Here is a 56,071-nt window from a genome sequence, read left to right as displayed (position 1 = left end):
GCCGCAGTATTGCGAGCACTGACCGCGGTATACGCCCGGCCGGTCGGCTTGCAGCCACTGATGATTCGTCTGGCCGGGAATCGTCTGCGTCTTGCCGGCCAGTTGCGGCACCCAGAACGCGTGGATCACGTCCGCGCTTTTCAGTTCGACCGCCACGGGTTCGCCGACCGGAATGTGGATCTCGTTCGCGGTGACGAACGCGGTGCCGCCCGCGTCGTCGGGATAGCGGACGGCCCACCACCAGTCGTGCGCGGTCACGACGATCGTGAGCGCGGGCGGCCGCGGCGGCAAGGCCACGGTGCCGAGCACGCGCAGCATGTAGACGAGCGCGCCGAACAGCAGCACGACCGAGATCGCGGAGCCGACCGTCACGATCGCGAGGCCGCTGTCGTGGCCGCCGCCCGCGCGCGCGCGGCGGCGAAAGGTCGCGATCAGCAGCAGCACCGCGATCGCGATGCACACGAACGTGCACAGCGCGAGCAGCGCCCAGCCGAGCACGAAGACCGGCCGCGCGGCCGGGCCCGCCGCATGCACGACGTAAGCGAGCGGCAGCGACCCGCCCGGTGCGTCGGGTTCGCTGGCCGCGCGCGCGGCCAGCGGGGCGACGACGCACGCACTCGCGGCAGTGCGAACGATACGGCGCGCTTTCATCGCTTTCATGAGCGTCAGGACGGGCAACACGGCTCCTTGCCGGATTCGGCGGCGTGACGACAGCCGTTCGCGCCGCAGCAATTTCCGTGCGCGTGCAGTGCATGCATCGCGACTGCTGCGCGCTCATGCAGCGCGCTGCGCGTTACAGCCCGCTTGTAAATTGGACGACCGTCCATGGCGCGCCCGGATCACGGTGCGCGGCACGTCGTTTGCTATGGCGATCGTGTTCCGGCACGCCGCTCGGGGAGCGTCCCCGCCGCGTGCCGCCCACCGCCCATCGTCAGGGAAACCGGAGGAACCGACCGTGAAGACCGTCGCGATCACGGGTGCGAGCGCCGGCGTCGGCCGTGCGACAGCCCATGCGTTTGCGCGGCGCGGCGCGAACGTCGCGCTGCTCGCGCGCGATCCGCGTGCGCTGGACGACACCGCGTGCGAAGTGCGCGCCTATGGTGTCGAGGCACTGCCGATTGCCGTAGACGTCAGCGATGCCGCCGCGCTCGATGCGGCCGCCGAGCGCATCGAGAACGAACTCGGCCCGCTCGACGTGTGGGTCAACAACGCGATGGTGACGGTGTTCGCTCCGTTCGACGAGATCGCGCCGGAAGACTACGCGCGTGTGACCGAGGTCACGTATCTCGGCTGCGTGTACGGCACGCGCGCGGCACTGGCGCGCATGGCCGCGCGCAATCGCGGCACGATCGTGCAGGTCGGCTCCGCACTCGCGTACCGGTCGATTCCGCTGCAGGCGCCGTACTGCGGCGCGAAACATGCGATTCGCGGCTTCACCGACGCACTGCGCTGCGAGCTGCTGCATGCGGGCAGCCGCGTGCGCGTGACGATGGTGCAACTGCCTGCGATCGACACGCCGCAGTTCGACTGGGCCGCCTCCGCGCTGCCGCACGCGCCACGCCCGGTTGCGCCCGTCTATGCGCCGGAGGTGGCGGCCGACGCGATCGTGCAGGCGGCGCGCCATCCGTGCCGCGAGCGCTGGGTCGGCTGGTCGTCGCTTGCCGCGATCGTCGCGAACGCGCTCGCGCCCGGCTTGTTCGATCGCTATCTCGCACACAAGGCGGTGCGCGGCCAGCAACGCGCGGAGCCGGCCGGCCCGCGCGAATCGAACCTGTGGCAGCCCGTGCCCGGCCATCATGCGACACGCGGGGCGTTCAGTTCGGAAGCGCGTCGCACCGGCGCCGAGGCCGGGCTCGGCGCATCGCGCGCGCTCGCGTTCGGCGCGATCTGCGCGGTGCTCGCGGCGAGTTTCGTCGCCGCGCGCAAGCTGAACCGGTGAGCGCGATGCGGATCGAGGATTACGCGCTGATCGGCGACGGCCGCAGCGCCGCGCTCGTCGCGCTCGACGGCAGCATCGACTGGCTGTGCTGGCCGGACTTCGACTCGCCGCCGTGCTTCGCCGCACTCGTCGGCACGCCCGAGAACGGCCGTTTCCGTATCGCGCCGCGCGACCCGGACGCCCGCGCGACGCGCCGCTACCTGCCCGGCACCGCGGTGCTCGAGACGACGTTCGAGACCGCGTCGGGCTGCGCCGTCGTGATCGACTGGATGAGCTGGGCCGCGGCCGACCCGTGCCTGATTCGCAGCGTGCGCGGCGAGCGCGGGACGGTCGAGTTCGACGTCGATCTCGGCGTGCGCTTCGACTACGGCCACGCGCTGCCGTGGTGCCGCCGTCTCGGCCGGCGCTGGCGGATGATGACGGGCGGCGACGCGATGTGGCTCGATGCCGACGTGCACCTCGACGTGCGCGACGACCGGCTCGTCGGCACGCACCGGATCGCGGCGGGGGAGCGCGCGGATTTCTGCATCAGCTACGCGCGTTCGTTCGACCGGCCGCCGTCGGTGCCCGACGCGTACGCGTCGCTGCGCGACACGCAGGCGTTCTGGCGCGTGTGGTCGAAGTGCAATGCGGCGCAAGGCCCGTATCGCGACGCGATCGAGCGCGCGCTGATCACCGTGAAGCTGCTGTCGAGCGTGCGCACCGGCGGCATCATCGCTGCGCCGACGAGCTCGCTGCCCGAACGATTCGGCGGCGTGCGCAACTGGGATTACCGGTTCTGCTGGCTGCGCGACGCGAGCTTCACGCTGCGCGCGCTGGTGCGCTGCGGCTACCGCGAGGAGGCCGCGCGCTGGCGGGACTGGCTGGTACGCGCGATCGCCGATCACCCCGCGCAATTGCAGGTGCTGTACGCGGCCGACGGCGGCCGGCGCGCGGACGAATGGACGGCCGCGCATCTGGCCGGGTACGAAGGCGCGCGGCCGGTGCGCTTCGGCAACGCGGCGGCCGAACAATTGCAGCTGGACGTCTACGGCGAGGTGCTGGCCGCGCTGTATCAGGCGCGCCGGCACGGACTGCCGCCCGACGACGATGCGTGGACGCTCGAGCGCCGGCTCCTCGACCATCTCGCGACGATCTGGCGCGAGCCGGACGAAGGGATCTGGGAGGTGCGCAGCGGCCGGTACCCGTTCACGTCGTCGAAGGTGATGGTGTGGGCCGCCGTCGAAAGTGCGTATCGTTCCGCACGCGCGTTCGGCCATCACGCGCCGCTCGACGAATGGCGACGCTGGGCCGACACCGTGCGCGCGGATGTGCTCGCCCGCGGCTATCACCCGAAGCTCGGCCGTTTCGTCGACCGCTACGACGGCGACGGGCTCGACATCAGCCTGCTGCTGATTCCGCTGACCGGAATGCTCGATGCGGCGGATCCGCGCGTCGCGGCGACGGTCGCCGCCATCGAGCACGAGCTGCTCGAGGACGGCCTGCCGTTCCGTTACCGGCCGCCGCGTTTCAGGGATGGATGCGAAGGCACCGAGGGCGCGTTCGTCGCGGCCGGCTTCTGGCTCGCGCAGGTGTACCGGATGCAGGGGCGTGACGCCGACGCACATGCGCTGTTCGAGCGGCTTCTTGGCCTGCGCAACGACGTCGGGCTGCTGTCCGAGGAATACGACGTGAAGGCACGGCGCATGTGCGGGAATTTTCCCTTTACGCTCGCGCAGGTCGGGCTGGTCAACGCGGCGCTCGCGCTGCAGGGCGACGGGCGCGACGACGTCGATATCGGCTGACGCGCCGCGCTGTACCGTGCACGCCGCGGCAGCGCGACGGGACGCGCGCGCCGTGCCCGTGCCCGTGCCCCTGCCGCGCGTCGTGCGCTACGACTCGTGCCTGCCTCCCTTGCCGCCATGCTCGCCATTACCCGGCAGCACGGCCGACAGCACCTGTCGCGCGGTCTCGACGATCACGTTGGCTTCGCGCGGGTCGCCCTTCATCAGCGATTCGGCAAAATGCTTGGCCTGCTGCAGCGTCACGTGCGGCGGCAGCGGCGGCACTTCCGGATCGCTCTTGACCTCGAGCACGACGGGGCGGTCGGATGCGAGTGCCTCGTCCCACGCGGCACCGAGCTGTTCCGGATCGTCGACGTAGATGCCCTTCAGCCCGAGCAGCGTCGCGAAGCGGTAGTACGGCACGTTCGGTATCTGCTGCGACGCGTCGAGTTTCGGATCGCCTTCCATCACGCGTTGTTCCCACGTCACCTGGTTCAGATCCTCGTTGTTCAGCACCATGCAGATCCAGCGCGGGTCCGGCCACTGCCGCCAGTACTTCGCGACCGTGATCAGCTCCGCCATGTTGTTCATTTGCATCGCGCCGTCGCCGACCATCGCGATCACGGGGCGTACCGGATACGCGAACTTCGCGGCGATCGCATACGGTACCGCCGCGCCCATCGATGCGAGGCCGCCCGACAGCGAGCCCATCATTCCGCGCCGTATCATCAGGTCGCGCGCATACCAATTTGCGCAGGACCCCGAATCGCTCGTCAGGATCACGTCGTCGGGCAGCCGCGGCGACAGCTCGGTGAACGCGCGCTGCGGATTCACGCCGCGCCCGGGGCTCGCCTTCGCGGCCGCGCGCGCGGCGAGCGTCTCGTGCCAGTCCGCGTTCCATTTCGCGATCTGGTCGCGCCAGCCCGTGTCCTGCCGCTCCTTCAGCAGCGGCAGCAACGCACGCAGCGTTTCGGCACTGTCGCCGACGAGGTTGACCTCCATCGGATAACGCAGGCTCAGCATGTCGGCCTTCAGGTCGATCTGCACGCCGCGCGCCTGGCCTTCCTTCGGCAGGAATTCCGAATACGGGAAGCCCGAGCCGACGACGAGCAGCGTGTCGCATCCGGTCATCAGCTCGTAGCTCGGCTTGGTGCCGAGCAGCCCGATCGAGCCGGTTACCCACGGCAGGTCGTCGGGCAGCGCGGCCTTGCCGAGCAGCGCCTTCGCGGCGCCCGCGCCGAGCCGGTCGGCCACCGCGATCACCTCGTCGGTCGCGCGCAGCGCGCCCGCGCCGACCAGCATCGCGACCTTCTTGCCGGCATTGAGCACATCGGCCGCGCGCTGCAGATCGTCGGCGTACGGCACGACCTTCGGCGCCGTATAGCCGACGCCCGAGTGCACGGTGCCATGCGCGCGCTTGGGCGGCGCGTAGTCGAGTTCCTGCAGGTCGTTCGGCAGCACCAGCGCGGTGACGGTGCGCGCGCCGACGGCGATGCGTACCGCGCGATCGACGAGATGGCGCACCTGGCCCGGCACGACCGCAAGCTGGACGAATGCGCCCGCAACGTCCTTGTAAAGGGCCGGGAGATCGACCTCCTGCTGATAGTGGCCACCGAGCGCCGCGCGCGCCTGCTGGCCGACGATCGCGAGCACCGGCATGTGATCGAGCCGCGCATCGTACAGGCCGGTCACGAGATGCGCGGCGCCGGGGCCGGAGGTCGCGACGCACACGCCCAGCTCGCCTGTAAATTTTGCATGCGCCGACGCCATGAAGGCCGCCATTTCCTCGTGGCGTGCCTGGATGAATTCGATCTTGCCCCCGGCCCGGCCGAGCGCGCCGAAGAAGCCGTTGATGCCGTCGCCCGGGTAGCCGTACACGCGGCGCACGCCCCAGTCGTACAGCCGTTCGACGATGAAATCCGCCACTGTCGCCATGCCGTATCTCCTTGTTTCCGGAAGAGCCGATGAGCCGCGCATGCGATGGCTTGCGCGGCGCTGCCGGGCGTCGCGCAAGGCGTGTGCCGCGCCGCCGCATCGGGCACGCGCGTTGCACGCGGACGGTGCACGCAAAAAAGGCAATCCGGAGCACGACGATGGCACTTTCCGCGGCACCGACGATCGACGACGTGCGCGCCCGCGCGTACCGGATACCGACCGATCGGCCCGAAGCCGACGGCACGTACGCTTGGGACGCGACGACGATCGTCGTGGTCGAGATCGACGCGGGGCCCGTGACGGGGCTCGGCTATACGTACACCGACGCGAGCGCGGCGCCGCTCGCGATGTCGCTGCTGGCCGACGTGTTGCGAAACCGGCCGCTCGTCGACATCCCGGCCGCCGCCGATGCGCTGTGGCGCGCGGTACGCAATGTCGGACGGGCCGGGGTCGCGGCCACGGCCATTTCCGCGCTCGACATCGCGTTGTGGGATGCGAAGGCGAAGCTGGCCGGCGTACCGCTCGCGATCCTGCTCGGCCGTCGGCGCGAGCGCGTGCCCGTGTACGGCAGCGGCGGCTTCACGACCTACGACGACGCGACGCTCGCCGCGCAGCTCGACGGCTGGCGCGGCGAACGCATTCGCGCGTGCAAGATCAAGATCGGCGTGCCGGACGCACGCGATCCGTCGCGTGTGCGGGTTGCGCGCGACGCGCTCGGCGCCGACGTCGACCTGTTCGTCGATGCGAACGGCGCATATGCGCCGCGCACCGCGCTCGCATTCGCCGAGTCGGTTGCCGATTGCGCGATCCGCTGGTTCGAGGAACCGGTCAGCAGCGACGACGTCGACGGCCTGCGCTTCGTGCGCGAGCACGTCGGCGCGCGGGTCGATGTCGCGGCCGGCGAATACGCCTATACGCCGAACGATTTCCGGCGTCTGCTCGAAGGCCGCGCGATTGACGTGCTGCAAGCCGACGCGACGCGCTGCGGCGGCGTCAGCGGTTTTCTCGCGGCGGCCGCGCTGGCCGATGCGCATCACGTCGACCTCTCCGCGCATTGCGCGCCGGCGCTGCATCGGCAAGTCGGTTGTGTCGCGCCGCGCATGCGTCATGTCGAGTGGTTCCACGACCACGTACGCATCGAGCGAATGATGTTCGACGGTGCGCCGGCGCTGGTCGACGGTGCACTCGAGATCGATGCCGCGCGCCACGGGCTCGGGCTCGACCTGCGTGCGGCCGACGTCGAGGAGTTCGCGATCTGAATGAATCCGACGCTCCGGACAACCGTCACGAACAAGGAGGACCGATGCGACACGCCCGACACCGCGCGGCCGAGCACGACACGTTGCTCGTCGATGCCGCGCGCCTGCTGAATCGCAGCGCGCTGCTGCTCGCCGGTTCGGTGCTCGCCGACAGCGGTGTCGAGCACTACCGCGGCACGATCCACAATCGCGCGATGATCGCGCCGCTGGTGGCGTCGACGTTGTCGGTGCTCGCGAGCGTGCACGGCCACGCGGACGACACGCCCGAACGTCACCGGCTGCGCGACGCGGTGCACGTGGCGTCGGCCGCCGTGGGCATCGCCGGGTCGGCGTTCCACGTGTACAACGTGACGAAGCGGCCGGGCGGGTTCAGCTGGCACAACCTGTTCTACGGTGCGCCGCTCGGCGCGCCGTTCGCGCTGCTGCTGTCGGGCATGCTCGGCGCGGCCGGCGAGCGGCTGCGCGCGTGCCCGGCCGACGCGCCCCGGCTCGCCGGCTTGCCGGCCGCCCGTGCGCTCGCCGGGCTCGTCGCGGCGGGGCTCGTCGGCACGCTCGGCGAAGTCGGCTTGCTGCATTTTCGCGGTGCGTTCCAGCATCGCGCGATGTTCATGCCGTTCGTCGTGCCGCCGGTGGCCGCGCTCGCGGCCGCGCAGCTCGCACTGTCGCGGCCGTCCGGCGATCGGCGCTGGTGTCGCTGGTCGATGCGCGTGACGGCCGTGCTCGGTTTCGTCGGCGTCGCGTTTCATGCACGCGGTATCGCGCGGCAGATGGGCGGCTGGCGCAACTGGTCGCAGAACGTGCTGTCGGGGCCGCCGCTGCCGGCGCCGCCGAGCTTCACCGCACTCGCGATCGCCGGTCTCGCCGCGACCGCGCTGTCGGAAGGGGCGGCGCGATGAAGCCCGCGAACGACAAGCCCGTCGCGCTGCCGCGCTATTCCGGATACGACGTGCTGGCCAAGCGCGACACGCCATCGTGGAACGATGCGACGCGCCGCGCGATCGACGCACGACTGCGCGTCGCCGCGTCAGCGCCGCGCCATCTCGATGCCGCGCAGTTCGCGACGCTCGACGCGCTGTGCGCGCGCATCGTGCCGCAGGAGCCGGGCGGCGCCGGCACGGTGCCGACTGCCGCGCTGGTCGATGCGCGACTCGCGGCCGACGAAGGCGACGGCTATCGCGACGCGCGTCTGCCGCCGCTGCGTGCCGCATGGCATACGGGGCTCGCGGCGCTCGACGCGATGGCGCGCCATGCGCACGATCGCCCGTTCGCATCGCTCGACGGGAAGGCGGCCGATGCGCTGCTGCATGCGGTCCAGCAAGGCAGGATCGACCGCCGGGTCGAAGCGGCGTGGGCCGGCATGGACCCGCGCACGTTCTTCGCGAAGCGTGTGCTGATGGACCTGTGCGGCGCGTACTACAGCCATCCGTTCGCCTGGAACGAGATCGGCTTCGGCGGGCCGGCGAGCCCGCGCGGCTACGTGCGAATGGATTTCAACCGGCGCGATCCGTGGGAGGCGCAGGTGGACGGGGAGGGCGATCGCGATGACCGCTGACGCATCGTCGTTCGACGGCAAGCCGCGCGGTTGCGACGGCCGCGCGCCCGATCCGCTGCGCGTCGGCGGCTGGTCGCCGATGCGGATGTTTCGCGACGACGAGCCGGTCGACTTCGTGATCGTCGGCACCGGTGCCGGCGGCGGCACGCTTGCGTGCCGCCTCGCCGAACACGGTTTCTCGGTCGTCGCGCTCGATGCGGGCGCATGGTGGCGCCCGCTCGAGGAATTCGCATCGGACGAGTCGCACCAGCACAAGCTGTTCTGGACCGACGAGCGGATCTGCGACGGCGCCGATCCGCTGACGCTCGGCACCAACAACAGCGGCCGCGCGGTCGGCGGCAGCACCGTTCACTTCGCGATGGTGTCGTTGCGCTTTCGGCCCGAATGGTTCCGCTCGCGCAGCGCGCTGGGCTACGGCGTCGACTGGCCGCTCGACTGGCGCGAGATGTGGCGCTACTACCACGAGGTCGAGCAGGCGTTGAAGATCAGCGGGCCGGTGCGCTACCCGTGGGGGCCGCCGCGACCGCGCTATCCGTACCGCGCGCACGAACTCAACGCGGCCGCGCTCGTGCTCGCGCGCGGCGCCGAGGCGCTCGGCATCGACTGGACGCCGACGCCGCTCGCGACGCTGTCCGCGCCGCGCGGCCGCGCGCATCCGTGCGTGTATCGCGGCTTCTGCATCGCCGGCTGCGCGACCAACGCGAAGCAGAGCGCGCTGGTCACGTGGATTCCGCGCGCGGTCGCGGCCGGCGCCGAAGTGCGCGACCTCGCGATGGCGTTGCGGATCGACGCGCAAGGCGATCGCGTGACGGGCGTGCATTACCGGCGCGACGGCCGCACGCATTTCCAGCGCGCGCGCAACGTCGTGGTCGCCGGTTACGCGATCGAGACGCCGCGCTTGCTGCTGCTGTCCGCGACCGGACGCCATCCGCAAGGCCTCGCGAACAGCTCGGGCCTGGTCGGCCGCTACATGATGGCGCAGCTGAACCAGGCGTCGTGGGGGACGATGGACGACGAAGTGCGCTGGTACAAGGGACCGCCGTCGCTGTCGATCACCGAGCACTGGAATTACGCGGACGAAGGCAAGGATTTCTTCGGCGGCTACTGCTGGATGAGCCAGGGGCCGCTGCCGATCGAATGGGCGCGCAAGATCGCCGGACGCGGGGTGTGGGGCGATGCGCTGAAGCGCGAAATGGCGCGCTACAACTTCCAGGCCGGACTGAAGATCGTCGGCGAGACGCTGCCGCGCGCGGAGAACCGCGTGACGCTCGCCGACGAGCGCGACGCATTCGGGCTGCCGATCGCGCGCATCACCTATTCGTACGACGACAACGACCGCCGGATGATGCGTCACGCATTCGCGCAGATGGGGCAATCGCTCGAAGCCGCCGGCGCGCGCGACATCTGGAACGAGCAGGACGACACCTGTCACCTGGCGGGCACCGCGCGCATGGGCGACGACCCGGCAACGAGCGTCGTCGATGCCGACTGCCGCAGCTGGGACATCCCGAATCTGTGGGTCTGCGACGGTTCGGTGTTTCCGACCGTCGGCGGCGTGAACCCGTCGCTGACGATCCAGGCGATCGCATGCCGGACGGCCGATCGCATCCGCGCGCTCGTCGCGCGCGGCGACGGGCATGCGCGCGCACGCTGGCGATAAGCCGCGGCCTTCCCGCACCGCGTGCGCGCCGCGCACTTTCTCTTTCAACCATCCAGGAGCCACGACATGGACGTTTTCATTCGCCGCCCGGCCCACGCGATCCGGCTGTGCGCCGCGTGCGCGGTGCTGGCCGTATCCGCGACCGCCGCCGTATCGCCGGCCTGGGGCCAGTTGCGCCCGCCCGACACCGCGCGCGTGCCCGACACGTCGACACAGGCGTACAAGCGCGCGGACAGCAAGATGATGGAGGCAATGGAGGGCGCGCGTTATACCGGCGACGCCGATCGCGATTTCGTGTCGCACATGGCGCCGCATCACCAGGGGGCGATCGACATGGCGCAAGTCGAGCTGAAGTACGGCAAGGACCCGACGCTGAGGCAGCTCGCGACGCGCATCATCGCCGCGCAGCGCGACGAGATCGCGCTGATGGAGCGCTGGCAGAAGGAGCACGGCGCGACGCCGTGACCCGCGATCATCGCGCGCCGCAACGCGGAGGCGGCAATGGAGCGTGAAAGACGTCCGACGAGCGACGCGATAGAAAGCGTCGCCGATTACATGAGCATGATCGGCACCGCGAAGGATGCGACGGCGTCGCGGCTGTTTCGTGGCCAATGCAATGTCGGCTGGCCGCTCGTGCCGAGCATCGCAAGGCAACGCGCGTCGCCCGACGTGGAGGCGCGCATGCTCGACGAATTCATGCGGCGCGCGCTGCCGCACCTCGACCCGGCGCCGAATCTCGATGCGTGCGACTGGCTCGCGCTCGCGCAGCAGCACGGGATGCACACCAGGTTGCTCGACTGGTCGGGCAATGCGCTGGCGGCGCTGTGGTTCGCGGTCAGGAACGCGAACGGCACCGGCGACGACGGGGTGGTGTGGTGTCTGTCGTTCGACGCGGACGACATCGCGACGGCCGGCGAGCGGCGCGCGCCGCTCGAGGTCACGCGCACGAAGGTGTTTCGGCCGCGTCACGTGATGCCGCGAATCACCGCGCAGGACGGCTGGTTCACGATTCACCGCTACGATGCCGGCGCGCGGCGCTTTCAGCCGCTCGACGAGGATCCCGATCTGGCCGGGCGGCTCACGCGCATCGTCGTGCCCGGCGAGCGCTTTGCCGCGATTCGCCGCCAGCTTGCCGGAGTCGGCGTCAGCATCGGGACGATCTTTCCCGACCTCGACGGCATTGCGCAACTAACGGTCATCCGCTTTTTTCCCGACGACGAGGACACGCATGCGCCGCGATAAGCGCCGCGGCATGACCTGCGTGTCTTCAGGCAAAGGGGCGGGCTCGGCACGCCGGTTTCGGATGCTATTCGTATTCGTCGCCCGATTGTCGGGCATGGCTGTGCGCAGCCGGTGGCTGCACCGGGCGCGCCACCGTCGGGGCATGCCGGGACGATGCGCAGAGCCGGCCATCCATCAAGCGTCGGCCGCGCCGCATGACGTGCGGCGCGCTTCACTCCGCACGGCGCACGAACCGAGGATTTTTCAAGCGCTTGTCATTTCGGGCGCGTCGCGTTGCCGCGCGACGGTCCCGGCTGCTGCACGCTGCGGCCTCGCATCGCCGCGCGGCCGAGGAACGGCGCATGCTGCCCGTGACGGCGAAGCCCGGCGGTTCCGGGTATCGATTACGGTGCTCACATGACTTCCAGAACTCGTTCGAACAACCCGCTGTTGAATCTTGCGGTGGCCGTCGCGTGCGGGGCGGCGGCGATGTATTTCCTCGATCCGGCTTCGGGCAAGCGGCGGCGCGCCTATGTGCGCGACAAGGCCGTTGCGGGCCAGCACGGCGTGGCCCACTACGCGAGCACGCAGGCAAAGCGCGCGGCCGACCGTGCGCGCGGCACGATTGCCGGGCTGCGTGCCGACTGGCTCGCGGGCGACGCGGACGACGCGCAGGTCGCCGAACGCGTGCGCGCCGCGCTGGGCCATCTGGTCGGACGTCCGCGCGACGTCGACGTGACGGTCGAGCACGGGCATGTGCGCTTGAGCGGGCAGGTGGAAGAGGCGGAACGCCATGCCGTCGTCGACGGCGTGGCCGGACTGCGCGGCGTGCAGACCGTCGAGGACGCGATGGGCGCGCGCAGCGAATACAAGGCTCCGCCCGGCGGCCCGATGCACTGACGCGGCGCGGCGGCGTGCCGCCGGGCGGCGCCGCATGTCGGCGGCACGGCGCGCCGCGTGGCTATTTGTGCAGCTTCTCGCGCAGGCTCGATACGTCGTTGGCGGTGACGGGCAGCGCGTCGTTTCCCCATGCGGTGCGGATCCACGTGAGCGCCGCCGCGATCTGCGCATCCGTCAGCTCCCCGGCGAACGCCGGCATCGACGTGCGCGGCGGCCCGCTCTCGGTCTGTGGCGAGTTGCCGCCCTCCACCAGCAGGCGGATCAGCGACGTCGTGTCGGCCGTGAGGACGGCCGGATTGCCGGCGAGGCGCGGGAATGCAGGCGGCGCGCCCATGCCGTCCGCGCCGTGGCAACGCGCGCACGCCGAACGGTAGACGTTCGAGCCGGTCGACCGCGCGTCCGGCACGCGGCTGCCGTGCCGCACCGGCGCCGGCGTCGCGCGCGGCGAATAACCGCCGGTCGGCTGGCGCGGCGGAAGCGATTTCAGGAAAACGGCGATCGCACGCGCGTCGTCGTCGCTCAGATACTGCGTTCCGTCCTCGATCTGCGCGACCATCGTGCCGAATGCCGCGAAACCGGCCGCGTGCCCGGTCTTCAGGAATGCGGCGATCTCTGCGGCGTCGAGCCGGCCCAGCCCGGCGCCCGGATCGCCGGTCAGGTTCGGCGCGAACCAGTGGTCGTTCGTACCGCCGGTCAACCACCGCGCCGACGATTCGTCATAGCCGCGCTCCTGGTACGCCGGGCCGCGCGGCGTATGGCACGCGCCGCAGTGGCCGAGCGACTGCACGAGATACGCGCCGCGGTTCCAGCGCGCATCCCGATCCGCGCGCGGCACGTAGACGTGGCGCGGCGCGAATGCCCACTGCCAGAACACGAGCGTCCAGCGCTGGCTGAACGGGAACGCGACGTCGCTCGGCGGCGCCGGGCGCGCGACGGGCTTCACGCCGAGCATCATGTATGCGTACAGCGCGCGCACGTCGTCGTCGGTCAGCTTCGAGAACGATGCATAAGGCATGGCCGGGTAGAGCGGCTTGTTGCCGCGCGCGATGCCGCGTCGCAATGCGCGGTCGAAATCCCGGAGCGTATAGCGGCCGATCCCGTACAGCGGGTCCGGCGTGATGTTGGTCGTCATGATCGTGCCGAACGGCGAGCCGAGGCCTTGGCCGCCCGCATACGGGATGCCGCCGGCAGGTGCGGTATGGCAACCGGCGCAATCGCCGATCCGGGCGAGATACGCGCCGCGCTCGACGAGCGCCGGATCGGGATCGCGCGCCCAGCCCGGCTGCGCAACGGTGAGCGCGACCGTGGTCGCGGAGAGCAGCATCCGCACGCGCGTCGAATGGATCATGGGGCCTCCGCGTGCATGCCCGCCGGGCGCCGCACCCAGCGCGCCGCGATCGCGAGCGCGGCCGCGACGTACGCGAGCCCGGCCGGCACCCACATGACGAGCCCGCCCAGTTGCTGATCGTCGAGCGGCGCGATGCCGAGCGCCGGCGCGGTTTCCGCATACGGCACGTACCAGATGCCCGGCGACAGCGTGATGAGCGCGCCGAGCGCGGCCGTATGCACCATCGTCGTGAACAGCGACAACGCCGCCGACGCGCCGTGCGCGGGCCGCGCGGCATCGTCGAACGTGGCGCGCCAGAACAGCAGCGCACTGCCGAGAAAGCTCGCATGCTGCAACGTATGCACGACCGGCGACGCGAGCGCTGCATCGAAGCAGCGCGGGATATGCCAGATCCACAGAGCTGCCGCGTGCAGCAGCCATGCCGGGACGGGCGCGGTCGCCGCGCGCCAGGTCGCGCGCAGCCAGCGCAAGCGCACCCGACGGGCGGTGCGCAGCCGCGCGCGCGGCGGCAGCGCCCACAGCCAAGTCGGCAGCGGCCGCCCGAGCACGGCGAGCGGCGCCGCGACGATCATCAGCAGCTCGTGCTGAACCATATGCGCGGAAAACAGCACGCTGCTCAGCGTGTCGAGCGGCGTGCAAAGGGCGATGAACAGCGTCGCGATGCCGGCCGCGAAAGCCGCCGCGCGTCGCGCGAGCCGCGCACGCCCATGCCGGCTTTGCCGGGCGAGCCGTCGATAGCCGAGCGCGTAAGCGATGGCCGCGGCCGCGAGCAGCGCGATGACGACCGGCTCGAACGGCCAGCCGAGCGGATTCCCGCCCGCACTGCCGGCCGCGAGCGGATGCGCGTGAGCCGCCGATGCGAGTGCGCCGGCCGGCAGCATCGCGCGGCGCAGGCGCGCACACACCGTGCGTCCCGTGCACGCGGTCGCGATTGCGGTCGCCGTCGTCATGACGCGCAAACCGGGACGACCCACGATGCGATCCAGAACGCGACCAGCGCGAACGTCGACAGCGCGCCGGCCCATGCGCCGACTCGGGCCAGCAGTGCACGCGGCGCACCCGCGTCGACCGCCTGGCGATGCGCCGCCGGCGTGCGCCAGGCGAGCACCGCGCATGCGGCGGTGGCTGTCGCAGCCGCGGCCGTCAGCGCAAGGATCGGTGATGCACTGCGCCACGCGCACGCGGGCCCGGCCAGCGCGTAGTCGACCGACAGCACGGCGAGCACGGCCGACGGCGCGCCGAGCAACGCGATCCAGATTCGCATCGGCATCCTCCTCAGAGTCTCGGCACGAGATAGACGGTTGCATAGATCGGCAGCCAGCTCAGCACGACGAAATACCAGTAAAGGGCGTTCTCGCCGACGTTGCCGAAGCGCTTGCCTTCGAACGGTCCGACGAACAGCAGCGTGGCGAGCACGGACGTATCGATTGCATCGGTGATCAGGTGGGTCGTATGCAGACCCACCAGCAACCACACCACGGAGCCGTACGCATTCGTGTACCAGTCGACGTTCAGCGTGCCGAATTCGGAGGCGCGCACGACGATGAATCCCCACGCGCAAGCGGCGCACACGGCGAGCCACGTGCGCGCGCCGACGAGATCGCCGCGTTGCGCCGCGCGCTGTGCGGCGAAGTTCGGCAACAGGCTCGCGAGCATCAGCACGGTGTTGAGCGTGCCCGCCCATGCCGCAGGCGGCGGTGCGCCGAGTGGCCAGTGCCCCGCCAGGCTGCGCAGATAGAAATACGTCATCAGCGCGATCGCGAAGACGGTGCCCTCGATCAGCATCAGGCCGCCCGTCGCCCACCACGTCACGCTGCGCGGGCCGTGCGCGTAGGTCGGCAATGCGCTCACGTCCAGCGTGTCCGGCGAGCTGCCATGTGCGCGCGCATCGCTCATGGCCGTCGCTCCCGTTCGCGTGCGAGTGACGTTTCGCGGCGCGTCGGCCAGAACCAGCCGATCAGCGCCGCCGTGACGGGGACCGCGCCCCAGACGACCGCCCATGGCGTGAAGATCGAGCCGATGAACAGGATCGTCGTCGTGACCGCGCTTGCGAACGGCCACAGCGACGGGCCAGGGAACAGCGGGCGCAGGTCCGGCGTCGCATCGAGCGCGGTGGTCGTCAGCACTTCGCGACGATCCGTCGCGAGCCCCGATACGCAGCGCGGCTCGCGCGCCGGCTCCCATAGCGGCTCCGGGCCGTGCACCACCGGCAGCATGTCGAAGTTGTGCGGCGGCGGCGGGCTCGGTGTCAGCCATTCGAGCGTGCCCGCGCCCCATGGATCGGCGCCGGCCGGTGCGCCGCGCATGCGGCTGCGCACGACGTTGGCGACGAACACCAGCACGCTGAGCGCGATCGTCCATGCGCCGACGGTGGCGACGAGGTTCAAGCCGTCCCAGCCGCGCTGCGCGGGGTAGGTCCACACGCGGCGCGGCATCCCGTCGAGGCCGAGCAGGTGCATCGGGAAGAACGTCAGGTTGAAGCCGACGAAGAACAGCCAGAACTGCACGCGCCCGAGCGTTTCGTCGAGCATCCGTCCGGTCAGTTTCGGAAACCAGTAATAGAACGCGCCGAACAGCGGAAACACGGCGCCGCCGAGCAGCACATAGTGCAGGTGGGCGACCACGAAGTACGTATCGTGTACCTGCAGGTCGAGCGAAACCGAGCCGAGCATCACGCCCGTGAGGCCGCCCAGCACCAGGATGAAGAAGAACGCGAGCACGAACAGCAGCGGCGTCTTCAGACGTGGCCGGCCGAGCCACAGCGTCGCGAGCCAGCAGAAGATCTGGATTCCAGATGGAATCGCGATCGCGAGGCTCGCCGCGGTGAAGAAGCTCTTGCCGAGCGCGGGCAGGCTCGTCGCATACATGTGATGCACCCACAGCCCGAACGCGAGAAACGCGGTGGCGATCAGCGCGAGCACCATCGCCGGATAGCCGAATACGGGCCGGCGCGCGAAGGTCGGCACGATCGTCGAAATGAAGCCGAGCGGCGGAATGAAGATAAGATAGACCTCCGGGTGCCCGAAGAACCAGAACAGGTGCTGCCACAGCAGCACATCGCCGCCGCGCGCCGGATTGTAGAAATGCGTGCCGACGAGACGATCGAGGATCAGCGCGGTGCTGCACAGCATGATGGCCGGCATCGCGAACAGCACCATGAACTGCGTGACGAGCGTCGCCCACACGAACAGCGGCATCCGGTCGAGCGACATGCCCGGCGCGCGCAGTTTCAGGATCGTCGTGATCAACACGACCGCCTCGATCAGCGCGGACAACTCGGAAAACGTGATCATCTGCGCCCAGATGTCAGCGCCCTTGCCGGTCGAATAGTCGGGGCCGGCGAGCGGCACGTAGCTGAACCAGCCGGCGTCGGGACGCGCGCCGAGCGCGAAGCCGACGTACAGCGTGAGGCCGCCGAACAGGAACACCCAGTATGCGTACGCGTTCATGCGCGGAAACGCGACCGAGCGCGCGCCGATCATCAGCGGCACGATCCAGCCGGCGACCGCCTGCATGACCGGCACGGCGAACAGGAACATCATCGTCGTGCCGTGCATCGTGAAGAACTGGTTGTACGCGGCGGGGCCCAGAAGCCGGTTGTCGGCATGCGCGAGCTGCGTGCGCATCGCGAGGGCGAACATCCCGCCGAGCACGAAGAACGTCAGGGTCGTGATCACGAAGCGGCGCGCGATCGTCTTGTGATTGACGGCCGCGAGCATCCCGAGGAACCCGGGGCGGTCGCTCCACGTGCGCGCGAGCGCATCGACGGCCGCCTGGCCGCCGGCGGGCCCGTCGAGCAGCGGCGTCGCGGGAGGCGGCGGGCGATCCGTGCTCATCGCAGCGTCTCGAGCCAGGCGACCACCGCCTGCTGTTCCATCACGCTCAGCGTGCTGGCCGGCATCGTCGTGCCCGGTTTCAGCGTGCCGGGCGCGCGCAGCCATTGTGCGAGATGCGCGCGATCGTTCGCGAATGTGCCGCCGGCGAGCATCGAGCGGCTCATCACGTGCGTGAGGTCAGGACCGAGCGTGCCGGACGCGGACGTGCCGCGCACCGTATGGCACGTCGCGCAGGCGCCCGACACGAATGCGCGCCGGCCGGCGTCGGCGAACGCGGTCGTCGTATCGGCGGCGGGCCGGCTTTGCTGCGCAACCCAAGCGTCGAACTGCGCCTGCGGCTCGGCGACGACGACGAACGCCATCAGCGCGTGCTCGAGCCCGCAGAACTCCGCGCACTGCCCGCGAAACACGCCGGCGTGGTCCACGCGAAACGCGATCGTCGCATCGCGCCCCGGAATCATGTCCTTCTTGCCGTGCAGGTTCGGCGCCCAGAACGTATGGATCACGTCGGCTGCCTTCAACGATACGATGACCGGCCGCCCGACCGGCACGTGCAATTCGTTGGCGGTCGCGAATCCTCGTTCGCCGCCCGCACCGGGATAGCGCACGTCCCACCACCATTGGTAGCCCGTCATCTCGACATGCAGCGCATCCGCAACCGGCAGTCGCGACAGTGCGCGGTCGGTCAGCACGTCCGCAACGATCAGGCCGAACAGCACGATCACCGAAAGCGCGGTGGCTGCCCGCGTCACGCGCAACGCACGCCGTTCGCGGCGCGAATCCGGCGGCAGCGGCGCGCCGTTCGCCGGGTCGGCGGTCGTACCGGACACTGCGCGGCGCCACAGCGCCATCGCGAGCATCGCGAGCACGGCCGCGAACACGAGCGCGCACACGACGAGCGTCCAGTGCCACAGCAACGCGATTCGCGCGGCCTGGACACCGGCGGGACGCAGCGCATTCTGATCGGGCCATGCCGCGTGCGCGCACGACGCGGCGGCCAACATCGCGCAGGCAGCGATGCGGCGAGCAGCCGCCCGTCTGCGAACGGTGGCACGGCGGTAAGACGGCGCGGCGCGGAGTCGGATCATGAATCGAGGGGGCGGGAAAGGGCAGTGCGCCGCAGCAAGCTGCGTTCCTCGACGTCGATCGCGCGCCACGCAAGCGCGGCACGCGCGGGGCGACGGCAACGCGCCGAAATTACAAAGCTGCCCGCGATTCGCCACGCCGGCGCCGGCACACGCCGCCATCGTGGCCGCACACGCCGGGCACGCGAGATGCGATGCAGGACCGGCATTGCCCCGCCACTTGCACGAGACGCCCATGGCCCAACCCCGCACCTGTTCGATCACGTTCGACGGCGCCACGCTCAGCGGCGACGCCGACCAGCCGCTGCTGGATTTTCTCGCCGAACACGACGTGACGCTGCCGCACGTGTGCTATCACCGCGCGCTCGGGGCTTTGCAGACCTGCGACGTATGCTGGGTCGAGACCGGCGACGGCGAATTGCGACGCGCGTGCGCATTGCGCAGCGCCGACGGGCTTGCCGTCGTGAGCCGCTCCGAGCGGGCACGCCGCGCGCGCGAGGAAGGGATGGACCGGCTGCTGGCCAAGCACGAGCTGTACTGCACCGTCTGCGAACACAACACGGGCGACTGCACGCTGCACAACACGTTCGCCGACATGCACCTGCCGATCCAGCGCTATGCATATCAGCGCAAGCCATATCGGAAGGACGAATCCAACCCGTTCTACACGTACGATCCCGACCAGTGCATTCTGTGCGGCCGATGCGTCGAAGCGTGCCAGAACGTCGAGGTCAACGAGACGCTGAGCATCGATTTCTCGATGGACCATCCGCGCGTGCTGTGGGACGGCGGCAAGGCGATCGGCGAATCGAGCTGCGTGAGCTGCGGCCACTGCGTGACGGTGTGCCCGTGCAACGCGCTGCTCGAGAAATCGATGCAGCCCGATGCAGGCCCGTTTACGGCGATGCCCGACACGATCAAGCGGCCGCTGATCGATTTCGTGAAGGTGCTGGAGCGCACGATCGGTGCACCGCCGGTCACCGGCGTGTCGAAGATGGACGTTGCGTGGCGCCAGCCGGAAATCAAGCGGACCAAGACCGTATGCACGTATTGCGGTGTCGGCTGCGCATTCGAGATGTGGACGCGCGATCGCCACATACTGAAGGTGCAACCCGTGGTCGACGCGCCGGCCAACGGCATCTCCACCTGCGTGAAGGGCCGGTTCGGCTGGGACTTCGTCAACGATCCGAAGCGGCTCACGATGCCGCTCGTGCGTGACGGCGGGCGCTTTCGCGAAACGTCGTGGGACGAGGCGCTCGATCTCGTCGCGCGCCGGCTGCTCGACATTCGCGCGGCACACGGGCCCGACAGCATCGGCTTCATCGGTTCGAGCAAGGCGAGCAACGAAGAGGCGTACCTGACGCAGAAGATCGCGCGGCTCGTGATCGGCACCAACAGCGTCGACAATTCGTCGCGCTACTGTCAGAACCCGGCGACCATGGGCCTGTTTCGCACGGTCGGCTACGGCGGCGATGCCGGCACGATCGCCGATCTCGCCGCCGCGGATCTCGTCGTGATCGTCGGCAGCAATACCGCGGAATGTCATCCGGTGATCGCCTCGCGCCTGAAAGCCGCGCGCAAGCTGCGCGGGCAGCGCCTGATCGTCGTCGATCCGCGCCGGCACGAGATGGCCGAGCGCGCCGATCTCCATCTGCGGCCGCATAACGGCACCGATCTCGTATGGGCATCGGCGTGCGCGCGCTACGCGTTCGACCACGGGCTCGCCGATACCGGCTTCCTCGCGGCGCGCGTGAACGGCGTAGACGACTACCGCGCGTCGCTCGAGCCGTTCACGATGGACTTCGCGGCGGAAGTGACCGGCATCGCGCGCGAGCAGCTCGTCGAAGCGGCCGAGATGATCGCGCGCTCGCCGAGCGTATGCATCGTCTGGGCGATGGGCATCACGCAGCACAGTCACGGCGCAGATGCAAGCACGGCGCTGTCGAACCTGCTGCTCGTGACGGGCAACTACGGCCGTCCCGGCACGGGCGGCTACCCGATGCGCGGGCACAACAACGTGCAGGGCGCCAGCGATTTCGGATGCCTGAAGAACGTCTATCCCGGCTACGAAAAGGTGACCGACGACGCCGTGCGCGAGAAATGGGCACGCGCGTGGGGTGTCGAACCGCAGATGCTGTCCTCGAAAATCGGCGAGGACAATTTCATGATGGTCGAGCAGGCGGCGCAAGGCCGTCTGAAGGCGATGATGGTGATCGGCGAGGAAACGGCGTTCTCGGATGCCGATTCAGAGAACGTGCACCGTGCGTTCTCGCAACTCGACTTCTTCGTCGTGCAGGACATCTTCATGAGCCGCACCGCCGAATTCGCGGATGTCGTGCTGCCCGGCTGCCCGAGCGTCGAGAAGGACGGCACGTTCGTCAACACCGAGCGGCGCATCCAGCGCTTTTACGAAGTCATGCCGCCGCTCGGCAACAGCCGGCCGGACTGGCGGATCCTCACCGACCTCGCCGCGCGGATGGGTCACGACTGGGGCTACACGCATCCGTCGCAGATCATGGACGAAGTGGCCGGCATCGCCGAGATGTTCGCGGGCGTCAGCTACGCGCGCCTCGACGGCTGGCAGTCGCTCGTGTGGCCCGTGCACGCCGAGGGCACCGACACGCCGTTGCTCTATACGGAGCGTTTCCATACCGGCGACGGCCGCGCAAAACTGCATCCGGTCGCGTGGGAGCCGCCCGCCGAGGACGCCGACGCCGAATATGACCTTCTCGCCGACAACGGCCGGATGCTCGAACATTTCCAGTCGACCAACCAGAGCGGGCGCGGCGGACGCCTGCGCGGCCTGTCGCCGGAATGGTTCGTCGAGGTCAGCCCCGAGATCGCGGCCGCGCGCGGGATCGAGGACGGCACATGGGTGCGTCTGACGTCCCGGCGCGGATCGTCCGAAATGATCGCGCTCGTCACGGATCGCGTGCGCGGCAACACGCTTTTCTTGCCGATCCACCAGGGCAAGCCCGGCGTGAACGAGTTGACGGGGGAGCATCACGATCCCGACGTCAACACGCCGGCGTACAAGGAGCTGGCCGTCCGCCTCGAGGTGCTTCCGCGTGCGCGCGGCCCCCGGCCGTTGCCGGCCGGCAATTTCCGCTACGGCGCGCGTACGCCGAATGCGGGTATCGATGCCGAGGCCAAATGGTCGCGGCCCGACTACGTTGCGCCGCCCGATGCGGCGCCCCATCCGGAGAAAAGCTGATGGCCGAACGCCTGTCCCACGATGTGACGCCTCCCCAGACGGAGCCCGATGCGCACGACGCGCTCGAACGCCTGCTCGGGAGCCTGCACCGGCACGGTTTCCTGCGCTTCGCGAACGATGTCGTGAGCGCGAACGCACGCATCGCGGAGGTGCTGGTCGGCGCGCTCGACAAACCCGGCACGCAAAGCGGCGTGCAGAACCTTGCAATGCTGGTGATGGCGTTGTCGAGCATCCCGCCCGAGCAGTTCGGCAAGACGATGTTCGCGGCAGCCGATGCGCTGCGTCACGTCGGCGCGTGGCAGCCGTCCGAACACGAGCACGCGGCGCCGGGCGTGCGCGGCGTGTATCGGCTGCTGAACGACGAAGCGCTGTGGGATGCGCTCATGCCGCTGCTCGAAGGGTTGAAGGTATTCGCCCAGGGCCTTGCTCGCGAACCGGAGAAGCCGATCACCGCATTCAGCGGGAAGCCGACCGACGCGTGACGGGGCCGTCCGGCGACATCTCCTGCGCGCGAATCAGGCTCGCGATCCGCTGGACGATCCGCTGCGTCGGCGCGCTCGCGGGCCAGCGCGATACCGCGTCGAGATGCGCCCACCGACACAACGCGATTTCGTGGCCCGGACACGCGCGGCGGCCGGGCGGCAGCATCGCGACGAACACGTGATGACGCTTCACGCTGCCGTCCACGTAGAAGAAATAGGCGAGTTCGAGATCGACGAGACCGGTCTCCTCCCGCAATTCGCGATGCGCGGCGTCGAGCGCCGATTCGCCGCGCCGAATCACGCCGCCGGGCAGCGTCCATCGCGACGTCGGTCGGCGTGCGACCAGCAGCACGCGATTGTTCCGGTGGCAAACGATCGTCGCGCGCTCCTTCGCCAGCGGGGCCAGCGGCACCGCGCGCACGGGGAAGTCGGACGGGTCGGGGAGTGTCATGCCGGGCAGGCGGCGAAGAAGTGCGAGGTCCATGGCGACTGCTCTCGCAACCTGCGTGCCCGGGCCTGCCGTCCCGTCGTTCCGCCGCGTCGCCCGGCGGCGGGCCGCGCCACGCGCCGCGCCCTTGCGCGACGCGGTGCGCGGCGCAAGCGCGTTCAAGGCTTGGCGGGCGGCGTGTTGCCCGGAGACGCGGCGATGCTGTCGCGCGGTGCGCCAGCGCCCAGCTCGGCGCCCGTTACCGGATCGCAGCGCGGGTCCGATGCGAGTCGCCGCGCCATCGCTTCGAGCGCCTGCGACTGCTGCGGCTCGACCGCGCCCTTTGCGGCACCGTCGCCGCCGTCGACCGCTGGCTCGCCGCGCCGCAGCGACAGCGAATCGCCCCGATTCCATGGGCCCGCCACCGGCTCGCCGTCCTGCATCCGGAAGTACACGCGGTCGTACGGCGCCTTCGGCGGCAGCTTGCCCGGCGGGAAGTTGTTGGTGATCGCGTACAGCGCCTTCTCGAACGACTTCTGGTGCGACACCTCGCGCGTCATCAGGAAACCGAGCGCGTCGCGGATGCCCGGATCGTCGGTCACGTTGATCAGCCGCTCGTAGATGATCTTCGCACGTGCTTCGGCCGCGATGTTCGAGCGCAGGTCGGCCGTCGGTTCGCCGATCGTGTCGATGTATGCGGAGGACCACGGCACGCCGCCCGAATTCGTCAGCGGCGAACCGGCGCCGTACAGCAGCTGCGTCACGTGACTGTCGTTGCCCGCGCCGTGCAGCTTGCGATAGAGCTCGGCCTGTTCGTCGACCGCTTCGGCGAGCTCGCCCTTCGCGCCGCGGTTCAGCATCGCCGCCATCGAGCCGATGACTTCGAGATGGCTCAGCTCCTCGGTCGCGATGTCGAGCAGCATGTCCTTGCGGCCGGGATCTTCCTCGGTAATCGCCTGCGTGAAGTAGCGCATCGCGGCCGCGAGTTCGCCCTGCGGTCCGCCGAACTGTTCGAGCAGCAGGTTGGCGAGCCCGGGGTTCGGCGCGCCGACGCGCACCGTGTACTGAAGCCGTGTGTTGTGGATGAACATGAATCCTCCGTTGAAGAAGTGGACGGCACCTGCGACGCAGGCGGAGCACGGCGCGCGCCCATAGTGACGGCGTGGCGCGTGGCGGATACGCGATCCCGTCCGCACCGCGCCGCGCTGCGGGCAACGGGGCTGCGTCCGCGTGCATCGGCAGGCGGGTATCGGCCGCGCATCGGCGATGCCTGGATGCGATGCACCCGTCCGCGATTTTTCAACGCGTTGTCATTTCTGCCGGGCACCCACGCGATCGTTATCGGCGAGCCGGGCTCGTGCTCGTCGGCGTGCCATCCCGCGACGAGCGATGATGCGGCGTGTCGGAGCGCTGCGACGGTTCGCGGCCGTCGGGCGTCCGCTGCTTGCCTTCGGCCGGATCGTGCGCGCTGCGCGGCGGCGGCGTATCCGTGCCGCGACGCTTGCCTTCGGGGCCGGGGGTGCTGTCGCCGCGGTCCTGTCCTTGCGAATCGGTGTCGAGCGAAGTGGAACGTGTCATCGGGCCGGTGTCCTGTCGTGATGAGGGGGCGCGCATGCGCGGCGCATCGTGCGTGCCGCTGCATGCGGCCGCGACTCGCGCGACGACCTGCCGTCCGGGCGCGGCGTTTGCTTGCTCGCCCGCCCGAGGCCGGCGCGTGCAATGGCGCACGCGGTCCATGCCCGGGAGAATCTTCGATGTCCGATGCGACCCTGTTCCCGTTGTCCGTTCGTGAGCGATGGCGCGTGCCGCTCCCGCGCGCGTTCACGCCCGAGCGGCGCGGCGCGCAGGCGCGGAACGTCGACTTCGTCTTCTTCCCGGCACGCGCGGAACCGGCATTTCCCGCAGCCGTCGTGCCGCTCGGGCTTGCGCCGCCAACGGCGGTCGCCCGCGCGGGCGATGGCGGCGCCGACAGCGGCAGCGGCGGCAGCACCGGACAACGCCGCCACGACGACCGCGACACCGACGCGCCCGGCGGTGGCGGAGGCGATGGCCATCCGCACGACGATCGCGGCGGCCGCACGGGCGGCGATGGCGACGACGGCGAAGGCGAACGCAAGCGGCCCGGCAAGAAGCCGTTGATCATTCTCGGCGCGGTGTTGCTCGTGCTGCTGATCGCGGGGCTCGTTTGGTGGCTCATGACGCGCGATCAGGAAAGCACCGACGATGCGTACACCGACGGCAACGCGGTGGCCGTCGCGCCGCACGTGTCCGGCTACGTGACACGGCTCGCCGTCGACGATAACACGTTCGTGCATCGCGGCGACGTGCTCGTCGAGATCGATCCGCGCGACTACCGCGCGCAGGTCGATGCGGCACGCGCGCAACTCGGCCTCGCGCAGGCGCAGCTCGACGCGGCGCGCGTGCAGCTCGACATCGCGCGCGTGCAGTATCCGGCGCAGTACCGGCAGGCGCGCGCGCAGATCGAGTCGGCGGAAGCCGCGTACCGTCAGGCGCTCGCCGCGCAGGAGCGGCAGCGCGCGGTAGATGCGCGCGCGACGTCGCAGCAGGCGATCGACGCGGCCGACGCACAGCGTGCGAGCGCCGATGCGAACGTCGCGATGGCCCAGGCGCAGGCGCGTACCGCGAGCCTGGTGCCGCAGCAGATCCGGCAGGCCGAAACCGCCGTCGAGGAGCGTCGCCAGCAGGTGCTGCAGGCGCGTGCGCAACTCGATACGGCCAACCTGAATCTGTCGTACTGCGAACTGCGTGCCTCGTCGGACGGCTGGGTCACGCGCAGGAACGTGCAGCTGGGTTCCTACCTGCAGGCGGGCGCGTCGATCTTCTCGATCGTCACCCCGCGTGTATGGATCACCGCGAACTTCAAGGAGTCGCAACTGGAACGGATGCGTATCGGCGATCGCGTCGACGTGTCGGTCGACGCATATCCCGATCTCGACCTGCACGGCCACGTCGACAGCATCCAGCTCGGCAGCGGCGCGCGTTTCTCCGCATTCCCGCCCGAGAACGCGACCGGCAACTTCGTGAAGATCGTGCAGCGCGTGCCCGTCAAGATCGTGCTCGACGGCGCGTTGCCGAACAATCCGCCGCTCGGTCTCGGCTTGTCGGTCGAACCGACCGTGCATCTGAAATGACCGATCACCGGAGCGATCCGATGCCCGACATCCGTCAGCCCGCGTCGTCACACGGAGCGCGCCGATGAATCGGCCGCCCGACCGGCACGCATCGTCCGGCAGCGGCGCATGGCGGCCGGCCGCGAACCCGTGGATCATCGCGATCGTCGTCACGCTCGCCGCGTTCATGGAGGTGCTCGACACGACGATCGTGAACGTCGCGCTGCCGCATATCGCGGGCACGATGTCGGCGAGCTATGACGAGGCGACCTGGACGCTCACGTCATATCTCGTCGCGAACGGGATCGTGCTGCCGATTTCGGGCTTCCTGGGCCGCCTGCTCGGCCGCAAGCGATACTTCGTGCTGTGCATCGCCGCGTTCACCGTTTGCTCGTTCCTGTGCGGCGTCGCGACCAATCTCGGCGAACTGATCGTGTTCCGCGTGCTTCAGGGGCTGTTCGGCGGCGGGCTGCAGCCGAACCAGCAATCGATCATCCTCGACACGTTTCCTCCCGAACAGCGAAACCGCGCGTTCTCGATCTCGGCGATCGCGATCGTCGTCGCACCGGTGCTCGGGCCGACGCTCGGCGGCTGGATCACCGATCATTTCTCGTGGCGCTGGGTGTTCCTGCTCAACGTGCCGATCGGCGCGCTGACCGTGCTCGCGGTGATGCAGCTCGTCGAGGATCCGCCGCGGCGGCGCGGCGCCCAGCGGGGAATCTCGGTCGACTACATCGGCATCGGGCTGATCGCGATCGGGCTCGGCTGCCTGCAGGTCATGCTCGATCGCGGCGAGGACGCCGACTGGTTCGGCTCCAACTTCATCCGCATCTTCGCCGCGCTGTCCGCGCTCGGGTTGATCGGCGCGACGATGTGGCTGCTGCACACGAGGAAACCGGTCGTCGACCTGTCGTGCCTGCGCGACCGCAACTTCGCACTCGGTTGCGTGACGATCGCGACGTTCGCGGCCGTGCTGTACGGCAGTGCGGTGATCGTGCCGCAGCTGGCGCAGCAGCACCTCGGCTACACGGCCACGCTCGCGGGCCTCGTGTTGTCGCCCGGCGCGCTGCTGATCACGATGGAAATCCCGATCGTGAGCCGCCTGATGCCGCACGTGCAGACGCGCTATCTGGTCGGCTTCGGATTCGTGCTGCTGGCGGGCGCGCTGATCTATTCGCGGATGCTGGTGCCGGACATCGACTACAAGCACCTGGTGATGATCCGCTGCGCGCAGTCGCTCGCGATCGGCTTCATGTTCGTGCCGATCACGACGCTCGCGTATCTGACCGTGCCGCAGCGGCTCAACGACGACGCGTCCGCGCTGTTCACGATGTTCCGCAACGTCGCGGGCTCGATCGGCATCTCGGTGTCGACCGCGCTGATCCGCGAGCGCACGCAGGCGCGCCTCGCGCATCTGTCCACGCACATGTCGCCGCTGTCGCAGAACTTTCAGGAGGCGCTGCAAGAAAATGCCCGCACGATCGGCGCGCTGTCCGGCGCGCCGCCGCCGGCCGCGCTCCAGACCGCCACCGGCCGGTTGTACGAGACGTTCATCTCGCAGGCGACGATCCTCGCGTATATCGACGTGTTCGCGATCCTCGCGGTGTTCTGCGCGTTCAGCATTCCGCTGACGTTCCTGTTCTCGCCTGTGAAGGCCGCACGCGGCGCGGGAGGGCATTGACGATGACTCGGCATCCACAACGCGGCGCGCGCCGCACGCATGCGCGGCAAGCACGCGGTCTCGCCGCGACGCTTGCGGTGTGCATGGCGCTCGCGGGCTGCACGGTCGGGCCGGATTTCAAGCCGCCGCAGGCGGAAGTGCCGGCGAACTGGCATGACCTGCAGGCGCCGGCTGCGGCATCGGCGGCATCGGCGCCCGGTGCCGCCGCGCCGTCGTCGCCGGTGACCAGTGCCGATCCCGACCCACGCTGGTGGCGGGCGTTCGGCGACCCGCTGCTCGACCGGCTCGTCGAACGTGCCGCACACGACAACCTCGACGTGCAGGCCGCCGTGCTGCGCATCGCGCAGGCACGCGCGCAGGTGCGCGCGGCCGCCGCGCAGGGCTTGCCCAACGTGCGCGCGAGCGCGAGCTACCAGCGCGAGCAGTTGGGCCTCAAAGGCATCATCGAGGAGCAGGGAATCGACCAGCGCGTGGACCGGCTCGGCGCGCCGGGCTCGCCGCTCGACCGCTACGGGCCGGGCACCGGCGCGAGCGTGCAGCAGGGCGCTCGCGGTGCGATCGATGCGCTCGAGGCGCCGGTCAACTTGTGGCAGGCCGGATTCGACGCATCGTGGGAACTCGACCTGTTCGGGCGCGTGCGCCGCGCGGTCGAATCGGCCGGCGCGCAGGCAAGCGCCGCGGTCGCGAGCCGTGACGACGCACTGCTGTCGCTCGAGGCCGAAGTCGCGCAGACCTATCTGCAGCTGCGCGGCGCCGAAGCGCAGCGCGCGCTCGCCGACGAGCTCCAGCGCGCGCAACGCGATTTGCTCGATCTCACGCGCGAGCAGGCCGCGCACGGTCTTGCAAGCGACCTCGACGTACGCAGCGCCGACGCGCGGCTCGCGCAGATCCGCGCGCAGCTGCCGCAGTTCGACCAGCAGATCGCACTGCTGCGCAATGGCCTCGCTTATCTGGTCGGAGGGCCGCCGGGTGCGCTCGACGACTGGCTCGACGTGCCGCGCGCATTGCCGGCCGTGCCGCCTGCCGTGCCCGTCGGACTGCCGTCGACGCTCGCGCGCCGGCGGCCCGATATTCGCCGCGCGGAGGCCGATCTGCATGCTGCGACCGCCGATGTCGGCGTCGCCGTCGCGCAGTTTTATCCGGACATCTCGCTGACTGGGCAGGTCGGCCTGCGCGCGTCGCACGTTCGCGAACTCGCACACTGGTCTCATCTGTTCTATGCGTTCGGGCCTGCCGTGTCGCTGCCGATTTTTTCGGGCGGGCAACTGGTGTCGAACCTGCGGCTGTCGCAGGCGCGGCAGGCCGAAGCGGCGCTTGCCTACCGGCAGGCGGTGCTCGTCGCACTGCGCGACGTCGACAATGCGCTGGCCGTCTATCGCACCGACCAGACGCGCGCGGCGGCGCTCGACGATGCGGTGAAGGCCGAGCGCGGCGCGCTGGACCTCGCGCGCGATCGTTACCGGAAAGGGTTGTCGCCGTTTCTCGACGTCCTCGACGCCGAGCGGCAATGGTCGGAGGGGCGGCAGCAGGCGGTGCAGGGCGCGTTGCAGACGACCACCGATCTGGTCGCGCTGTACAAGGCGCTGGGCGGCGGCTGGCAGACGAGCGGCCCGGCGCCGGGCGCGGCTACGGTCGGTGCCACGTCGCCGCCGCCGCAGACCTTCCCCGCACCTTAGCCGCGACGACGCGGCGAGTGCGGGAGGTCGCGCTTACCGGCACGCGCGCGAAAACAGCAGCGAATCGGCGTCGTTGAAGCGAACCGGCACCGGATCGGCATACCCGGCCTTCTGCGCGACGCGGATCGACGCGACGTTGGTCGGGGCGATCAGGCACACGCTGCGTTCGAACCGGTGCTGCATGTCGAGCCAGCCGAGCGCATGCGACAACGCCTCGCTCGCATAGCCCTTGCCGTGCGCCCAGCTCGCGAGCGCCCAGCCGGCCTCCGGCACGCCGCGAATCGACGGCTCGACCGCGCGATGGAAATCGGCGAAACCGAGATCGCCGACGTAGCGGCCCGACGCCTTCTCGCGAATCGCCCAGTAGCCGTAGCCGAGCAGCGGCCACAGTCCGCGATAGGCGAGCAGCCGCATCCACGCGTCGCGCGGCGTCGACGGCTTGCCGTTGAAGATGTGCGCGACGACGGTAGGCTCGGCCCACATGGCCGCGAGCGCGTCGAAGTCGCCGAGCGGATGGCCTTCCAGAATAAGGCGAGGGGTGTCGAGAACAGGCGGGGACGTGACGGGCGGCAGCGCGCTGAGTGTCATCAGGCATTCCATGAAGAAATGGACGGCGGCGCAGTGCGCCGTTTGGGTCCCGTACGATACCGCGGAAAGCGCGGCGCGGCCGCAAATCCCCGTTTGCAGCGGGGAATGCGACCGCATCGTCCGGCTTGCCGTCGCCCGACGTTCCGGCGCGGGCTCGCGGCCGCGTGGCGGCATCGCGCCAGTGCCGGGGGTTTTTACTTGCGGCTCTTCAGGAAATTGCGCCCGTGCGCGGTGATCGACGCGCCGGATCGGCCGTTCGCGGCCTGGCTGACGAAGCCCGCGCCGACGAGTTCCTGCTCGACCGACCAGCCGAGCGCCGGCGCATCGCGACCGTAGCGCACGTCGGCGAGGCGCTCGAGCGCCCAGATCGCGGAGGCCGACAGGTTGGGGGTGTTGGACATGACGTTGTCGTTCATCGCTTCCTCGGAGAGTGGTGATTCAGGGTGAACGGCACGAGGCCGTGGGATCGGGCGACGCAGGGTCAGCCCGCCTGCAGCAACGGCAGCAGCGCCTGGAGCGCGGCGTCCTCGTCGGGGCCGGTGGCGAGCACCTGCGCCGACGTGCCGCCATGCATCCGTAGCGCCGCGATGGCCGTCGCATCCTTCGCGCTGCCGCTGAGCCCGTTGGCGAGCAGCAGGATGTCGCTTTCGAAGCGGTGTGCCGCCGCGACGATCGCGTCGCGCGACGCGATCGCACGGCCGCGGTTCCATGCGGGGCCGATTTCAACGTAGACGACGGTTGCCACGGTGCGAATCAGCCTCGGGGAAAGTCGTCGGAGGGGCGTGCCACGACCGGCCGGCAGCACGGCGGGACCGCGCCGACCGCGGTTTCCCGATCGGACGCCGGGCATTGTGCGCCAGGCGCCGGTGCATCATTCATCTCGAACATGTCGACATCCTCAGCGAAACCGCCATCAAGTCCGGCGAATGATCGAAAGTTGACGATTATAATACAGTCACGCAATTATGTGAATTGCATTATAATGTCGTGTGCGTGTCGTGCTGTCCGACGCTGGGTCGATGAGGCAGTGCCGCGCGCGGTCCGGGTCACGTTTTCGTGTGCCCGGCATTTTTTTATCGATTGACCCGAACCCCGAACGAATGGAAGCTGCAATGAACGCCGCCCCCGCCTGCCCGCAATGCGCGATGGAAAACACCTACCCGGATGGCACGCTGACCGTGTGCGCGGACTGCGGCCATGAATGGTCGGCTGGCGCCGGCGCCGAAGCGGGCGACGAACCGGCGGGCGACGTCGTCAAGGACGCGAACGGCAACGTGCTGTCGGACGGCGACTCGGTCGTGCTGATCAAGGATTTGCGCGTGAAGGGTTCGTCGATCACGCTGAAGATGGGCACCAAGGTGAAGAGCATTCGCCTCGTCGGCGGCGATCACGAAGTCGATTGCAAGACCGACATGGGTGGCTTCATGCTGAAGGCCTGCTACCTGAAGAAGGTATGACCGCACGCGGTACGAGCGACACTCCGATCAACCGGGCACGTCGAGCATGAGCGAGGATCGAATTTCGTATGACGCGTTCCTGCAATTCCTGGCGGCGCCGTTGAACGACGGCCGTCCGTTCGTGCTCGAGACGAAGCATGCGGTGTCGCTGCACTTCGACCACTTCGGCACGCAGAGCTTCATGTCGCTGAAGGATCCGGTCAGGCTCGAACTGGGCTACACGCGCGTGATGATGGGTTTCCTGCTGTTGCAGCCGGCGCCCGCGCGTATCTGCATGATCGGGCTCGGCGGCGGATCGCTGGCGAAGTATTGCTATCGGCACCTGCCCGACACGGCGATCGACGCGATCGAGATCAACCCGGACGTGATCGCGTTGCGCGACGTGTTCAGGATTCCGCAAGACGACGCGCGCTTCACCGTGGTCTGCGCCGACGGCGCCGACTACGTCGAAAGGCCGGACGTGCAGGCGGACGTGATTCTGCACGACGCGTTCGTCGCCGACGGCATGCCGGGCCGCTGCACGGGCACCGCGTTTCTCTACGCGTGCCGTGCGCGGCTGAGCGAAACGGGCGTGCTCGCGATCAATTTCATGGACGACGATCCGGCGTTGCCGCGGCATCTCGAGCAACTGCGCGCGGTGTTCGACGATTCATTCACGCTGGTGCCGTGCGGCGACGACAACAACTTCATCGCGTTCGCGTGGAAGAACGGCAATCCGCTGCCGTCGCTGCGCATCCTGCTCGAGCGCGCGCTCGGGTTCGGTTCGGCGGGTGCGCTCAAGCTGTCGTCCACCGCTCGGCGCATGAAGGCGGGGGAGTGCATCGATTCCGCGCGGCTCGTGTGGCGCGCGCGCGAACATCCCCGGTGGGAAATCTGCGCGTGACGGCCGCGCGGGGCGACCGCGATGACCTGATCCCTTACTTCACCCGCTTGCCGAGCGCGCTCTTGGTCTTGTAGGTGACGCCGTGTTTGTCGAGATACTCGCGGATCAACTGACGCACGACTTGCGACGGGGTGAGATCCTGCTCGGCGCAGAGCATTTCGAATGCTTCTTTCTTGGCGGGATCGATCAGGACAGTCAGGCGGGCGGTTTTCGTTTCCATCAGGTGGCAGGGCGGTTGATATGTTAATCAAATTATAATGCATTCGCCTTCGGCGCCGTACCGGCGCGTGCGCGGGCTCACCGCCGGCGTTCGAACCATGCGGAGAGATCGTCGATGACGGGCATGGCCGCGAGCATCACGAGCAGGGCGGCGAGCGGCACGGTGGACACGTAGCCGACATGCTTGAAGCCGATCGCGCCCGCGAGCCCGCCGACGAAGAACGACGCGAGCATCGTCGCGTGAATCCTCAGTTTCGAACGGTTGGCGATCACCGCATGCGCGTCCACGTCGATGGCCGACCGGTTCCAGTAGAACAGTTTGCCGAGCTCGATGCCGAGATCGGTCACGATGCCCGTTACGTGCGTCGTGCGGATTTCCGCGCCCGACAGTTTCGTGATCGTTGCGTTCTGCAATCCCATGATGAAGCACAGCAGCGTGACCGTCACCGGCACGAAGAACGTTTCCCACATTGCGAGGTGGCTGCCGAGCAGCCCGAACAGGAGCAGCAGCACGGCCTCGACGAGGAGCGGCAGCACGAACTGGCTCTGCAGGCCGCGGCGGCGCCCCCAATTGACGAGGATCGCCGAGCAACTGGCGCCGACCAGAAACGACGCCAGCGAACTGATGCCGGCCAGTGCGAGCGGGATGTCGCCGAGCGCTGTCTGGTCGGCGATCGCCGACACGATGCCGCTCATGTGCGACGTGTATTGCTTGACCGCGAGGAAGCCGCCTGCATTGGCCGCGCCGGCGACGAAGGCCAGCGAAAAACCGAGATGACGGTTCGCGGTCGCGCTGCGGTGTTTTCCCGTCAGGCTTCGAAAGTACTGCGCTGGCATAGGGGCTTCACAAGGGCTTCGCTCAATCGCCCGGATCGGGGGCGCGGACAGAGTGACGAGTTGCTCGAATTACATGGCAAATATGATAACGAGATTATCATACTCTGTTAGCCAGATTGGGCTTTAAGTACAATGTCGGCCGGAGTTGTCCGTCCGTGCCCGGGCGTGGCCGGGCCGCGCCGGCTCCGGCGCGACCGTCCGTCCGGCTGCTTCCGGTGCCGCACGGCCCGCACGCGTCGTCACCGCGTCGCTGCGTGGCTACCACGACGCCATTACTACACCGCCACTTCGCTATCCACCTCATGACCCCGATCAAGTTCGTTCTCCGCTACACGGCGATTCCCTTCGCAGCCATCGTGGCCGTCGTGATATGGGCTGTCGTGCCTTCGTCGAAAGAGATCGATGCGCGCCAATATGCTGCGTTGTCGCGCGGATACGCGAGCTTTCCGCTACCGTTTCGACATGAAATCTCGGAAGCGATGGAGCAGGGCCGGATCAGCGACCGGCGCTACCAGACGCTCGTGCGCGATTCGCTGGGCAATGGCGTGGCGCTGGACTGGCCGGCGTCGGGTGTCGCCGACGTCGCTGTCGAGCGGCAAAGACTGGCCGAACTGCTGAAGGTCGATTCCGGCCTGGAGGAACGTCAACAATGAAGATTGCACTGGTTTCAGCGGCTTTCGTCATGATTATCGGAAGCCTGGTTTTCGCGTTGTATTTCATGAACCATGACCGCGGTGGGAGCAAGCGCATGGCGTGGTCGCTCGCGGCGCGCGTCGGGCTGTCGATCACGCTGTTCCTGTCGCTGCTGATCGCGTACCGGCTCGGGTGGATCGAACCGACGGGGCTCCCGATCGGGCGATGATGCACGTGCGTTGCCGTCCACGTCCGACGTGGTTCGGTACGCTCGAGTTTTGCTCGGCAACAGAGGTATTGTGATAAGAATACTTATCCCGATGGCGTCAATGCGAATGCATTTCGCGGCTGAAACTGCTGTCCCGCATGGTCGGTCGGAAGGGGCGGCGCTGCGGTATCGAGACGCATGGCACACGCGCATCGACGCCCCGCACGAGCTCGGCATACGATTCAGCGCGTGCGCCCGCCGAGCATTCCGGCTCAATCGTGCGTTCGCCGAAGCGCGCGCCCCATTTCCGCGATCGGCATCGCCGCGATCGAATTCAGCAACCGCATCTCGCCGGCGTCCGGACGGGCGATTGCCCGCACGTCGTCGAGCGTCTGCGCGACGTGGCGATCGAGCGGTTCGAGAAAACGCTGCAACTCGCTGGCCGCGGCCTTGTCCCTGAGCCCGATGGCTTGCCCGAACGCGATCAGTGCATCCACGTCGATATCGGCGAACCGCGTCGCGGTGCCGAGCGGCATCGTCAGTTCGCAGTGCGGCCAATGATCGCCGCGATGGTCGGGCCGGTGCGTGGGCGTGTGATACACGACCGTGCTGACGATGTCGTAGAACGGCGCGAGCCGGTAACCGCGCGCGTCGACGAAGAACGACAGGTTCTTCAGGTGCGCGTCGGCATTGCCGACCACCACGTTGAACACGGTCCAGCGGAACACCGACAGGCGGGCCAGCGCGCGGGTGCTCGTGCGGTCGATCGCGCGGGCAAGCTCCTGCGCATTCGCGCGCTGGTACTTGAAGCCGCGGTCGTAGTTGAGCAGCTGCATCGCATCGATCGTGTGCAGGCGCCCGGCCGGCGCCGATGCGACGTCGCGGTCGAACCGGTCGATCACGTAGCACGCCGACGGCGCGCGCAGGAAGTGCACGTCGGGCACATCAAGGCCCATCTTCTTCGCGAGCTTCATGCAGAAGAATTCGTTGATCGCCGAGTGCGGGTAGCCGGCCGCGCGCATGTCCGGCTTCAGCAGGTGCATCGACGGCTCGCTGCCGACCGGCTCGTACAGCGTGTAGTCGGGCGCTTCGCCACGCAGCACCACCAGCAGCTTCTGTTGCGCGCCGGCCGCCGACATGCGCTTGGGTGCGGTGGCCGTCAGCGCGCGCTCGGGCATTGCCTGGATTCGGCGGTCGAGCTCGTCGAACGGCAGCGGCTGCAGGCCGCCGGGCGCCTCCTGTTCGCCGTCGGCCAGCAGCGTCAGCGCGCCGGCCGATTCGCGCCCGAAGTACGCGAGCAGGCCCCAGGCGTCCGCGGCATCGACCTTCGCCTCGCGCGCGAGCGACGTGCGCATCCCTTCCTCCGGCAGCAGATTGTCGAAGAACCACTGGACCGGGCGATCGGTCGACGTGTCCGTAAAGGTGCCGGCGCGCAGCGGGAAGGCCGGCGACAGCGGATAGGCGGTCGGGGACGCGAGCCATTGCGGGTCGTACGCGAACGACCAGATGCCTTTGTCGTCGGTCAGCGTGCCCATGCGCTCGCCGTTGGCGGAGGCAATCAACGTTCTAGCCGCCATGGCTGCTCCTGCGGCGTTGCGCGGCCTTCAGCGCGATGGCTTCCGAAATCTCGACCGACGATTCCGCGTACAGGCGCACGCCCAGTTCGCCGAGCAGCAACATGACCTTGCCGATCTGAGCGGTCGGCTTCCCGGCTTCCACCTGGCTGATGAATTTCGGCGACAGCCCGGTCGCATGCGCGAGTTCGTCGCGCGTGAACCCCTGCTGGAGCCGCGCCGCGCGGATAAGGTGGGCGAGCGCGCCGATCGTGTCGACGGACTGCGGCTCCGACATGATGTCCTCCGTGCTTCGTATCTGATCGGGAACAGTATTGCATAACTCGTCGACCAGAGCATCATTCCGTTTCCGAGCAGGAACGAAAACACTGAAACAGCGGCACAGCGGCAATTTCGTACCTGATCGGAAACGAAAGACGGTCGAGGCATATGTTGAAGGCAGCTCCGTATTCGATCGAATACGGAACTCGGTTCGGCATTGTGCCGCCCGCACTCAGGGACGGCCACCCCGACCGGAGAAGTACACCGAGTCACTGGCTGCCCGCCCGTGGCGCTCCGGGCACAAGACGGGCGTCGACGGTCCGGGCAGCGCGCGTTCGTCGTTCCGCAACCAGCCGGGCTCGAACCTTGCGTCCGGCTAGCGCCGTCCGCGGCCGCACCGCGACGCATCACGCATGACGGATCTGCATGGAGGCGCATATGGAGCCGATGCCGGTCGTACTTCAATGGAACGACGTTCTCGTCAGAATCGCGCTTGCGCTGCTGGCCGGCGCGCTGATCGGCTTCAATCGCAGCGAATCCGGCAAGACGGCCGGGTTGCGCACGACGATCCTCGTATGCCTTGCCGCGTGCATGTCGATGCTGCAGGTCAATGCGTTGCTGCTGCAGGCCGGCAAGCCGGAAGGCGCGTTCTCGGTGCTCGACCTGATGCGGCTGCCGCTCGGCATCCTGACCGGAATGGGCTTCATCGGCGGCGGCGCGATCCTGCATCGCGACGGCCTCGTGTCCGGCGTGACCACGGCCGCGACGCTTTGGTTCGTGACGGTCATCGGCCTGTGTATCGGGGGCGGGCAACTGTCGCTCGGCGCGCTCGGTGCCGTGCTTGCTCTTTTCGTCGTGTGGCCGCTGCGGATGGTGGAGCGGCGCATGCGCAGCGTCAGGAGCGCGCTGGTCACGATCGGATACGAACGCGGCTCGACGGCCCGCGGCCTTCTGACGGCCCGCCTGCGCGAAGCCGGCTTCACGTGCCGCGCGCGCGGTTTCCGCGAAACGGCCGCGCATGCCGTGCGGGAGGAAGAGCTGTTCGTGCAGTGGCGCGAGCCGGCCAACACCGACGTGATGTTGCCGCAACTGATCCGGATCCTGGAATCGGCCGGGCTCGCATCGGTGCGCTGTTCACCCGAGAACTGAGCCGTGCATCAAGGGAAGGCCCGCGCGGCATGCACGAATGGCCGGAACGGCCGATGCTCGTGCAGCAAGCCGCAATGAGCGGTTCGAACAGGAGTGAACCATGACCTTGGTATCCGAAGTAATGACACGCGACGCCGCGACGGTCGGCCCGACGCAGAGCCTGCGCGACGCGGCGAAGCTGATGCGGGACCTGAACGTCGGCGCGCTGCCCGTGTGCGATGGCACGCGATTGATCGGGATGTTGACGGACCGCGACATCGTCGTGCGCGCGGTATCGCAAGGCGTGCGGCCGGACGAACGGATCGAGGGCGTCGTCAGCGGGCCGGCCGACTGGTGTTACGAGGATGACGATATTTCAGCGGTACAGAAGAAAATGGAAGATTTGCAGATTCGCCGTGTTCCGGTGGTCGATCGTGAAAAGCGACTCGTCGGCATCGTGGCGCTCGGCGATCTGGCGACGTCGGCCGACGGTGGGATGTCGTCCACGCTCGGAGCCGTGTCGTCGCCGTCACATCCGGAGCGCTGAGCGCACGAGCCGATACCCGAGGAGAGCGACATGAATCAGGAAAGGGAAGCGCAGGTGCGCGAGCGCGCCTATCGGTTGTGGGAAGCGGACGGTGCACCGGAGGGCAAGGCCGACGACTACTGGTTGCGGGCCGAGCAACTGATCGACGCGGAGGAGGGCTCGGCCGCGAGCACGGACGGGCGCGATGACGCCGATGCGGACGACGGCGCCCTGTCCGCCACGACGCGGCCGCTGGAGCAATCGGCGAAGCGCCGTATTCCCGGCGAGCCGCTTCAGGACACCGGTGCCGTGCCGCCCGGCGAGGTTGCGCACGAAAGGCGGCGCAAACGGTGAGTTGCGCCGAGGCCGCGACGTGTCGCGCGATGCGGTCCGTCGCACGACGCGTAGCGCCTGTTCACGCATCACGATGCACTGGCCTGCCACAGCCGGCGCCGGCGCGGCGGCGACGAGCTTCCTGCCATCGGCCCACGTGCACGATCGCGCGCTAGCCGTCCTCGCCCACTTCGGTCGGGTCCGGCAAGTCGGGCAGGTCGTCATCGCGTTCAGGCGGCGGAATGTCGGGCTGGTCGGGCATGTCGGCCGGGGCTTCGTCCGGTACCGGGTTTGTCGTGTTGGTCGGGCTCATGATCGTTTTCCTCTGCGTCGGAACGGGCGCCAGCGTGCGGCCGGCATACCGCTTCCGAGCATCGCGCGTGCCGCGGTCAGCGCCCGGGTTGCGTGCCCGTGCCGTCGTGCGCATCGCCGCTCGGCGTCGACTGGCTCATCGCGAGATGGAGCGCGGCGGGGTCGACCGGTTTCACGAAATGCTGCAGAAACCCGGTCGCGAGACAGCGTTCGCGATCCGCGTTGCGGCCATAGCCGGTCAGCGCGAGAAAGATGCACGGCGTGACTTCGTTGATCGCCTTCAGCCGCCTCAGCAGCTCGTAACCGTCCATCACCGGCAGCCCGATGTCGAGGATCGCGACCTCCGGACGGTAAGCGCGGTACGCGGCCAGCGCGGTCACGGGGTCGTGCACGACGGCCACTTCGTGACCGGCCTCGCGCAGCCATTGCGCGAGCGTCGATGCGGCATCCTCGTTGTCGTCGACCAGCATCACGCGCCGGCCGGTGCGGCCCGGCGCCATGTCGCGGATGCCGAGCGGCGGCTGCGGCGCGGCCAGCGCCATCGTTTTCGGCCGGTACTCGGGCAGCGAGATCGTAAACGTGCTGCCGCAGCCCGGCCCGGCGCTATCCGCGCGAACCGTGCCGCCGTGCAGGGTCACGAGGCTGCGCACGAGCGCGAGGCCGATACCGAGGCCGCCGTGTGCCTGTTTCGCCTCGCCGTCGAGCCGGTAGAACGGCTCGAAGATGCTGTCGAGGCGGTCATGCGGAATGCCGGCGCCGTTGTCGCATACCTCGACGAGCACGGTGCCGTCCGCACCGCGGCTGACGCGCACCGTGATGTTGCCGCCGGGCGGCGTGTATTTCGCCGCGTTGGTCAGCAGGTTGGCGACGACCTGCGAGAGCCGCACCGGGTCGCCGTTGCAGCGCGCGTCCGGGGCGGTGTCGACATGCAGTCGGTGACGGCGTTGCTCGAGCAGCGGGCTCGCGACCTCGACCGCGCGGTCGACGATGTCGGCGAGTTGCACGGCTTCCTTCTTCAGCGTGATCTTGCCGCGCGTGATGCGCGACACGTCGAGCAGATCGTCGATCAGCCGGACCATGTGATCGAGTTGCCGCTGGATGATCGCGATTTCATTCGGCGTCGCGTGGCCGTCGCGGTTGCGGATCAGCTCCAGCGCCAGCGAGATCGGCGTCAGCGGATTGCGCAGCTCGTGGCCGAGCACCGCGAGAAACTGATCCTTCGCCTGGTTCGCATCGCGCAATTCGCCGAGCAGCCGGTCGCGCTCGACATTCGCGGCGACCAGTTTCTCGCGCGCGGCGACGTGCTCGGTCACCTCGACCGCGCTGACGATCACGCCGAGCCCGTCCGCGAGCGGCTGCGGATTGAAGTGCAGCCGGTACACGCGGGCGCCGTCGGGCTCGGGGCGATCGTGGTGCTCGCCGATCGTCGTCGAGCGGCCCAGCGTGCGGGCGGTTTCGAGCGCGCGCACGATCGCCGGCGTATCGCCGCCGGGGAGCACCGCCGTCAGCAACTGGCCGACGATGTCGGTCCGGCCGCACAGCGCCGCGAAGCGATGATTCGCGAGCACGATCCGGTGTGCCGGCCCCGACAGCAGCGCGATCGGCAGCGGCGCGTGCATCAGCACGCCATTGCGCTGCTGTTCGGCATCTTCGCGACGGCGGATCTCGTCGCTCAGCGCGCGCGAGCGCTGTTGCGACAGCGCCAGCGTCAGGTGCAGCGCGTTTTCGTCGTTGCGCAGCGAAGCGGCGGGCAGGATGCGGCGATGCAGCGCGCATACATGGCGGAACGTCTCGGACTGCTCGGCGCTGGGAAACACGTCGCACGGATACGCGCAGTAAAGCGAGAAGCGGTGCTGCTCGATCAACTCGTTCCAGAGCGCTTCGAGCCGCAGCGCACCGGCGTAGCGCTCCTGCGCGCACAGCAGCGCGACCATCTCGCCGAACGCATGCACGGGCCGGCCGGCGCGGATCGCCGCTTCGACGATCGTGCCGATCGAGCGGCGAAAGCGCGCGGGGTCGGGGAGGTCGCCGTCCATGAAGGTGTCGAGCAGCGTTTGCGCGTTCGACATGAAGATGCGCTCGCGGGCCGCGTCGCCGATCGACGCGCCGAGCGTGCGCAGGCGTGCGTGCACCGCCGTGAGGCAATCGGGCCGCGCGATCACGATCGCGCTGCCGCCGTCGCGCAGCGCATCGGCCGTGAACAGTGCGACTTCCGACACGAGTTGCGCATCGGACTCGTAAAACTGGACGAAGTGATCGGCCCGCATCGGGGCCGATTCCAGCAGGGGAAACGCAGTTTTCATAGATCACGACCAGGCAATGGCGTTGGCGGGCCGGCGATTCCGTGCCGCAGCCATATTCGGGCCGACGCGAGCAAGCCGCGTGCCGCGCGCCCGGGGCAGGCGACGCGGCCCTGCGGGACAGGCCCGGCATGCGCCGGCGGTGCCGGATGACGCCACATTTGTAAATTCTGCCGTGGATTGCAGGGTGGATGCGCAACCCGGTTGGCGTGGCCGACGGCGGCTCGGTGGCGCGTTCGGACCGGGGCGCTACCACCGGGTAGACCGGACGGACGAGCTCGAGCGGACCGCCTCGACGCGCTCGTCGAGGCGCCCGCGAACGCGTACCCGGCAGGATGAGCGGCGCAGGTGCGCTGGTCGGCGCGGTGCGGCACGGCGCGTCCGGAACGGGGGTCGTCGGAATGCGCGTGAACGATGGTCGTGGCGTGGCACGACGCGCTGCAAGCGTGGCGCCACGCAATGCAGGACCATTGACGCATATCAAGCCCGCCGGCGGCCCCGCCCGGGAAGATGAACCGCCATCATCGGCGGGGAGGGGCGTCGTGGAGCACCATGCGGAGGTATTGCGGGGCGGCCGCTGGACGCTGCCCGTGCCGGGCTGGCGGGATCTCGCCGCGCTGCTGATCGTGGTCGGTTTCCTGTTGCTGGCCGGCATCTGGGCGCACCAGATGGCCGGCCCGCTCGCGGTGGCGCATCCCCCGGCCATTTCGCTGTCGCCCGCGGCGCTGCCCGGCTATACGCTGCGCACCGTCGCGCGCATGTTCGCGGCACTGTTCGCGTCGATTGTGTTCACGTTCGTCTACGCGACCGCTGCGGCGCGCAGCCGTCGTGCCGAGCGCGTGTTGATCCCGCTGCTCGACGTGCTGCAGTCGGTGCCGATTCTCGGCTACCTGTCGTTTACGGTGCTGTTCTTCCTGTCGCTGTTTCCCGGGCGGATCCTGGGCGCCGAGTGCGCGGCGATCTTCGCGATCTTCACCAGCCAGGCATGGAACATGACGTTCAGCTTCTATCAGGCGCTGCGAACGGTGCCCCTCGATCTCGACGAGGCCAGCCGCAGCTTCCGGCTGTCGGCATGGCAGCGCTTCTGGCGCCTCGACGTGCCGTTCGCGATGCCGGGACTCGTCTGGAACGCGATGATGTCGATGTCGGGCGGCTGGTTTTTCGTGGTCGCGTCCGAGGCGATCGCGGTCGGCAACCTGCACGTCGACCTGCCGGGCGTCGGCGCCTACGTCGCGCATGCGATCTCGAGTCGCGACCTCGCTGCCGTCGGCTGGGCGATCGTCGCGATGAGCATCGCGATCGTCCTGTACGACCAGTTGCTGTTCAGGCCGCTGGTCGCATGGTCGGAACGGTTCCGCTACGGCGATGCCGCGTCAACCGTCGCGTCGCGCAGCTGGATGCTCGATCTGTTCCACCGATCGCGATGGATGGCCCGGGCGAGCGGGCCGGTCCGCGCGGCGCTGCATCGAGCGGCGCGCGCTCGGCTGCATGGATTCGTCTGGGCGTGGCACGACCGGATCGCGCTGCCGCGGCACGCGGGCGACGTTCTCTGGTTCGCGCTGTGCAGCGCGGGATGCGCGTATGCGGCATACGAGCTGTTCCGGCTCGGTCACGCGACGCTCACCTGGACGGACCTGCGCGTTGTCGCAAGCGAAGGCGCGCTGACGTTCGTCCGCGTGACCGTGCTGGTCGTCCTCGCGTCCATGATCTGGGTGCCGATCGGCATCGCGATCGGGCTCCGGCCGGGCGTGGCCGCCCGCATCCAGCCGGTCACGCAGTTCCTCGCCGCGTTTCCCGCCAACCTGCTGTTTCCGGTCGCGGTGTTCGCGATCGTGCGCCTGCGGCTCGACCCCGACATCTGGCTGTGTCCGCTGATGATATTGGGCGCGCAATGGTATGTCCTGTTCAACGTGATCGCCGGTGCGAGCGCATTCCCCGCCGACCTGCGTGAAGCCGCCGCATGCTTCCGCGTGCGGCCGACGACCTGGTGGCGATGCGTCATGCTGCCGGGCGTGCTGCCGTACTTCGTGACTGGCGCGATTACCGCGTCGGGCGGCGCATGGAATGCGAGCATCGTCACCGAGTCCGTGAGCTGGGGCAGCACACGCCTGGATGCCGGCGGGCTCGGCGCCTATATCGCGCGGATGACCGACGCCGGCGACTATCCACGCATCGCGCTCGGCGTCGCCGTGATGTCGCTGCTCGTGATCGCGACCAATCGGCTCGTGTGGCGCCCGATGTACGCGTTCGCGGAACGCCGCACACGGCTCGATTGAGCCGGCAACCCATCATTGGCCTACGGGAGAACCGCGTGACCCATCTCGGCGAATCCACGGAAGGGCGTGTCGCGAGCGCGGCTGCGCCGCCTTCGGACGAGGCACCCGTCGTGCTCGAGATGCGCGCCGTATGCAAATCGTTCACGAAGCCGTCCGGCGAACCGCTGCACGTGCTCGCCGATATCGATCTCGCGCTGCATGAAGGCGAGATTCTGGGCCTGCTGGGCCGCTCGGGTTCGGGCAAATCCACGTTGCTGAGGATTGCCGGCGGGCTCGTGAAGCCGTCGTCCGGCGCGGTGACGTATCGCGGCGCACCGCTCACAGAGCCGACCGACGGCATCGCGGTGGTATTCCAGACCTTCGCGCTGTACCCGTGGCTGACCGTCATCGAAAACGTCGAGCTGGGCCTCGACGCGCTCGGCCTGGCGCCGGAGGACGCACGCGCACGCGCGGCCGCCGCGATCGAGGTGATCGGGCTCGACGGGTTCGAATCGGCGTTTCCGCGCGAGCTGTCGGGCGGGATGCGTCAGCGGGTCGGGTTCGCGCGCGCGCTCGTGAGCGAACCCGTGCTGATGCTGATGGACGAACCGTTCTCGGCGCTCGACGTGCTGACCGCCGAAACGCTGCGCACCGATTTTCTCGATCTGTGGGACGCGCGCCAGCTGTCGATCCGCTCGGTGCTGATGGTGACGCACAACATCGAGGAGGCCGTGCTCATGTGCGATCGCATCCTGGTGCTCGGCGCCGGTCCGGCGCATATCGAGGCAGCGCTGAGCGTGCCGCTGCCGCGTCCGCGCAGCCGGCATGATCCGGCCGTTCAGGCGATCGTCGGCAGGATCTATGCGACGCTGACCGCGCGCATCACCGACGCGACGGCAGGCCGCGAAGCGGCGGGCAGTGCGCTGGCCATGAAACTGCCCGACGTGTCGAGCCACCATCTCGCCGGATTCGTCGACGCGCTCGCGGCCGCGCCGTACGACGGTCATGCGGAGCTCGGCACGATTGCATCGGCGCTCGCGCTCCGGGCCGACGCGCTGTATCCGACGGCGGCCGCGCTTCATCTGCTCGCGTTCGCCGAATGGCACGACCGGGCCATCCGGCTGAGTGCCGCGGGCCACGTGTTTGCCCAAAGCGACGACGATGCGAGGCGGCGTCTGTTTCGCGAGCATCTCGTGCGGTTCGTGCCGCTCGCCGCGCATATCGACGAGGTGCTGGGCGAACGTGCAGGACATCGCGCGCCGCGCGAGCGTTTCGAGCTCGAACTCGAGGACCATCTCGATCCGCGCAGCGCGGACCAGGCGCTGCGAGTCGTGACCGACTGGGGCCGCTATGCGGGACTGTTCGACTACGACGACCATACCCGCACGTTTGGCCGCTGAGCGTTGGGCGCCAGATCGGAGCTCGTGATTCGTTCGTATTCGTGGAACGGACCTCCGGACGAAGCAAATGAGTTCAATACGAATTGGAGTTGGCGACGTCGCAATACCTCGGGCGAGCGATTCCAATGCGTGGCGGCCTTAAAAAAATCAATGCCAAAACGCCGCCCTCGCAGACAAAATCCTTCTCTCTCTTGGCTAATTTGAGCAGGCCATCCTGAATCGCTCATTCGGAATCCTTTGTAAACCATTTATCAAAATATCAATGCTCGCTAAATTCAGAACGGTCTGATTCCGATTCGGCCCGCATTCGATTAGGGTTGCGCGGGGTATTCCGAAAACGTCTCATGGAGATCGTCCTTGACTGCGAGCACGGCCTTTTCCGACACGCCTGCGCGCGCGGGCGTCAACATCCATCAGTTCTATAGCCTGGAGCTCATGGGAGCGCCCGCTGCGGCACTCGCGGACATCTACGCATTCGAGGGCACGCGCGGCATCGGCGAGCCGACCAGGTACACGATCGAGTTCACCCATCCGCGGCACGACCTGTCGCGCAGCGAATTCCTGAACCGGATCGGCGCCTTCGTGGTCCAGCCCCCGCCACGTGACCGCTGGAGCGAACCTGAAGGCGCGCGGCGTGTGCAAGGGGTGGTGACAGGTTTCGCGCTGAAGGCCACCAACCGCGATCAGTCGCTCTACGAGATCGTGCTGGAATCGCGGCTTGCGCTGTTGCGCAACGCGCGGAAATGCCGATTTTTCCTTGATATGACCATTCCCGAGATCATCGAGCAGATCTTGCGGGAGCATGAGTTCAATCAGGTCTTCGCAGGTTTTGAATTCAAACTGCACCGAACCTATCGCAAGCGCGGCTTCGTGATGCAATGGGGCGAGGATGACCTGGCATTCATCACGCGGCTGTGCCGCCGCTCGGGTATCTGGTTTGTTTGTGAGGAAGGCGAGCGCTGTGAGCTGGTGCGTTTCGGCGACGACTACGCACACTACCGTCGCGATCCTGACCGCCTGACGGTCGCATACCGGCCGCACAGTGGACTGGAAGCGCACGGGGTCGAGTCGGTCAGTTCGCTCGAAATGCGCGCGAAGACCCTGCCCGCGACCTACACGGTGCGCACGTTCAACACCGAGACGGCGATATCCGAGCCGATCCAGACGGCCAGCCAGATCCACCAGGATCGCACCACGTATGGCGACGCATATACGTGGGGCACGCCGAACCTGAGCGAGGAAGAGGCGAAGGAAGAGGCGCAACTGCGCCGGGAGGCGGCGCTGGCCGAACAGGTCGAGTATCACGGCGAATGCGACATGCTGGATCTCACGCCTGCGTCGGTGCTGAAGCTGTCGAACCGGGCATTACCCGAGGCGAAGTACGGGCTCGTCGTGGTGCGGGCGAAATGCAGCGCGACGCGCAAGCAGGCCTATCACGTCAAGTTCGAGGCGATCCCGTCCGATCGGCAGTACCGGATGCCGCTGAAGGAAGGAACGTGGCCGAGGATCGACGGAGTCATCACGGGGACGATCGCGTCATCGGGCGGCTGGAAAGATCCCTACCTGGGCAATCAGGGCGGTTACGTCGTCGACATCCATATGGATCGCGACAAACGTGTACCGGGCCTGCAAAGCTGCCCGATGCGCCTGGCGAAACCGTTCGCGGGACCAGACCAGACGGGCTTTCACTTCGGGCTCGTCGAAGGCACCGTCGTCGGTGTGAGCTTCCTGTGGGGCTGTGTGGACTTGCCGTTCATCAGCCACGTGCTTCATACCGCCCAACACACGGATCCGATCGTGGCGGGGGCGCCCTGGGGCACGCGCAATACGCTTCGCACGCGCTCGAACAACACCCTGGAGATGGACGACCGGGACGGCAAGGAGCACATCAAACTTGCCACCGAACACGGCAAGACGCAGCTGAACCTGGGCTTTACGGTGGACCGGGACCAGCAACCCCGTGGCGAAGGGTTCGAGCTGCGAACGGACGATCGAGGGCACGTGCGCGCCGGTGGCGGCCTGCTGGTGTCGTCCGACAAGCAGGACAAGGCTATCGGGAAGACGACCGACATGCGGCCGGCAGCGAACCAGTTTGCGCTGACGCAGGCGCAGGCTCAGGGTCTGGCCGATGCCGCCGCGGTGGCGCAGGCGGAGACCGCAGACCTGAAGGCGGAAAACGCATGGCTGAAGGACGAACTCGCGGGCCTGAAGAAGGCCGTGATCGCGCTGTCCGCGCCGAACGGCATTGGGCTCGCAACGCCGGAACGGGTGATGATGTCGGCGGGCAAGGATGTCAGCGTCGGCACGTCCGCACGCTTCAACGTGAATGCGTTGCGCAACGTCGCGATCGCGGCCGGCGACGTGCTGTCGCTGTTCGCGCACAAGCTGGGCATCAAGATCTTCTCGGCGCGTGGCAAGGTCCAGATCCAGGCACAGTCGGATGCGATGGAACTGGTGGCGCAGAAGGACATGCGGATCACGAGTGCCGACGGCACCACGACAGTCAACGCCGCCAACGGGGTGGTGCTGGGCGGCGGCGGTACGGCCTATATCAAGGTGCAGGGCGATAACGTCGAGATTGGCGGGGCTGGCTGCCTGATCCTGAAGATTATCGAAATCCAGAAGGAAGGACCGGGTGCGCTGTCGTTGCCGCTGCCGAAGTTCAACCAGGTCGATATCGCGCATGACGAGCGGTTCATTCTCAGCGATGACATCACCGGCAGACCGGTCGCGAACCGCCCATACAAGATACAGCTCGCCAATGGCCAGGTTGTCGAGGGCATTACCAGCGACAAAGGCGAGACCTCGTTGAGCCGGCAGGACGTCGCTCAGGGCCTCAAGCTGCTGCTCCAGAACAATAAGGAAGCCTGACGCATGACCGACCAGCCCAATCAGCCAAACGATACATCCGACGACGACGATGCACCAAAGCCTTATCAGCACCCGTTTGCAACGCGCATCGTGCCGATGAAGCGCGATCATCTGGGGCGGCCATACTGGGAGTCATATCACACGCCGACCAGCTTCCAGGTGCGCGCCGAGTGTCGCATTCCGCCGCATATGCCGGGGGTCATCATATTCGTGCATGGCGTCAATTCCGAGGGTGAGTGGTATGACGCAGCGGAACAGGCGCTGTGTAAGGGGCTTAACGAACGGCTGAAACGGAGCGATCTGAAGGCGAACACCTATAGCACGACGGATGGGGAGCGTGTCGTACCTAGATACATTAAGAGAGGAGATGAAGGCAACTCCCCCGTAATCCGCTTCTACTGGGGTTACCGCGCGGCTGACGGCACCGAGCGCAACTGGCGTATCCCGTTGCGCAACCTGCGCGGCACGGATCTCGCGGCGTGGGGCACTCCCGACTGCACGAATGAGAAAGGGCCCTGGTTTTGGGGCGGCGGCCCCTTCCAGAACGGCACCAACAACCTGCAGCAGCTATGGAGCGAAGCGGGCTTCAAACGTCATGTGCTCGGATTCGACATGCAGACGTTGAACACGGAAGCCGATCGCCAGTTGCAGGACGCGCCACCGCGCTCTTATTACGCGCATGCGGCCCAGCGCCTGGCCGACCTGATCGACCGCATCCGCAAAGAATGTCCGCGCGATACGGTGACGGTGATGTCGCACAGCCAGGGCACCATGATTGCGATGGCGGCGACCGCACTGTGCAAGACGCGCGCGCCTGATGCCCGGTTCGTGATGAATTCGCCGTACGCTCTTAATGACAAGCTCACGGACGCACTGGCCTGTGGTACGGAGCGCCCGACTCCAGAAGCACGCGTCAATACCTTCCGGAATATCGCAAACCGGATCAAGGAGGACAAGCGCGTCTTCACCGACGCGCAATTGCAGCAGTTGCAGTGTGGCGCGTCTGAGGACATGAACTTCTGGCGGCCAGACAACCAGCGCAAATCGGGCGTGCACGAGCGCGACAATCACGGCCGGCTGTACGTGTACTTCACGCCGCACGACCGCGTCATGGGCGCGGTGCCGCTGCAAAGCATCGGTTGGCAGGGTGTGGACGACAAACTGCTCGCCGAGCTGGGCGATACCGTCAAGCAGCGCATGCTGGCGCGCGGCACGCCAGTGGGCGATGCGCCGGGCGTAAAAAAGTTCGGTACGTTGCCGCCGATTCCCGAGGACAAGCTGGTAGCCGGTGCAAAGCCGACGGATTTCTGGAATGGAAACCGCAATGTTTTTACGCCCCTCATGAAACTTTGGGCGATGCCCCATCCCGACCAAACCGTGACGATCAACGCGGAGGAGGTGCCGCAGCCGGTCACGGCGGAAGAAATGGCCATCTTTGAGGACTCTCGCGCCGATGCACCTTCTATGGGCAAGTGGATCACTGATCCGAATGATCCCAACACAGGGAATTACGCTGATCCCGACTACCGATATACACGCTCGATCTATCAGCCTGAGCGCACCGTGACGACCGAGGACATTTACAGCTCCAGGCGCACGACTCGGCCAGAGACGCAGGACGAAATGCTGGCGCGACTCGATACCTACCTCGCCGAACCGCCCAATCACAGCACGCTGCCCAAGCATCAGGCATTCATGCGTCGTGTGGCCGCCTACGACCTGCCGGTCGGCTTCTGCGATGCGTATGAGAAGCCGGCATTCTGGAACCGCTTGATGAAGCTGGCCGACTGGACGCTGGGCTATGACGACTACTTCGAGCTTGGCGCTCCCCAAAGCATCGTCAAACCATCGCATATCGATTGGAACACGGTGGCCGACGAACAAAGCAAGGCCGAAGCCGAGCAGCTTAGGCAGCAACAATGGAGAGGAGCTTGATGAGACACGTCATTGCCATAATCGCGCTGGTGGCTCTCGTGCAGGGGTGCACGGCGCAGCCTCCGCAGCGTTCAGCCTTCAGACTTAGCGATTTTTGGAGTTCGACGCTCAAGGAGTTGCCGTATGACTCCCCGCCCCAAATCATCTACCGGATCGATGACCGCCGCTTTGTGACGCTGGAACATTATCGGGACTGTTATCACGGGGACTCGTACTACAACGACACCCGTGCTGGCATTCGAAAGTACTTGGGCCGAGGCATGTTCGAAAACTTCCAGGGGCGCATCGTTAATGCCGACCCATCTGGAACGAACATTGTTTTCCCGCTGGCCTATCCTCCGAGAGCCTTTTGTGGTAACGGCGAAAAGGGTTGCGCCGTGCCTTTTTGGTACTCAACAGACGGCGGGAAAACCTTCGCTACGAAGGTATATATGAATCACAGCTTTAACGCCTTCGAAGATTCAAAAAGATACGCGGTGATAGTCACAAGCGACAAGATGTTTCTCGCCCAGGTCGATTATGGCGACGAGAACGGCGATCCTTATGTGAAGGAGTATCCGATGGTTCCTGATATCGATCTAAGCCAACCATATCCTCCAGGAATACATGGTTCTACATTTATGGCATCGAAGCAACCAGGCATTTTTTCAAAGCTGCAAACACCGTCCGGCCAGGACCGCATCGTCTGCGACGCATCGATCAAACCCACCAATCCGGACGCACCGCTCGTCCCCCGGTGAGGCGCGACCCGTCCACCACACATCAAAGAAGAACATCATCATGAAAACACCCGTATGCCTGGGCGATACAACGACGCATGGCGGCGTCGTCAAGACCGCGTCGTCTACATTCGATCTCGACGGGCGCAAGGTTGCCCTGCTGCACGACGTCGTCTCGTGCCCGGAGCACGGCGATAACCCGATCGTCGAATGCGGCGAGGGCTACAGCGAGAGCGGTCGAAAATGGGTCGTGCATATGTGCCGCACGCAATGCGGCAGCCAGGTGATCGCGCGCAGCACAGGGATGAAAATCGCATGAGCCGAACGTGGACGATTTCGAACGTTGAGGAGTATCAGTACGGCAAGCCGCCGCCGATCTGGTGGTCGGTGCTCGCCATCGTCGTCATTCAGATCGGCGGCATTCTCATTGCGGTGCTCACTTGGCCGCAGGGCAAGCCGGTGATGTCCGAGCTTTTCTTCGCCCGCGCGCTACTGTTGCCGATGCTGGTGTCGGGAGCCGTGTGCGGGGTGATCTATTCGGGCTACGAGGATTGGATCGAGCGGGTGGACTGGTGGAATTTCATGTGCCGCAGCGAGCGGGCTGCGTGGCGGCGATGGGCTCAGGCCCACGTGGTAATCGTCAACAGCGTCACGTTGACTCCGGAGCCGGAACTGGCCGAACGTCTGTTGGAACTGGAAGGCAATGTGCCGATGCACCCTGGCAAGATTCTGGCCTTGCCAGAGAGCGGCGACGGTTCGGTGGGCGGGTCGCGGCTCGGACGGATTCTTGAGCAACTGGTGACGCCATTCGCGGCCAGCCTCTCGCGTCATGCACCGCGCCGTGCCGTCGATGTGATCCTGCAGTCGACCGACAAGGGGGATTTGACCGAGCTGCGGGCGGTCTGGAGGAAGCTGGATCTTCCCGACCTCGTCCAGTTCGAATGGGTGCCGTTCGGTGCGCAGCAGACGAATATCGAGGCGTGGTTCCAGGACAATCGGCAAGCCGATTTCCGGCTCCTGCTGTCCTGTCAGCTGCATTCGGAGGGCGAGGAACCGGCTTGGTCGGAGGCTGCCGTGGCGATGCTCGTCACATCGCCGCGCGTGGTCGAGAGCTTCAAGGGAAAGTTGCGGCCGCAAGCGCGGCTGTTTCGCCCGATTTCGATGCCGTCCGATTCCGTGCTCGACGCACTGGAAACGCTGCTGGCTGCCGAACAGACGCCGCGCACGCGTATCCGGCATGTGTGGCTGAGCGATCTGCCGCCCCAAGGCCGGCATGCAGCGCTCGGCGCCGTCAAGGAGACGGGGCTGGAACTGCCGGCGCACGATGTGGATCGCGCGATCGGCAAGCCGGGGCCGGTGAATGCGCTGTTGCTCCAGGCGCTCGCGGCGCAAATGGTAGCGCACGGCCAGGGCGCGCAGTTGGTCGCTACGCCCGACGCACACAAGGTGCGGCTGAATCTGGTCGGCACACAGCTTGCACCCGTGCCTCGCGTCGAGGCGGGCTATATGCGTTTGCTGAGCCTGTCTGTCACCGTCGGCGGATCCTGCTGCCTTCTCATGATCATGATTGCGCTGAACGCCTTGAGCGCTTCCACCGGATGGTTCTGGGCGTGTCTGGCTGGCTTTGCGCTGCTGTTTCTGATCCAGATTGGCGGTTCGGTGCTGAGGCGTCGCCTGCTGGAGGATGACTTCTACCGGCAATTGTGGCGCATGGGAGCCCGGACATGAGGGAGCGTGACGCATGGCACGATATCGAGCGCGCGACACGCAAAGCACGGCGATGGAGTCGGCACCGGCCGTATATCGTCCTGTACCTGTGCTGGACCGGCGCGGTGCTGTGCGCGATATGGGAGACGGCGGTCTGCCGGCTCGCGGTACAGGCGCCGGGGAGCACCTGGCCGCTGCTGATCGAGGCCGCGCTGTGGGCCGCGACGATGTGCTGGATCGTTCCGGATGCGTTACGGCACTGGCGCCGGCACGCGGCGATGCGTCTGTACTTCGAGGACATTGCCGATGGCGTGTGTCCCGACCGAGGGATGCAGATCACGCATCGCAACGGCATGAGGTGGTACAGGCAGCAGGGCTCGCCGCTGTGGATCAGTGCGAGGCGCGCTCGCCCGAAAGTTTGCGTCGCCGATGCGCTGGCGCGTCTGCAAGGTGGCGACCCGCCACCGCGGCCGCCGAGCGCGGCTCAAAGAGAATCGATCAAGCGCTGAGTACGGCCCGAGCGGTCGTAGTATTGCCGGGAGTCCGGTGTTGTATCGCATGCCCCTTCTGAAGGCGTGCGGAGCCGATACATCAGGCGACCGCGCGGTTACGGTGGATCATGACGTCTGACGCTTCCGTGTTTTTGTTCACGATGCAGCGACGTTCGCAGCATGGCCAACAACGGCGACCAGAACGCACGGCTTTCGTACGCCACGGCATCGCAATCGGTGTCGAAACGAATCGTGATTGCCGCTTCGGCGTCGGTCAGCGGGTCGGCATGCTCGATCTGCCGGGCCAGCACGGCGGTGTCGGCATCGGACGCGTCGCGTCCGTGTGCCGCCCGGGCTGAGACACGCGCGGCGAGCGTCGCACGGCTCGCGGTGAAATCGAGCATCGCGACGCGCACGCCGAGCCGTGCGGCAAGGGCGATGAACGCCGCGCGGTTGTGCCGGCGCAGGAACGTCGCATCGACGATCGCCGTGTAGCCGCTGTCGAGAACCACGCGGGCCGCCGAAAGCAGTCTTTCGTAAATTGCGTCGATCGCCGTGTCCGAATAGGCACCGGCCGACAGGCGCGTATTGTCCGATGTACCCGCCAGACGCTTGCGCTCGACGTCACTGGACAACCGGATGGCGCCGAGTTGCACGGCCAGTGCACGGCTGGCCAGCGATTTGCCTGAACCGGAAACCCCGTGACACAGCAGCAACGCCGGCTGCGCGTCGCGTCGTGCATCAGCCATCGCCGACGCGATGCGCAGATAACGCGCGCGCGCCGCTTCGTCGCCGCGCAATCGGGCGGTCAGCGCGCGTATCAGCGCACGGTAGACGAAGTAGCACGGCAGCACACCCAGGGCCGCATGGTCACCCGTGCGTGCCAGCCAGCCGGAAAGCAGGCGGTGCGCGCAATCCTCGCGTCCGTGGGCGGAGAAATCCATCAGCGCGAACGCGAGATCGCTCGCCACGTCGATCCAGCGCAGCGCGTCGTCGAATTCGATGCAGTCGAACATCAGGATCCGGTTCCGCCAGCGCACGATGTTTCCGAGGTGCAGATCGCCATGACATGCGCGCACGAAACCGCGCGCATGCCGATCGGCGAGCAGCGGGGCGATGCGGGTCAGCTCGGCCTCATACCACGCGTGCAGCGCGGCTTCGTCGGGCACCGTAACGTCGAGCCTGTCGAGCAACGGCCGGCACTGGGCCGCGACGCTCGCCGCGTTACCGGGGTGGCCGCGCGGTGCCCGACGCGGCGCGTGAAGATGATGACGGGCCAGCGTATCGGCGAGGGCATCCGCATCCGACAGACCATCATCGCGCGATGCGCTGCGAACCGACAGCATCGCCTGCGCGTCGAACCGGCGCATGCGCACCATGTATTCGCCCGGCACCGCCTGCCGCCCGCGCCGGCGCCGGTGCCCGCCGGTCGGCACCGGTGCAGCGAACGCGCATCGCCGGCCGTGCGAGACAAGCGGCCAGACACCGAGGTACAGCTCGCCGGCGTATCGCCGATTGAGCGCGCACTCCGCGAGCGCGCAGCGGCGCCGCTGTGCGGGCCGCGTGAGATCGACGAAGGCGAAGTGCACGGGCTTGATGCGCTTGTACGCGTAGCGTCCGGCCAGGTAAACGACGGACAGGTGGGTTTCGATCCGCTCGATCCGGCCCGCGGGGTGCGGATACGTAGCGGGCCGGCGCATTGCGCGATCGAATTGCGTCGACTTTCGTCGTGCATTTCCGCGCCTCAGCGCGAACGGGACATGGGGCACTCGGGACATGATGAACGGACGGGTCATGCGGGGCGCGCGAACGTATTGCCGCACCCGGCGGGTTGGATTCGAAACGAGCACGCGCGTTCTCGCCTGCCCGATGCCGCACGATCCAGTTGGCAGGCCAAGCATGACCGATTCGACGAACCCTATTGCAACCGACCCCGGCACGTTCCGGCTTGATGCCGGTCAAGCACGGCGCGCGCGAGAAGGCGCTTGACGCAGGTCAACCGCTTTCGCCGAGGCAGCAATACAGTCGATCCCAATGACAGCCCTGAAGCGCGCGACCTTGCGCGCAATGAACGGCCTGGCGAGGCATTGACGATGAAACAACGGGCATTGGCGATGGGTGTGCTGCTCGCGCTGGGCGCATGTGCGGCGGCGGAGCGAACCGAGACGTTCAGGACGATGGAAACGCGGCTGCTTGCGATGCGGCAGGCCGCATCGCTGCAGTGTTCGACACCGTCCGAATGCGATCGCGCGTGGAGCCGCACGCGACGCTACGTCGAGAACCATTCGTCGACCCGCATCACGCGATTCAGCGCGGACCGGATCGAAACGGCGCCAGCGTTTCTGGCCGGAGAAGTCTATATCTGGGCGTCACGCTCGGAATCGGGCGACGGCTCGGTGATCCGGCTCAAGGCGATGTGCAAGGGCATGTACAACAGCAACGGCGGCCCGGGATGGCAATACGATGCGTGTGCGCGAAAGATCCTGGAAATAGAGCAAGGCTTCCGGTCGGACGAGAATCCGCCGGGCTAGCGGCGGATGCCGGTCAACCGCCGCCGGATTTTTCCGGCGGCGGTTTTGCAGCGGCTCCAGTCCGTTGACCTCGGTCAACGCCCGCTTGCGCCGAGCGCCGATGATGGAAGCGAATCCGGACGCCACCGGCGCGTCGATTCATCAGCGAGGCTCGCATGTACACGAATATCATGGTTGCCACGGACGGCAGTCCTTCCGCGAATCGGGCGCTCGACGAAGGTCTCGGGATGGCCAGGTTATGCGGCGCCCGGCTGTTTGCCGTGTTCGTCGTCGACAAGTCCACGCTGTTCGCCTACGGCGCGCGCATGGAGCCCGAAGCGTTGCTCGACGAGATTCGTCGCCATGGCGCCGCGCTCTTGCGAGACGCCGACCGGGCGATATCGCGCGCCGCAGTCAACGGCGAGACGGAGATCATCGAGACCGATTTCGGGCAGGACGTCGCGGAGCGCCTGCAGCGCTACGTCGTCGATCGTTCGATCGATCTGGCCGTGGTCGGCACGCACGGTCGACGCGGTGTCCGCCGGCTGGTGCTCGGCAGCGTCGCCGAACGCTTCCTTCGCGCATCGAGCTGCCCGGTGCTGCTCGTGCGCGGCGAGGATACCTCGCCAGCCACGGTCGCCGTGGCCTAGCGCCGCTGCGGCCCGGCACGCCACCCGCCCAGGTGATCATCATGCAGATATCGTTTCCCGCCGAACATCCGACGTATTGCGACCTCGATTGCGCGCTGAGCTTTCCGGCGCTCGTCGAAGGGCGCCGCGTGCGCTGCGCGATCACTTCGGCCGCGCTGGAAGATCACTTCAGCGCGGCGTCGCCTCGCGAGCCGGATCTCGTCGACGCCTTTGCGCGCCATCGTCCCGCCATCGAACGTGCGGCGCGCCGCTTGCTGGAGGAAATCGGCGGGCGGCCGATCCTGCTCCGCAGCGGCCATTTCCGTTTCTGTACGTAATCGACCGCTGCCCTTGACGCGCATCAAGCGGACGACGGCGCGTGAAGGTACGCTGGATTCCGAACGATCACTCGTCCCATGCGCGACACGGGGTGTCGTGCCATCCGATCTTCATCGCGGCCGATGCTGCCGGGACGAAGGCGCCGGTCGCATGTCACCGCATGAGGAGTACGAACCATGAGCAACATGACCCGCCACGATCCGTTTTCGATGGAACCCGTTTCCGACCTGTTCCAGGGCCTGTTCAGGCCGCTGCGCGGCATGGCGCTTGCCGACGAACCCGATCTTGCGTCGATGAAGATCGACGTTACCGAAAACGACAAGGCATATACGGTCAACGCGGAACTGCCCGGCGTCGCAAAGGACGACATCGACGTCCAGGTGACGGGCAATACCGTATCGATCCACGCGAAGGTCGAGCGCAACAACGAGCAGAAGGATGGCGAGCGCGTGATCCGGCGCGAGCGCTACAGCGGTGCGATCGGCCGCTCGTTCTCGCTGTCGGGCGAGATCGACGATGCGAACGCGACGGCAACGTATCAGGATGGCGTGCTGTCGCTGACGCTGCCGAAGAAGGCGCCGGTCGGTCAGAAGAAACTCACGATCAGCTGATCGGGCAGCCTCGGCGCGCACCGCGCGGCATCCGTTGACCTGCATCAGCGTGCGGGGGCCGCACGTATGCAAATCTGGCTACGTGCGGCTCACAGGCACGCCGCGGCTCACAGGAGAAATGATATGAACGCCTCCCACCCGTGAATGGTGGTGGGAGCTAGGCAGGTGGACCCTCACGGGCCGACGGCATCAAAGTGCCCAAGGTGGAAGATCATCAAGATTCTTCACAGGCAACC

General features: G+C 67.7%; 54 protein-coding genes (1 of these 54 cut by a window edge). 33 read left to right on the top strand and 21 right to left on the bottom strand.

The window, feature by feature from the left end; translation table 11 throughout:
• On the bottom strand, positions 1 to 651 hold the 5' portion of the coding sequence (gene coxB, locus HW466_RS12310; protein WP_418219705.1) for a cytochrome c oxidase subunit II. It extends 378 nt beyond the left edge of the window; only the first 651 of its 1,029 coding nucleotides appear in the window; it begins with the start codon at positions 649 to 651; its stop codon lies off the left edge, out of view.
• 304 nt (positions 652 to 955) lie between these two features.
• Between coxB (HW466_RS12310) and HW466_RS12305 the strand changes: the two genes are divergently transcribed.
• On the top strand, positions 956 to 1,939 hold the full coding sequence (locus HW466_RS12305; RefSeq protein WP_174905790.1) for an SDR family oxidoreductase: 984 nt from the start codon (positions 956 to 958) through the stop codon (positions 1,937 to 1,939).
• A gap of 5 nt (positions 1,940 to 1,944) precedes the next feature.
• Positions 1,945 to 3,723: a glycoside hydrolase family 15 protein gene (locus tag HW466_RS12300; protein WP_059849011.1), complete on the top strand. Its 1,779-nt coding sequence runs from the start codon at positions 1,945 to 1,947 to the stop codon at positions 3,721 to 3,723.
• An 87-nt stretch (positions 3,724 to 3,810) separates the two neighbouring features.
• Here the strand turns inward: HW466_RS12300 and HW466_RS12295 are convergent, their stop codons facing one another.
• The gene (locus HW466_RS12295) at positions 3,811 to 5,637 is read right to left on the bottom strand and encodes a thiamine pyrophosphate-requiring protein (protein WP_174905791.1); all 1,827 of its coding nucleotides are present in this window, start codon (positions 5,635 to 5,637) and stop codon (positions 3,811 to 3,813) included.
• Between the two features lie 158 nt (positions 5,638 to 5,795).
• Between HW466_RS12295 and HW466_RS12290 the strand changes: the two genes are divergently transcribed.
• The 7 genes from HW466_RS12290 (at position 5,796) to HW466_RS12260 (ending at position 12,229) form a co-directional block, all read left to right on the top strand.
• The gene (locus tag HW466_RS12290; RefSeq protein WP_151006833.1) at positions 5,796 to 6,896 is read left to right on the top strand and encodes an enolase C-terminal domain-like protein; all 1,101 of its coding nucleotides are present in this window, start codon (positions 5,796 to 5,798) and stop codon (positions 6,894 to 6,896) included.
• Between the two features lie 44 nt (positions 6,897 to 6,940).
• On the top strand, positions 6,941 to 7,792 hold the full coding sequence (locus HW466_RS12285) for a hypothetical protein (protein WP_174905792.1): 852 nt from the start codon (positions 6,941 to 6,943) through the stop codon (positions 7,790 to 7,792).
• On the top strand, positions 7,789 to 8,448 hold the full coding sequence (locus HW466_RS12280; RefSeq protein WP_059768829.1) for a gluconate 2-dehydrogenase subunit 3 family protein: 660 nt from the start codon (positions 7,789 to 7,791) through the stop codon (positions 8,446 to 8,448). The genes HW466_RS12285 and HW466_RS12280 overlap by 4 nt, the downstream gene beginning before the upstream one ends.
• Positions 8,438 to 10,108, top strand: a complete 1,671-nt coding sequence (locus HW466_RS12275) for a GMC family oxidoreductase (protein WP_174905793.1) — start codon at positions 8,438 to 8,440, stop codon at positions 10,106 to 10,108. The genes HW466_RS12280 and HW466_RS12275 overlap by 11 nt, the downstream gene beginning before the upstream one ends.
• 66 nt (positions 10,109 to 10,174) lie before the next feature.
• Positions 10,175 to 10,573, top strand: coding sequence for a CopM family metallochaperone (copM, locus tag HW466_RS12270; protein WP_059848843.1), 399 nt, complete (start codon positions 10,175 to 10,177; stop codon positions 10,571 to 10,573).
• A gap of 36 nt (positions 10,574 to 10,609) precedes the next feature.
• Entirely contained in the window at positions 10,610 to 11,350 is a 741-nt protein-coding gene (locus HW466_RS12265; RefSeq protein ID WP_151006637.1) for an FRG domain-containing protein, read from the top strand.
• A gap of 396 nt (positions 11,351 to 11,746) precedes the next feature.
• Positions 11,747 to 12,229 carry a BON domain-containing protein gene (locus HW466_RS12260; RefSeq protein WP_059452391.1) on the top strand — a complete coding sequence of 161 codons (483 nt, stop codon included), beginning with the start codon at positions 11,747 to 11,749 and terminating at the stop codon, positions 12,227 to 12,229.
• Positions 12,230 to 12,290: 61 nt separating this feature from the next.
• Here the strand turns inward: HW466_RS12260 and HW466_RS12255 are convergent, their stop codons facing one another.
• From HW466_RS12255 to coxB (HW466_RS12230), 6 genes are read right to left on the bottom strand one after another with little or no spacing between them, the layout of a single operon-like run.
• Positions 12,291 to 13,577, bottom strand: a complete 1,287-nt coding sequence (locus HW466_RS12255) for a cytochrome c (protein ID WP_174905794.1) — start codon at positions 13,575 to 13,577, stop codon at positions 12,291 to 12,293.
• Complete coding sequence (locus tag HW466_RS12250; protein WP_239006008.1) at positions 13,574 to 14,527, bottom strand: cytochrome c oxidase assembly protein; 954 nt, start codon at positions 14,525 to 14,527, stop codon at positions 13,574 to 13,576. Before HW466_RS12250 ends, HW466_RS12255 begins: the two co-directional genes overlap by 4 nt.
• Positions 14,524 to 14,841 carry a hypothetical protein gene (locus HW466_RS12245; protein ID WP_174905795.1) on the bottom strand — a complete coding sequence of 106 codons (318 nt, stop codon included), beginning with the start codon at positions 14,839 to 14,841 and terminating at the stop codon, positions 14,524 to 14,526. The genes HW466_RS12250 and HW466_RS12245 overlap by 4 nt, the downstream gene beginning before the upstream one ends.
• 11 nt (positions 14,842 to 14,852) lie before the next feature.
• Complete coding sequence (locus tag HW466_RS12240) at positions 14,853 to 15,473, bottom strand: cytochrome c oxidase subunit 3 (RefSeq protein ID WP_151005579.1); 621 nt, start codon at positions 15,471 to 15,473, stop codon at positions 14,853 to 14,855.
• Complete coding sequence (ctaD, locus tag HW466_RS12235; protein WP_151005577.1) at positions 15,470 to 17,413, bottom strand: cytochrome c oxidase subunit I; 1,944 nt, start codon at positions 17,411 to 17,413, stop codon at positions 15,470 to 15,472. Before ctaD ends, HW466_RS12240 begins: the two co-directional genes overlap by 4 nt.
• Entirely contained in the window at positions 17,410 to 18,417 is a 1,008-nt protein-coding gene (gene coxB / locus HW466_RS12230; protein WP_059951633.1) for a cytochrome c oxidase subunit II, read from the bottom strand. The genes ctaD and coxB (HW466_RS12230) overlap by 4 nt, the downstream gene beginning before the upstream one ends.
• Positions 18,418 to 18,733: 316 nt before the next feature.
• On the opposite strand from coxB (HW466_RS12230), the gene fdhF reads away from it, so the two are divergent.
• Both fdhF and HW466_RS12220 read left to right on the top strand, forming a co-directional pair.
• Entirely contained in the window at positions 18,734 to 21,712 is a 2,979-nt protein-coding gene (fdhF, locus tag HW466_RS12225) for a formate dehydrogenase subunit alpha (protein WP_059505063.1), read from the top strand.
• The gene (locus tag HW466_RS12220; RefSeq protein WP_059452392.1) at positions 21,712 to 22,194 is read left to right on the top strand and encodes a hypothetical protein; all 483 of its coding nucleotides are present in this window, start codon (positions 21,712 to 21,714) and stop codon (positions 22,192 to 22,194) included. Before fdhF ends, HW466_RS12220 begins: the two co-directional genes overlap by 1 nt.
• Here the strand turns inward: HW466_RS12220 and HW466_RS12215 are convergent.
• The 3 genes from HW466_RS12215 to HW466_RS12205 form a co-directional block, all read right to left on the bottom strand.
• A complete protein-coding gene (locus HW466_RS12215) occupies positions 22,169 to 22,645 on the bottom strand; it encodes an NUDIX hydrolase (RefSeq protein ID WP_059452511.1) in 477 nt (158 codons plus the stop codon). The two genes, HW466_RS12220 and HW466_RS12215, sit on opposite strands and share 26 nt — an antisense overlap.
• A 155-nt stretch (positions 22,646 to 22,800) precedes the next feature.
• Complete coding sequence (locus HW466_RS12210; RefSeq protein ID WP_059768816.1) at positions 22,801 to 23,712, bottom strand: manganese catalase family protein; 912 nt, start codon at positions 23,710 to 23,712, stop codon at positions 22,801 to 22,803.
• Between the two features lie 247 nt (positions 23,713 to 23,959).
• The gene (locus HW466_RS12205) at positions 23,960 to 24,199 is read right to left on the bottom strand and encodes a hypothetical protein (protein WP_059848849.1); all 240 of its coding nucleotides are present in this window, start codon (positions 24,197 to 24,199) and stop codon (positions 23,960 to 23,962) included.
• A 176-nt stretch (positions 24,200 to 24,375) separates the two neighbouring features.
• Between HW466_RS12205 and HW466_RS12200 the strand changes: the two genes are divergently transcribed.
• From HW466_RS12200 to HW466_RS12190, 3 genes are all read left to right on the top strand, one after another.
• On the top strand, positions 24,376 to 25,773 hold the full coding sequence (locus HW466_RS12200) for an HlyD family secretion protein (RefSeq protein ID WP_059869026.1): 1,398 nt from the start codon (positions 24,376 to 24,378) through the stop codon (positions 25,771 to 25,773).
• A 64-nt stretch (positions 25,774 to 25,837) separates the two neighbouring features.
• Entirely contained in the window at positions 25,838 to 27,433 is a 1,596-nt protein-coding gene (locus tag HW466_RS12195) for a DHA2 family efflux MFS transporter permease subunit (protein ID WP_151006749.1), read from the top strand.
• Between the two features lie 2 nt (positions 27,434 to 27,435).
• Entirely contained in the window at positions 27,436 to 29,109 is a 1,674-nt protein-coding gene (locus HW466_RS12190) for an efflux transporter outer membrane subunit (RefSeq protein ID WP_174905796.1), read from the top strand.
• Between the two features lie 33 nt (positions 29,110 to 29,142).
• Here the strand turns inward: HW466_RS12190 and HW466_RS12185 are convergent, their stop codons facing one another.
• From HW466_RS12185 to HW466_RS12175, 3 genes are all read right to left on the bottom strand, one after another.
• On the bottom strand, positions 29,143 to 29,697 hold the full coding sequence (locus tag HW466_RS12185) for a GNAT family N-acetyltransferase (protein WP_230939778.1): 555 nt from the start codon (positions 29,695 to 29,697) through the stop codon (positions 29,143 to 29,145).
• A 194-nt stretch (positions 29,698 to 29,891) separates the two neighbouring features.
• Complete coding sequence (locus tag HW466_RS12180) at positions 29,892 to 30,113, bottom strand: hypothetical protein (RefSeq protein ID WP_059452399.1); 222 nt, start codon at positions 30,111 to 30,113, stop codon at positions 29,892 to 29,894.
• Between the two features lie 65 nt (positions 30,114 to 30,178).
• Positions 30,179 to 30,442: an HPr family phosphocarrier protein gene (locus HW466_RS12175; RefSeq protein ID WP_059452400.1), complete on the bottom strand. Its 264-nt coding sequence runs from the start codon at positions 30,440 to 30,442 to the stop codon at positions 30,179 to 30,181.
• Between the two features lie 367 nt (positions 30,443 to 30,809).
• Here HW466_RS12175 and HW466_RS12170 point away from each other — a divergent pair, with 367 nt between their 5' ends.
• Together HW466_RS12170 and HW466_RS12165 are read left to right on the top strand one after the other, a co-directional pair.
• Entirely contained in the window at positions 30,810 to 31,154 is a 345-nt protein-coding gene (locus HW466_RS12170) for a zinc ribbon domain-containing protein YjdM (protein WP_031401187.1), read from the top strand.
• A gap of 46 nt (positions 31,155 to 31,200) precedes the next feature.
• A complete protein-coding gene (locus HW466_RS12165) occupies positions 31,201 to 32,037 on the top strand; it encodes a class I SAM-dependent methyltransferase (RefSeq protein ID WP_151003638.1) in 837 nt (278 codons plus the stop codon).
• A gap of 34 nt (positions 32,038 to 32,071) precedes the next feature.
• Here the strand turns inward: HW466_RS12165 and HW466_RS12160 are convergent, their stop codons facing one another.
• On the bottom strand, positions 32,072 to 32,257 hold the full coding sequence (locus HW466_RS12160) for a ribbon-helix-helix protein, CopG family (RefSeq protein WP_059452402.1): 186 nt from the start codon (positions 32,255 to 32,257) through the stop codon (positions 32,072 to 32,074).
• A gap of 77 nt (positions 32,258 to 32,334) precedes the next feature.
• Entirely contained in the window at positions 32,335 to 33,093 is a 759-nt protein-coding gene (locus tag HW466_RS12155) for a YoaK family protein (RefSeq protein ID WP_059505042.1), read from the bottom strand.
• Positions 33,094 to 33,395: 302 nt separating this feature from the next.
• Between HW466_RS12155 and HW466_RS12150 the strand changes: the two genes are divergently transcribed.
• Together HW466_RS12150 and HW466_RS12145 are read left to right on the top strand one after the other, a co-directional pair.
• Positions 33,396 to 33,746 carry a hypothetical protein gene (locus HW466_RS12150; protein ID WP_059452404.1) on the top strand — a complete coding sequence of 117 codons (351 nt, stop codon included), beginning with the start codon at positions 33,396 to 33,398 and terminating at the stop codon, positions 33,744 to 33,746.
• On the top strand, positions 33,743 to 33,955 hold the full coding sequence (locus tag HW466_RS12145; RefSeq protein WP_044843449.1) for a DUF2909 domain-containing protein: 213 nt from the start codon (positions 33,743 to 33,745) through the stop codon (positions 33,953 to 33,955). The genes HW466_RS12150 and HW466_RS12145 overlap by 4 nt, the downstream gene beginning before the upstream one ends.
• 251 nt (positions 33,956 to 34,206) lie before the next feature.
• Here HW466_RS12145 and HW466_RS12140 read toward each other — a convergent pair whose 3' ends face one another.
• Together HW466_RS12140 and HW466_RS12135 are read right to left on the bottom strand one after the other, a co-directional pair.
• A complete protein-coding gene (locus HW466_RS12140) occupies positions 34,207 to 35,511 on the bottom strand; it encodes a HipA domain-containing protein (protein WP_059848855.1) in 1,305 nt (434 codons plus the stop codon).
• Positions 35,501 to 35,785: a helix-turn-helix domain-containing protein gene (locus tag HW466_RS12135; RefSeq protein WP_059452406.1), complete on the bottom strand. Its 285-nt coding sequence runs from the start codon at positions 35,783 to 35,785 to the stop codon at positions 35,501 to 35,503. Before HW466_RS12135 ends, HW466_RS12140 begins: the two co-directional genes overlap by 11 nt.
• 422 nt (positions 35,786 to 36,207) lie before the next feature.
• Here HW466_RS12135 and HW466_RS12130 point away from each other — a divergent pair, with 422 nt between their 5' ends.
• The 3 genes from HW466_RS12130 to HW466_RS12120 all read left to right on the top strand — a co-directional run bounded on the left by HW466_RS12130 (position 36,208) and on the right by HW466_RS12120 (position 37,777).
• Positions 36,208 to 36,918: an MgtC/SapB family protein gene (locus HW466_RS12130; RefSeq protein ID WP_059452407.1), complete on the top strand. Its 711-nt coding sequence runs from the start codon at positions 36,208 to 36,210 to the stop codon at positions 36,916 to 36,918.
• 100 nt (positions 36,919 to 37,018) lie between these two features.
• Complete coding sequence (locus HW466_RS12125; protein ID WP_059452408.1) at positions 37,019 to 37,444, top strand: CBS domain-containing protein; 426 nt, start codon at positions 37,019 to 37,021, stop codon at positions 37,442 to 37,444.
• A 30-nt stretch (positions 37,445 to 37,474) separates the two neighbouring features.
• A complete protein-coding gene (locus HW466_RS12120) occupies positions 37,475 to 37,777 on the top strand; it encodes a DUF2934 domain-containing protein (protein WP_151003640.1) in 303 nt (100 codons plus the stop codon).
• A 151-nt stretch (positions 37,778 to 37,928) separates the two neighbouring features.
• Here the strand turns inward: HW466_RS12120 and HW466_RS12115 are convergent, their stop codons facing one another.
• Together HW466_RS12115 and HW466_RS12110 are read right to left on the bottom strand one after the other, a co-directional pair.
• Positions 37,929 to 38,069 (bottom strand): hypothetical protein, encoded by a 141-nt coding sequence (locus HW466_RS12115; RefSeq protein ID WP_170296624.1) that lies wholly within the window; start codon positions 38,067 to 38,069, stop codon positions 37,929 to 37,931.
• Positions 38,070 to 38,145: 76 nt separating this feature from the next.
• A complete protein-coding gene (locus tag HW466_RS12110) occupies positions 38,146 to 40,335 on the bottom strand; it encodes a hybrid sensor histidine kinase/response regulator (RefSeq protein WP_151003642.1) in 2,190 nt (729 codons plus the stop codon).
• A gap of 575 nt (positions 40,336 to 40,910) precedes the next feature.
• Here HW466_RS12110 and HW466_RS12105 point away from each other — a divergent pair.
• The 8 genes from HW466_RS12105 (at position 40,911) to HW466_RS12070 (ending at position 51,764) form a co-directional block, all read left to right on the top strand.
• The gene (locus HW466_RS12105) at positions 40,911 to 42,644 is read left to right on the top strand and encodes an ABC transporter permease (protein ID WP_151003644.1); all 1,734 of its coding nucleotides are present in this window, start codon (positions 40,911 to 40,913) and stop codon (positions 42,642 to 42,644) included.
• 119 nt (positions 42,645 to 42,763) lie between these two features.
• A complete protein-coding gene (locus HW466_RS12100) occupies positions 42,764 to 44,023 on the top strand; it encodes an ABC transporter ATP-binding protein (RefSeq protein WP_174905798.1) in 1,260 nt (419 codons plus the stop codon).
• Between the two features lie 357 nt (positions 44,024 to 44,380).
• A complete protein-coding gene (locus HW466_RS12095) occupies positions 44,381 to 46,894 on the top strand; it encodes a type VI secretion system Vgr family protein (RefSeq protein ID WP_151003648.1) in 2,514 nt (837 codons plus the stop codon).
• 3 nt (positions 46,895 to 46,897) lie between these two features.
• Positions 46,898 to 48,829: a T6SS effector phospholipase Tle3 domain-containing protein gene (locus tag HW466_RS12090; protein WP_151003650.1), complete on the top strand. Its 1,932-nt coding sequence runs from the start codon at positions 46,898 to 46,900 to the stop codon at positions 48,827 to 48,829.
• Entirely contained in the window at positions 48,829 to 49,569 is a 741-nt protein-coding gene (locus HW466_RS12085; RefSeq protein ID WP_239006010.1) for a T6SS immunity protein Tli3 family protein, read from the top strand. Before HW466_RS12090 ends, HW466_RS12085 begins: the two co-directional genes overlap by 1 nt.
• A 40-nt stretch (positions 49,570 to 49,609) precedes the next feature.
• Complete coding sequence (locus HW466_RS12080) at positions 49,610 to 49,867, top strand: PAAR domain-containing protein (protein ID WP_059768783.1); 258 nt, start codon at positions 49,610 to 49,612, stop codon at positions 49,865 to 49,867.
• Positions 49,864 to 51,276: a hypothetical protein gene (locus HW466_RS12075; RefSeq protein WP_151003654.1), complete on the top strand. Its 1,413-nt coding sequence runs from the start codon at positions 49,864 to 49,866 to the stop codon at positions 51,274 to 51,276. Before HW466_RS12080 ends, HW466_RS12075 begins: the two co-directional genes overlap by 4 nt.
• The gene (locus HW466_RS12070) at positions 51,273 to 51,764 is read left to right on the top strand and encodes a hypothetical protein (RefSeq protein ID WP_151003656.1); all 492 of its coding nucleotides are present in this window, start codon (positions 51,273 to 51,275) and stop codon (positions 51,762 to 51,764) included. Before HW466_RS12075 ends, HW466_RS12070 begins: the two co-directional genes overlap by 4 nt.
• A 98-nt stretch (positions 51,765 to 51,862) precedes the next feature.
• Here HW466_RS12070 and HW466_RS12065 read toward each other — a convergent pair whose 3' ends face one another.
• Positions 51,863 to 53,524, bottom strand: coding sequence for a bifunctional aminoglycoside phosphotransferase/ATP-binding protein (locus HW466_RS12065; RefSeq protein ID WP_151003658.1), 1,662 nt, complete (start codon positions 53,522 to 53,524; stop codon positions 51,863 to 51,865).
• Between the two features lie 315 nt (positions 53,525 to 53,839).
• Here HW466_RS12065 and HW466_RS12060 point away from each other — a divergent pair, with 315 nt between their 5' ends.
• The 4 genes from HW466_RS12060 (at position 53,840) to HW466_RS12045 (ending at position 55,835) form a co-directional block, all read left to right on the top strand.
• The gene (locus HW466_RS12060; protein WP_151003659.1) at positions 53,840 to 54,277 is read left to right on the top strand and encodes a hypothetical protein; all 438 of its coding nucleotides are present in this window, start codon (positions 53,840 to 53,842) and stop codon (positions 54,275 to 54,277) included.
• A 155-nt stretch (positions 54,278 to 54,432) separates the two neighbouring features.
• Positions 54,433 to 54,906: a universal stress protein gene (locus HW466_RS12055; RefSeq protein WP_151003661.1), complete on the top strand. Its 474-nt coding sequence runs from the start codon at positions 54,433 to 54,435 to the stop codon at positions 54,904 to 54,906.
• Between the two features lie 41 nt (positions 54,907 to 54,947).
• The gene (locus HW466_RS12050; RefSeq protein ID WP_060261660.1) at positions 54,948 to 55,223 is read left to right on the top strand and encodes a DUF1488 family protein; all 276 of its coding nucleotides are present in this window, start codon (positions 54,948 to 54,950) and stop codon (positions 55,221 to 55,223) included.
• Positions 55,224 to 55,400: 177 nt separating this feature from the next.
• Positions 55,401 to 55,835 (top strand): Hsp20/alpha crystallin family protein, encoded by a 435-nt coding sequence (locus tag HW466_RS12045; protein WP_060021646.1) that lies wholly within the window; start codon positions 55,401 to 55,403, stop codon positions 55,833 to 55,835.
• Positions 55,836 to 56,071: the final 236 nt, after the last annotated feature.

The sequence above is a fragment of the Burkholderia territorii genome (assembly GCF_902833055.1).
GTDB lineage: Bacteria > Pseudomonadota > Gammaproteobacteria > Burkholderiales > Burkholderiaceae > Burkholderia > Burkholderia territorii.
The sequence above is the reverse complement of the archived record's forward strand: the minus strand, read 5'-3'. Positions and strand labels throughout refer to the sequence as shown.

Excerpts from the sequence above, each read along its gene's own strand:
- HW466_RS12300 (WP_059849011.1), top strand. The coding sequence starts at position 1,945 with ATGCGGATCGAGGATTACGCGCTGATCGGCGACGGCCGCAGCGCCGCG.
- HW466_RS12295 (WP_174905791.1), bottom strand. The coding sequence starts at position 5,637 with ATGGCGACAGTGGCGGATTTCATCGTCGAACGGCTGTACGACTGGGGC.
- HW466_RS12290 (WP_151006833.1), top strand. The coding sequence starts at position 5,796 with ATGGCACTTTCCGCGGCACCGACGATCGACGACGTGCGCGCCCGCGCG.
- HW466_RS12285 (WP_174905792.1), top strand. The coding sequence starts at position 6,941 with ATGCGACACGCCCGACACCGCGCGGCCGAGCACGACACGTTGCTCGTC.
- HW466_RS12280 (WP_059768829.1), top strand. The coding sequence starts at position 7,789 with ATGAAGCCCGCGAACGACAAGCCCGTCGCGCTGCCGCGCTATTCCGGA.
- HW466_RS12275 (WP_174905793.1), top strand. The coding sequence starts at position 8,438 with ATGACCGCTGACGCATCGTCGTTCGACGGCAAGCCGCGCGGTTGCGAC.
- copM (WP_059848843.1), top strand. The coding sequence starts at position 10,175 with ATGGACGTTTTCATTCGCCGCCCGGCCCACGCGATCCGGCTGTGCGCC.
- HW466_RS12265 (WP_151006637.1), top strand. The coding sequence starts at position 10,610 with ATGGAGCGTGAAAGACGTCCGACGAGCGACGCGATAGAAAGCGTCGCC.
- HW466_RS12260 (WP_059452391.1), top strand. The coding sequence starts at position 11,747 with ATGACTTCCAGAACTCGTTCGAACAACCCGCTGTTGAATCTTGCGGTG.
- HW466_RS12255 (WP_174905794.1), bottom strand. The coding sequence starts at position 13,577 with ATGATCCATTCGACGCGCGTGCGGATGCTGCTCTCCGCGACCACGGTC.
- HW466_RS12250 (WP_239006008.1), bottom strand. The coding sequence starts at position 14,527 with ATGACGACGGCGACCGCAATCGCGACCGCGTGCACGGGACGCACGGTG.
- HW466_RS12245 (WP_174905795.1), bottom strand. The coding sequence starts at position 14,841 with ATGCGAATCTGGATCGCGTTGCTCGGCGCGCCGTCGGCCGTGCTCGCC.
- HW466_RS12240 (WP_151005579.1), bottom strand. The coding sequence starts at position 15,473 with ATGAGCGATGCGCGCGCACATGGCAGCTCGCCGGACACGCTGGACGTG.
- ctaD (WP_151005577.1), bottom strand. The coding sequence starts at position 17,413 with ATGAGCACGGATCGCCCGCCGCCTCCCGCGACGCCGCTGCTCGACGGG.
- coxB (WP_059951633.1), bottom strand. The coding sequence starts at position 18,417 with ATGTTGGCCGCCGCGTCGTGCGCGCACGCGGCATGGCCCGATCAGAAT.
- fdhF (WP_059505063.1), top strand. The coding sequence starts at position 18,734 with ATGGCCCAACCCCGCACCTGTTCGATCACGTTCGACGGCGCCACGCTC.
- HW466_RS12220 (WP_059452392.1), top strand. The coding sequence starts at position 21,712 with ATGGCCGAACGCCTGTCCCACGATGTGACGCCTCCCCAGACGGAGCCC.
- HW466_RS12215 (WP_059452511.1), bottom strand. The coding sequence starts at position 22,645 with ATGACACTCCCCGACCCGTCCGACTTCCCCGTGCGCGCGGTGCCGCTG.
- HW466_RS12210 (WP_059768816.1), bottom strand. The coding sequence starts at position 23,712 with ATGTTCATCCACAACACACGGCTTCAGTACACGGTGCGCGTCGGCGCG.
- HW466_RS12205 (WP_059848849.1), bottom strand. The coding sequence starts at position 24,199 with ATGACACGTTCCACTTCGCTCGACACCGATTCGCAAGGACAGGACCGC.
- HW466_RS12200 (WP_059869026.1), top strand. The coding sequence starts at position 24,376 with ATGTCCGATGCGACCCTGTTCCCGTTGTCCGTTCGTGAGCGATGGCGC.
- HW466_RS12195 (WP_151006749.1), top strand. The coding sequence starts at position 25,838 with ATGAATCGGCCGCCCGACCGGCACGCATCGTCCGGCAGCGGCGCATGG.
- HW466_RS12190 (WP_174905796.1), top strand. The coding sequence starts at position 27,436 with ATGACTCGGCATCCACAACGCGGCGCGCGCCGCACGCATGCGCGGCAA.
- HW466_RS12185 (WP_230939778.1), bottom strand. The coding sequence starts at position 29,697 with ATGACACTCAGCGCGCTGCCGCCCGTCACGTCCCCGCCTGTTCTCGAC.
- HW466_RS12180 (WP_059452399.1), bottom strand. The coding sequence starts at position 30,113 with ATGAACGACAACGTCATGTCCAACACCCCCAACCTGTCGGCCTCCGCG.
- HW466_RS12170 (WP_031401187.1), top strand. The coding sequence starts at position 30,810 with ATGAACGCCGCCCCCGCCTGCCCGCAATGCGCGATGGAAAACACCTAC.
- HW466_RS12165 (WP_151003638.1), top strand. The coding sequence starts at position 31,201 with ATGAGCGAGGATCGAATTTCGTATGACGCGTTCCTGCAATTCCTGGCG.
- HW466_RS12160 (WP_059452402.1), bottom strand. The coding sequence starts at position 32,257 with ATGGAAACGAAAACCGCCCGCCTGACTGTCCTGATCGATCCCGCCAAG.
- HW466_RS12155 (WP_059505042.1), bottom strand. The coding sequence starts at position 33,093 with ATGCCAGCGCAGTACTTTCGAAGCCTGACGGGAAAACACCGCAGCGCG.
- HW466_RS12150 (WP_059452404.1), top strand. The coding sequence starts at position 33,396 with ATGACCCCGATCAAGTTCGTTCTCCGCTACACGGCGATTCCCTTCGCA.
- HW466_RS12145 (WP_044843449.1), top strand. The coding sequence starts at position 33,743 with ATGAAGATTGCACTGGTTTCAGCGGCTTTCGTCATGATTATCGGAAGC.
- HW466_RS12140 (WP_059848855.1), bottom strand. The coding sequence starts at position 35,511 with ATGGCGGCTAGAACGTTGATTGCCTCCGCCAACGGCGAGCGCATGGGC.
- HW466_RS12135 (WP_059452406.1), bottom strand. The coding sequence starts at position 35,785 with ATGTCGGAGCCGCAGTCCGTCGACACGATCGGCGCGCTCGCCCACCTT.
- HW466_RS12130 (WP_059452407.1), top strand. The coding sequence starts at position 36,208 with ATGGAGCCGATGCCGGTCGTACTTCAATGGAACGACGTTCTCGTCAGA.
- HW466_RS12125 (WP_059452408.1), top strand. The coding sequence starts at position 37,019 with ATGACCTTGGTATCCGAAGTAATGACACGCGACGCCGCGACGGTCGGC.
- HW466_RS12120 (WP_151003640.1), top strand. The coding sequence starts at position 37,475 with ATGAATCAGGAAAGGGAAGCGCAGGTGCGCGAGCGCGCCTATCGGTTG.
- HW466_RS12115 (WP_170296624.1), bottom strand. The coding sequence starts at position 38,069 with ATGAGCCCGACCAACACGACAAACCCGGTACCGGACGAAGCCCCGGCC.
- HW466_RS12110 (WP_151003642.1), bottom strand. The coding sequence starts at position 40,335 with ATGCGGGCCGATCACTTCGTCCAGTTTTACGAGTCCGATGCGCAACTC.
- HW466_RS12100 (WP_174905798.1), top strand. The coding sequence starts at position 42,764 with ATGCGCGCCGTATGCAAATCGTTCACGAAGCCGTCCGGCGAACCGCTG.
- HW466_RS12090 (WP_151003650.1), top strand. The coding sequence starts at position 46,898 with ATGACCGACCAGCCCAATCAGCCAAACGATACATCCGACGACGACGAT.
- HW466_RS12085 (WP_239006010.1), top strand. The coding sequence starts at position 48,829 with ATGAGACACGTCATTGCCATAATCGCGCTGGTGGCTCTCGTGCAGGGG.
- HW466_RS12080 (WP_059768783.1), top strand. The coding sequence starts at position 49,610 with ATGAAAACACCCGTATGCCTGGGCGATACAACGACGCATGGCGGCGTC.
- HW466_RS12075 (WP_151003654.1), top strand. The coding sequence starts at position 49,864 with ATGAGCCGAACGTGGACGATTTCGAACGTTGAGGAGTATCAGTACGGC.
- HW466_RS12070 (WP_151003656.1), top strand. The coding sequence starts at position 51,273 with ATGAGGGAGCGTGACGCATGGCACGATATCGAGCGCGCGACACGCAAA.
- HW466_RS12065 (WP_151003658.1), bottom strand. The coding sequence starts at position 53,524 with ATGTCCCGAGTGCCCCATGTCCCGTTCGCGCTGAGGCGCGGAAATGCA.
- HW466_RS12060 (WP_151003659.1), top strand. The coding sequence starts at position 53,840 with ATGAAACAACGGGCATTGGCGATGGGTGTGCTGCTCGCGCTGGGCGCA.
- HW466_RS12055 (WP_151003661.1), top strand. The coding sequence starts at position 54,433 with ATGTACACGAATATCATGGTTGCCACGGACGGCAGTCCTTCCGCGAAT.
- HW466_RS12050 (WP_060261660.1), top strand. The coding sequence starts at position 54,948 with ATGCAGATATCGTTTCCCGCCGAACATCCGACGTATTGCGACCTCGAT.
- HW466_RS12045 (WP_060021646.1), top strand. The coding sequence starts at position 55,401 with ATGAGCAACATGACCCGCCACGATCCGTTTTCGATGGAACCCGTTTCC.